65 protein-coding genes and 2 other RNA genes (2 of these 67 only partly in view) are annotated in these 53,087 nt (G+C 68.1%); 31 read left to right on the top strand and 36 right to left on the bottom strand.

Translation table 11 applies throughout. From position 1 onward, the window contains the following. Window positions 1-1,520 carry the 3' portion of an EAL domain-containing protein gene (locus OMP43_RS04965; RefSeq protein WP_280278611.1) on the top strand. 112 nt of this gene lie to the left of the window's left edge, so only the last 1,520 of its 1,632 coding nucleotides appear in the window; its start codon lies off the left edge, out of view; its stop codon occupies window positions 1,518-1,520. Window positions 1,521-1,571: 51 nt separating this feature from the next. On the opposite strand, the gene OMP43_RS04960 is transcribed toward OMP43_RS04965, so the two are convergent. After that, a complete protein-coding gene (locus tag OMP43_RS04960) occupies window positions 1,572-2,012 on the bottom strand; it encodes a VapA/VapB family virulence-associated protein (RefSeq protein WP_280278610.1) in 441 nt (146 codons plus the stop codon). A 281-nt stretch (window positions 2,013-2,293) separates the two neighbouring features. On the opposite strand from OMP43_RS04960, the gene OMP43_RS04955 reads away from it, so the two are divergent. Next, window positions 2,294-3,232, top strand: a complete 939-nt coding sequence (locus tag OMP43_RS04955; RefSeq protein WP_280278609.1) for a hypothetical protein — start codon at window positions 2,294-2,296, stop codon at window positions 3,230-3,232. Here the strand turns inward: OMP43_RS04955 and OMP43_RS04950 are convergent. Continuing rightward, complete coding sequence (locus tag OMP43_RS04950) at window positions 3,207-3,782, bottom strand: DUF924 family protein (protein ID WP_280278608.1); 576 nt, start codon at window positions 3,780-3,782, stop codon at window positions 3,207-3,209. The two genes, OMP43_RS04955 and OMP43_RS04950, sit on opposite strands and share 26 nt — an antisense overlap. Here OMP43_RS04950 and mtaB point away from each other — a divergent pair, their 5' ends adjacent. Genes mtaB through OMP43_RS04930 form a run of 4 tightly spaced genes read left to right on the top strand, consistent with a single transcriptional unit; the run spans window position 3,783 to window position 8,294 of the window. Beyond that, complete coding sequence (gene mtaB / locus OMP43_RS04945) at window positions 3,783-5,000, top strand: tRNA (N(6)-L-threonylcarbamoyladenosine(37)-C(2))-methylthiotransferase MtaB (RefSeq protein WP_280278607.1); 1,218 nt, start codon at window positions 3,783-3,785, stop codon at window positions 4,998-5,000. Continuing rightward, on the top strand, window positions 4,997-5,932 hold the full coding sequence (gene ftsY, locus OMP43_RS04940) for a signal recognition particle-docking protein FtsY (RefSeq protein WP_280278606.1): 936 nt from the start codon (window positions 4,997-4,999) through the stop codon (window positions 5,930-5,932). Before mtaB ends, ftsY begins: the two co-directional genes overlap by 4 nt. Beyond that, window positions 5,925-6,539 carry a septation protein IspZ gene (ispZ, locus tag OMP43_RS04935; RefSeq protein ID WP_280278605.1) on the top strand — a complete coding sequence of 205 codons (615 nt, stop codon included), beginning with the start codon at window positions 5,925-5,927 and terminating at the stop codon, window positions 6,537-6,539. The genes ftsY and ispZ overlap by 8 nt, the downstream gene beginning before the upstream one ends. A gap of 9 nt (window positions 6,540-6,548) precedes the next feature. Further along, window positions 6,549-8,294, top strand: a complete 1,746-nt coding sequence (locus tag OMP43_RS04930; RefSeq protein WP_280278604.1) for a chloride channel protein — start codon at window positions 6,549-6,551, stop codon at window positions 8,292-8,294. A gap of 62 nt (window positions 8,295-8,356) precedes the next feature. On the opposite strand, the gene OMP43_RS04925 is transcribed toward OMP43_RS04930, so the two are convergent. The 4 genes from OMP43_RS04925 to pspF all read right to left on the bottom strand — a co-directional run bounded on the left by OMP43_RS04925 (window position 8,357) and on the right by pspF (window position 11,137). Beyond that, complete coding sequence (locus OMP43_RS04925; protein WP_280278603.1) at window positions 8,357-8,704, bottom strand: hypothetical protein; 348 nt, start codon at window positions 8,702-8,704, stop codon at window positions 8,357-8,359. Between the two features lie 71 nt (window positions 8,705-8,775). Next, a complete protein-coding gene (locus OMP43_RS04920; protein WP_280278602.1) occupies window positions 8,776-9,066 on the bottom strand; it encodes a hypothetical protein in 291 nt (96 codons plus the stop codon). A 110-nt stretch (window positions 9,067-9,176) separates the two neighbouring features. Further along, window positions 9,177-9,800 carry a superoxide dismutase gene (locus OMP43_RS04915; protein WP_280278601.1) on the bottom strand — a complete coding sequence of 208 codons (624 nt, stop codon included), beginning with the start codon at window positions 9,798-9,800 and terminating at the stop codon, window positions 9,177-9,179. Between the two features lie 296 nt (window positions 9,801-10,096). Then, window positions 10,097-11,137, bottom strand: a complete 1,041-nt coding sequence (pspF, locus tag OMP43_RS04910; protein ID WP_280278600.1) for a phage shock protein operon transcriptional activator — start codon at window positions 11,135-11,137, stop codon at window positions 10,097-10,099. A 399-nt stretch (window positions 11,138-11,536) separates the two neighbouring features. Between pspF and pspA the strand changes: the two genes are divergently transcribed. The 10 genes from pspA to OMP43_RS04860 all read left to right on the top strand — a co-directional run bounded on the left by pspA (window position 11,537) and on the right by OMP43_RS04860 (window position 15,015). After that, a complete protein-coding gene (gene pspA, locus OMP43_RS04905; protein ID WP_280278599.1) occupies window positions 11,537-12,205 on the top strand; it encodes a phage shock protein PspA in 669 nt (222 codons plus the stop codon). Window positions 12,206-12,208: 3 nt separating this feature from the next. Next, a complete protein-coding gene (pspB, locus tag OMP43_RS04900; RefSeq protein WP_280278598.1) occupies window positions 12,209-12,481 on the top strand; it encodes an envelope stress response membrane protein PspB in 273 nt (90 codons plus the stop codon). 1 nt (window position 12,482) lies between these two features. Beyond that, the gene (pspC, locus tag OMP43_RS04895; RefSeq protein WP_280278597.1) at window positions 12,483-12,857 is read left to right on the top strand and encodes an envelope stress response membrane protein PspC; all 375 of its coding nucleotides are present in this window, start codon (window positions 12,483-12,485) and stop codon (window positions 12,855-12,857) included. Between the two features lie 82 nt (window positions 12,858-12,939). Continuing rightward, window positions 12,940-13,200, top strand: coding sequence for a hypothetical protein (locus OMP43_RS04890; RefSeq protein ID WP_280278649.1), 261 nt, complete (start codon window positions 12,940-12,942; stop codon window positions 13,198-13,200). 25 nt (window positions 13,201-13,225) lie between these two features. After that, a complete protein-coding gene (locus OMP43_RS04885) occupies window positions 13,226-13,546 on the top strand; it encodes a hypothetical protein (RefSeq protein ID WP_208413397.1) in 321 nt (106 codons plus the stop codon). Window positions 13,547-13,556: 10 nt separating this feature from the next. Continuing rightward, window positions 13,557-13,829 carry a hypothetical protein gene (locus OMP43_RS04880; protein WP_280278596.1) on the top strand — a complete coding sequence of 91 codons (273 nt, stop codon included), beginning with the start codon at window positions 13,557-13,559 and terminating at the stop codon, window positions 13,827-13,829. 49 nt (window positions 13,830-13,878) lie between these two features. Continuing rightward, on the top strand, window positions 13,879-14,004 hold the full coding sequence (locus OMP43_RS04875; RefSeq protein ID WP_280278595.1) for a hypothetical protein: 126 nt from the start codon (window positions 13,879-13,881) through the stop codon (window positions 14,002-14,004). A 31-nt stretch (window positions 14,005-14,035) separates the two neighbouring features. Continuing rightward, window positions 14,036-14,311 carry a hypothetical protein gene (locus OMP43_RS04870; RefSeq protein ID WP_280278594.1) on the top strand — a complete coding sequence of 92 codons (276 nt, stop codon included), beginning with the start codon at window positions 14,036-14,038 and terminating at the stop codon, window positions 14,309-14,311. An 86-nt stretch (window positions 14,312-14,397) separates the two neighbouring features. After that, window positions 14,398-14,583, top strand: a complete 186-nt coding sequence (locus OMP43_RS04865) for a hypothetical protein (RefSeq protein ID WP_280278648.1) — start codon at window positions 14,398-14,400, stop codon at window positions 14,581-14,583. Between the two features lie 24 nt (window positions 14,584-14,607). Then, window positions 14,608-15,015, top strand: a complete 408-nt coding sequence (locus tag OMP43_RS04860) for a SufE family protein (RefSeq protein WP_280278593.1) — start codon at window positions 14,608-14,610, stop codon at window positions 15,013-15,015. Between the two features lie 35 nt (window positions 15,016-15,050). Here OMP43_RS04860 and OMP43_RS04855 read toward each other — a convergent pair whose 3' ends face one another. The 10 genes from OMP43_RS04855 to OMP43_RS04810 all read right to left on the bottom strand — a co-directional run bounded on the left by OMP43_RS04855 (window position 15,051) and on the right by OMP43_RS04810 (window position 22,616). Further along, a complete protein-coding gene (locus OMP43_RS04855) occupies window positions 15,051-15,356 on the bottom strand; it encodes a (2Fe-2S) ferredoxin domain-containing protein (RefSeq protein WP_280278592.1) in 306 nt (101 codons plus the stop codon). Beyond that, window positions 15,353-15,889 (bottom strand): J domain-containing protein, encoded by a 537-nt coding sequence (locus OMP43_RS04850; RefSeq protein ID WP_086129407.1) that lies wholly within the window; start codon window positions 15,887-15,889, stop codon window positions 15,353-15,355. Before OMP43_RS04850 ends, OMP43_RS04855 begins: the two co-directional genes overlap by 4 nt. 58 nt (window positions 15,890-15,947) lie before the next feature. Then, an RNA gene (gene rnpB, locus OMP43_RS04845) (RNase P RNA component class A) lies at window positions 15,948-16,313 on the bottom strand. Between the two features lie 40 nt (window positions 16,314-16,353). Then, on the bottom strand, window positions 16,354-16,650 hold the full coding sequence (locus OMP43_RS04840; RefSeq protein ID WP_280278591.1) for a hypothetical protein: 297 nt from the start codon (window positions 16,648-16,650) through the stop codon (window positions 16,354-16,356). A 78-nt stretch (window positions 16,651-16,728) separates the two neighbouring features. Then, a complete protein-coding gene (locus OMP43_RS04835; RefSeq protein WP_280278590.1) occupies window positions 16,729-17,430 on the bottom strand; it encodes an N-acetylmuramoyl-L-alanine amidase in 702 nt (233 codons plus the stop codon). A 34-nt stretch (window positions 17,431-17,464) separates the two neighbouring features. After that, window positions 17,465-18,310, bottom strand: coding sequence for a protein-glutamate O-methyltransferase CheR (locus OMP43_RS04830; protein WP_280278589.1), 846 nt, complete (start codon window positions 18,308-18,310; stop codon window positions 17,465-17,467). Beyond that, window positions 18,307-19,398, bottom strand: a complete 1,092-nt coding sequence (cheB, locus tag OMP43_RS04825) for a chemotaxis-specific protein-glutamate methyltransferase CheB (protein ID WP_280278588.1) — start codon at window positions 19,396-19,398, stop codon at window positions 18,307-18,309. Before cheB ends, OMP43_RS04830 begins: the two co-directional genes overlap by 4 nt. A gap of 22 nt (window positions 19,399-19,420) precedes the next feature. Further along, window positions 19,421-19,786: a response regulator gene (locus OMP43_RS04820; RefSeq protein ID WP_086129096.1), complete on the bottom strand. Its 366-nt coding sequence runs from the start codon at window positions 19,784-19,786 to the stop codon at window positions 19,421-19,423. 80 nt (window positions 19,787-19,866) lie between these two features. Beyond that, window positions 19,867-20,292 (bottom strand): chemotaxis protein CheW, encoded by a 426-nt coding sequence (locus OMP43_RS04815; RefSeq protein WP_086129095.1) that lies wholly within the window; start codon window positions 20,290-20,292, stop codon window positions 19,867-19,869. After that, complete coding sequence (locus OMP43_RS04810; protein WP_280278587.1) at window positions 20,292-22,616, bottom strand: chemotaxis protein CheW; 2,325 nt, start codon at window positions 22,614-22,616, stop codon at window positions 20,292-20,294. Before OMP43_RS04810 ends, OMP43_RS04815 begins: the two co-directional genes overlap by 1 nt. 85 nt (window positions 22,617-22,701) lie before the next feature. Here OMP43_RS04810 and OMP43_RS04805 point away from each other — a divergent pair, with 85 nt between their 5' ends. Continuing rightward, window positions 22,702-23,697 (top strand): hypothetical protein, encoded by a 996-nt coding sequence (locus tag OMP43_RS04805; protein WP_280278586.1) that lies wholly within the window; start codon window positions 22,702-22,704, stop codon window positions 23,695-23,697. 81 nt (window positions 23,698-23,778) lie between these two features. Here OMP43_RS04805 and OMP43_RS04800 read toward each other — a convergent pair whose 3' ends face one another. Together OMP43_RS04800 and OMP43_RS04795 are read right to left on the bottom strand one after the other, a co-directional pair. Then, window positions 23,779-24,837, bottom strand: a complete 1,059-nt coding sequence (locus tag OMP43_RS04800) for a serine hydrolase domain-containing protein (protein ID WP_280278585.1) — start codon at window positions 24,835-24,837, stop codon at window positions 23,779-23,781. Between the two features lie 78 nt (window positions 24,838-24,915). Then, window positions 24,916-25,560, bottom strand: a complete 645-nt coding sequence (locus OMP43_RS04795; RefSeq protein WP_086129092.1) for a histidine phosphotransferase family protein — start codon at window positions 25,558-25,560, stop codon at window positions 24,916-24,918. Window positions 25,561-25,675: 115 nt separating this feature from the next. On the opposite strand from OMP43_RS04795, the gene OMP43_RS04790 reads away from it, so the two are divergent. Beyond that, window positions 25,676-26,959, top strand: coding sequence for a serine hydrolase domain-containing protein (locus tag OMP43_RS04790; RefSeq protein ID WP_280278584.1), 1,284 nt, complete (start codon window positions 25,676-25,678; stop codon window positions 26,957-26,959). 4 nt (window positions 26,960-26,963) lie between these two features. On the opposite strand, the gene OMP43_RS04785 is transcribed toward OMP43_RS04790, so the two are convergent. Beyond that, window positions 26,964-27,110 carry a lmo0937 family membrane protein gene (locus OMP43_RS04785; protein WP_280278583.1) on the bottom strand — a complete coding sequence of 49 codons (147 nt, stop codon included), beginning with the start codon at window positions 27,108-27,110 and terminating at the stop codon, window positions 26,964-26,966. 151 nt (window positions 27,111-27,261) lie between these two features. On the opposite strand from OMP43_RS04785, the gene OMP43_RS04780 reads away from it, so the two are divergent. After that, a complete protein-coding gene (locus OMP43_RS04780; protein ID WP_280278582.1) occupies window positions 27,262-29,247 on the top strand; it encodes an ATP-binding protein in 1,986 nt (661 codons plus the stop codon). Window positions 29,248-29,539: 292 nt separating this feature from the next. Further along, window positions 29,540-29,992: a hypothetical protein gene (locus tag OMP43_RS04775; RefSeq protein WP_280278581.1), complete on the top strand. Its 453-nt coding sequence runs from the start codon at window positions 29,540-29,542 to the stop codon at window positions 29,990-29,992. Window positions 29,993-29,996: 4 nt separating this feature from the next. On the opposite strand, the gene OMP43_RS04770 is transcribed toward OMP43_RS04775, so the two are convergent. After that, a complete protein-coding gene (locus tag OMP43_RS04770; RefSeq protein ID WP_280278580.1) occupies window positions 29,997-30,377 on the bottom strand; it encodes a M67 family metallopeptidase in 381 nt (126 codons plus the stop codon). A 291-nt stretch (window positions 30,378-30,668) separates the two neighbouring features. On the opposite strand from OMP43_RS04770, the gene OMP43_RS04765 reads away from it, so the two are divergent. The 4 genes from OMP43_RS04765 to OMP43_RS04750 all read left to right on the top strand — a co-directional run bounded on the left by OMP43_RS04765 (window position 30,669) and on the right by OMP43_RS04750 (window position 33,961). Next, window positions 30,669-31,616 (top strand): RluA family pseudouridine synthase, encoded by a 948-nt coding sequence (locus tag OMP43_RS04765; protein ID WP_280278579.1) that lies wholly within the window; start codon window positions 30,669-30,671, stop codon window positions 31,614-31,616. A gap of 58 nt (window positions 31,617-31,674) precedes the next feature. Beyond that, the gene (gene rpoH / locus OMP43_RS04760; protein ID WP_086129404.1) at window positions 31,675-32,577 is read left to right on the top strand and encodes an RNA polymerase sigma factor RpoH; all 903 of its coding nucleotides are present in this window, start codon (window positions 31,675-31,677) and stop codon (window positions 32,575-32,577) included. Between the two features lie 296 nt (window positions 32,578-32,873). After that, complete coding sequence (gene mtgA, locus OMP43_RS04755) at window positions 32,874-33,548, top strand: monofunctional biosynthetic peptidoglycan transglycosylase (RefSeq protein WP_280278647.1); 675 nt, start codon at window positions 32,874-32,876, stop codon at window positions 33,546-33,548. Next, window positions 33,548-33,961 (top strand): NUDIX domain-containing protein, encoded by a 414-nt coding sequence (locus tag OMP43_RS04750; RefSeq protein WP_280278578.1) that lies wholly within the window; start codon window positions 33,548-33,550, stop codon window positions 33,959-33,961. The genes mtgA and OMP43_RS04750 overlap by 1 nt, the downstream gene beginning before the upstream one ends. A 40-nt stretch (window positions 33,962-34,001) precedes the next feature. On the opposite strand, the gene OMP43_RS04745 is transcribed toward OMP43_RS04750, so the two are convergent. The 3 genes from OMP43_RS04745 to OMP43_RS04735 are packed head-to-tail and all read right to left on the bottom strand — an operon-like array spanning window position 34,002 to window position 36,305. Then, a complete protein-coding gene (locus OMP43_RS04745) occupies window positions 34,002-34,280 on the bottom strand; it encodes a hypothetical protein (protein WP_280278577.1) in 279 nt (92 codons plus the stop codon). 60 nt (window positions 34,281-34,340) lie between these two features. After that, window positions 34,341-34,664: a YbaB/EbfC family nucleoid-associated protein gene (locus tag OMP43_RS04740; protein WP_280278576.1), complete on the bottom strand. Its 324-nt coding sequence runs from the start codon at window positions 34,662-34,664 to the stop codon at window positions 34,341-34,343. 9 nt (window positions 34,665-34,673) lie between these two features. Beyond that, window positions 34,674-36,305, bottom strand: a complete 1,632-nt coding sequence (locus tag OMP43_RS04735) for a DNA polymerase III subunit gamma/tau (protein ID WP_280278575.1) — start codon at window positions 36,303-36,305, stop codon at window positions 34,674-34,676. A 73-nt stretch (window positions 36,306-36,378) separates the two neighbouring features. On the opposite strand from OMP43_RS04735, the gene OMP43_RS04730 reads away from it, so the two are divergent. Then, the gene (locus OMP43_RS04730; RefSeq protein ID WP_280278574.1) at window positions 36,379-37,464 is read left to right on the top strand and encodes a hypothetical protein; all 1,086 of its coding nucleotides are present in this window, start codon (window positions 36,379-36,381) and stop codon (window positions 37,462-37,464) included. Window positions 37,465-37,548: 84 nt separating this feature from the next. On the opposite strand, the gene ffs is transcribed toward OMP43_RS04730, so the two are convergent. From ffs to OMP43_RS04705, 5 genes are all read right to left on the bottom strand, one after another. Next, an RNA gene (ffs, locus tag OMP43_RS04725) (signal recognition particle sRNA small type) lies at window positions 37,549-37,646 on the bottom strand. Window positions 37,647-37,729: 83 nt separating this feature from the next. Then, complete coding sequence (locus OMP43_RS04720) at window positions 37,730-37,948, bottom strand: hypothetical protein (RefSeq protein WP_086129082.1); 219 nt, start codon at window positions 37,946-37,948, stop codon at window positions 37,730-37,732. A 157-nt stretch (window positions 37,949-38,105) separates the two neighbouring features. Continuing rightward, a complete protein-coding gene (locus tag OMP43_RS04715; protein ID WP_280278573.1) occupies window positions 38,106-38,441 on the bottom strand; it encodes a 2Fe-2S iron-sulfur cluster-binding protein in 336 nt (111 codons plus the stop codon). Further along, window positions 38,438-39,529, bottom strand: a complete 1,092-nt coding sequence (locus OMP43_RS04710; RefSeq protein ID WP_280278572.1) for a cysteine desulfurase family protein — start codon at window positions 39,527-39,529, stop codon at window positions 38,438-38,440. The genes OMP43_RS04715 and OMP43_RS04710 overlap by 4 nt, the downstream gene beginning before the upstream one ends. After that, complete coding sequence (locus OMP43_RS04705; RefSeq protein ID WP_280278571.1) at window positions 39,526-40,602, bottom strand: aminotransferase class V-fold PLP-dependent enzyme; 1,077 nt, start codon at window positions 40,600-40,602, stop codon at window positions 39,526-39,528. Before OMP43_RS04705 ends, OMP43_RS04710 begins: the two co-directional genes overlap by 4 nt. Before the next feature lie 97 nt (window positions 40,603-40,699). Between OMP43_RS04705 and OMP43_RS04700 the strand changes: the two genes are divergently transcribed. Continuing rightward, complete coding sequence (locus OMP43_RS04700; RefSeq protein ID WP_280278570.1) at window positions 40,700-41,356, top strand: alpha/beta hydrolase; 657 nt, start codon at window positions 40,700-40,702, stop codon at window positions 41,354-41,356. Between the two features lie 234 nt (window positions 41,357-41,590). Here the strand turns inward: OMP43_RS04700 and OMP43_RS04695 are convergent, their stop codons facing one another. The 5 genes from OMP43_RS04695 to OMP43_RS04675 form a co-directional block, all read right to left on the bottom strand. Then, a complete protein-coding gene (locus tag OMP43_RS04695) occupies window positions 41,591-41,797 on the bottom strand; it encodes a DUF2093 domain-containing protein (protein ID WP_280278569.1) in 207 nt (68 codons plus the stop codon). A gap of 38 nt (window positions 41,798-41,835) precedes the next feature. Then, entirely contained in the window at window positions 41,836-42,678 is an 843-nt protein-coding gene (locus OMP43_RS04690; RefSeq protein ID WP_280278568.1) for an alpha/beta hydrolase, read from the bottom strand. A gap of 207 nt (window positions 42,679-42,885) precedes the next feature. Beyond that, window positions 42,886-43,053, bottom strand: a complete 168-nt coding sequence (locus tag OMP43_RS04685; protein WP_280278567.1) for a hypothetical protein — start codon at window positions 43,051-43,053, stop codon at window positions 42,886-42,888. Further along, a complete protein-coding gene (locus OMP43_RS04680) occupies window positions 43,053-43,229 on the bottom strand; it encodes a hypothetical protein (protein WP_280278566.1) in 177 nt (58 codons plus the stop codon). The genes OMP43_RS04685 and OMP43_RS04680 overlap by 1 nt, the downstream gene beginning before the upstream one ends. Window positions 43,230-43,233: 4 nt before the next feature. After that, window positions 43,234-44,202 (bottom strand): pyridoxal-phosphate dependent enzyme, encoded by a 969-nt coding sequence (locus OMP43_RS04675; RefSeq protein WP_280278565.1) that lies wholly within the window; start codon window positions 44,200-44,202, stop codon window positions 43,234-43,236. Between the two features lie 151 nt (window positions 44,203-44,353). Between OMP43_RS04675 and OMP43_RS04670 the strand changes: the two genes are divergently transcribed. Together OMP43_RS04670 and OMP43_RS04665 are read left to right on the top strand one after the other, a co-directional pair. After that, complete coding sequence (locus OMP43_RS04670; RefSeq protein WP_280278564.1) at window positions 44,354-45,595, top strand: type III PLP-dependent enzyme; 1,242 nt, start codon at window positions 44,354-44,356, stop codon at window positions 45,593-45,595. A gap of 165 nt (window positions 45,596-45,760) precedes the next feature. After that, a complete protein-coding gene (locus OMP43_RS04665) occupies window positions 45,761-46,846 on the top strand; it encodes a deoxyhypusine synthase (RefSeq protein ID WP_280278563.1) in 1,086 nt (361 codons plus the stop codon). 67 nt (window positions 46,847-46,913) lie between these two features. Here OMP43_RS04665 and OMP43_RS04660 read toward each other — a convergent pair whose 3' ends face one another. Continuing rightward, the gene (locus OMP43_RS04660; protein WP_280278562.1) at window positions 46,914-47,669 is read right to left on the bottom strand and encodes a hypothetical protein; all 756 of its coding nucleotides are present in this window, start codon (window positions 47,667-47,669) and stop codon (window positions 46,914-46,916) included. Between the two features lie 41 nt (window positions 47,670-47,710). Continuing rightward, the gene (locus OMP43_RS04655; RefSeq protein ID WP_280278561.1) at window positions 47,711-49,207 is read right to left on the bottom strand and encodes a serine hydrolase; all 1,497 of its coding nucleotides are present in this window, start codon (window positions 49,205-49,207) and stop codon (window positions 47,711-47,713) included. A 139-nt stretch (window positions 49,208-49,346) separates the two neighbouring features. Between OMP43_RS04655 and OMP43_RS04650 the strand changes: the two genes are divergently transcribed. From OMP43_RS04650 to OMP43_RS04640, 3 genes are all read left to right on the top strand, one after another. Beyond that, window positions 49,347-50,126: a winged helix-turn-helix domain-containing protein gene (locus OMP43_RS04650; protein WP_280278560.1), complete on the top strand. Its 780-nt coding sequence runs from the start codon at window positions 49,347-49,349 to the stop codon at window positions 50,124-50,126. Between the two features lie 116 nt (window positions 50,127-50,242). Then, entirely contained in the window at window positions 50,243-50,824 is a 582-nt protein-coding gene (locus tag OMP43_RS04645; RefSeq protein ID WP_280278559.1) for a TetR/AcrR family transcriptional regulator, read from the top strand. A gap of 59 nt (window positions 50,825-50,883) precedes the next feature. Next, window positions 50,884-51,318 (top strand): MAPEG family protein, encoded by a 435-nt coding sequence (locus OMP43_RS04640; protein ID WP_280278558.1) that lies wholly within the window; start codon window positions 50,884-50,886, stop codon window positions 51,316-51,318. A 36-nt stretch (window positions 51,319-51,354) separates the two neighbouring features. On the opposite strand, the gene OMP43_RS04635 is transcribed toward OMP43_RS04640, so the two are convergent. Continuing rightward, window positions 51,355-53,087, bottom strand: the 3' portion of a protein-coding gene (locus OMP43_RS04635) for an XrtA/PEP-CTERM system amidotransferase (protein WP_280278557.1). Its footprint extends 160 nt past the window's final position; the window shows 1,733 of its 1,893 coding nt (coding positions 161-1,893); its start codon lies off the right edge, out of view; it ends in the stop codon at window positions 51,355-51,357.

The following is a 53,087-nucleotide window of genomic DNA, read 5'->3' as shown; positions in this document are numbered from 1 at the left end:
CCGTGCTCTCCAAGACGCTGCAATATTATTTCGAAGGCGGCGCTCCGGCCGACCGCACGCTCGTCATCGCGTTGCTGCTCAACGTCGCGCTGATCCTGTTCGGCTGGCGCCGGCATTCGGCGCTGAGCCACGAGGTGCAGGTCCGCGCCGCCGCCGAGGAGCGCGCCCAGCAGCTCGCCAATCGCGATCCGCTGACCGGCTTCTACAATCGCCGCAGCCTTGCCGAGGAAGGCGCGGCGATGTTCGTCCGGGCCCAGCGCCGCCGCAAGGCCATGGCGATGATCATGCTCGACCTCGATCATTTCAAGACGATCAACGACATGCACGGCCATGCGGTGGGCGACGCCCTGCTGCGTGCCGTCGCCGCCGAGATCGCGCATGTCATGCCGCCGATCGCGCTCACCGCGCGGCTGGGCGGCGACGAGTTCGCCTGCGGCTTCCTGTTCGATCCCAGCGAGCCGATGGTCGTGGAGCGCATCGCCGAGCGGCTCGTCAGCCGCATGGCCCAGCCCTTCGAGGCGGAGGGCCTGCGCCTGCACATCTCCTGCTCGCTCGGCATCGCGCGCTCGGACTTCGACTGCGCGAGCATCGACGCGCTGATGCGCTCGGCCGACATCGCGATGTACGCGGCCAAGAAATCGGGCCGCAACCGCTATGCCTGGTTCGATCATTCGATGGAGCGCGAGCTCCAGATCCGCAACGAACTGGAGAGCGGGCTGCGCACCGCGATTCCGCGCGGCGAGATCGTTCCCTATTTCGAGCAGCAGGTGGATCTGACCACCAACCGGCTGCACGGCTTCGAGGTGCTGGCGCGCTGGGAGCATCCCACGCGCGGACTGATCTCTCCGGAGCTGTTCATTCCGATCGCGGAAGAGACGGGCATGATCGCCGATCTCTCGCTCTCGATCATGCGCCAGGCCTTCCTCGCCGCGCGCGACTGGGACCCCGCGCTCACGCTGTCGATCAACATCTCGCCCTGGCAGCTGCGCGACGCCTGGCTGGCGCAGAAGATCATCAAGGTGCTGGCCGAGACCGGCTTCCCGGCGAGCCGGCTCGAGGTGGAGATCACCGAGAGCTCGCTGTTCGACAATCTGGCGCTGGCCCAGTCGATCGTCGGCAGCCTGAAGAACCAGGGCGCCCGGCTGGCGCTCGACGATTTCGGCACCGGCTATTCGTCGCTGGCGCATCTGCGCGCCCTGCCCTTCGACCGGATCAAGATCGACAAGAGCTTCGTCATGTCGCTCAACACCAGCGCCGACTCGGCCGCGATCGTCAATGCGATCGTCAGCCTGGGCGAGAGCCTCAACCTGCCGATCACCGCCGAGGGCGTGGAGGACGCCGCGATCGAGGAACGGCTGCGCGCCGCCGGCTGCGCCAAGGCGCAGGGCTGGCACTATGGCAAACCGCTGTCGGTGGCCGGCGCGCGCCGCCTGCTCGCCGAGCGCCGGTTGATCCTGACCGGCGGCGCCTCGCCCACGGCGCCCGAGCCGCCGGCGGACGATCGGCGGCTCGCGGGCTGAGGCGTGAAACGAGCGGCCGCGGGAAGCAGCCGCCCGTCCGTTCCCGGCAAATTACCTCCAGGACCCGGTGCCACCGCCGGTGCAGACCAGGTTCGACAGCCCGCCCCCGTGCAGATGGCCGAGGAACTGGCTGTTTCCGTCGAAGAAATTCACATTCACATAGCCGCCGATGAGGACGGCGACTGCGTTGACGTTGAACCCCGCCGAGGTCTTCAGCAGCCTCGCCACGTCCTTCGTGTAGCAATGCCCCCAATATTTCCCCAGCGAGATCAGGCTGGTCGCCCCGGCATTTCCCTCGAAGAACCAGTCTCTGCCATCCACCCTCATGTTGACGGTGACCTTCAGATAGCCGCCGATGCCCGCAACGATGACCTCGACATAGTACCGATCCTCGTGCCCGGTGAGGAACTCGATCGCGGCAGCGGCCTCGGTTTCCGAAATATCCTTGCCATGCGCCACAACAAAGGCTTCGGCATCCTTACGTTCCGTCATTGCATTAACCCCTATTCAATTTGAGAATTAAACAATTGAAATCAACGCACATCATGCGCCCCGGCAAAAACCGCTGGATCAAATTTCAGCTGTTGGGTGATTGGCCGCGCCGCACCGTGATTTCCTAACCGGGAAACGGCGAGATATTTTGGACCAATTTTGAAGGGATTTGCCTTTCCGCCGGCCCAAATTTGTAGCTATCGTGTCTTCATCGGGAGTTGCCGGAGGGTCGGAGGCCCGATCCGTCCCGGCCGGGGATTTGCGGGGCGGGTGCCGGGAGCATGGCGGAACATCTCGATATCCGCGCGCATGACGCGTTGTTCGCCAGCCGCACTTCGCCCGGGGAATGGACGCGGATCGCCGCCTTTCGCGATCATCCGGCCTTTCTGGACGGGGTCCGCCGCCACGAGAATGTGATGCAGCCCTTTTTCGCGCACAACCTGATCCTCAATCGGGTCGTGACCGAAGTCTGGCGCTTTCAGATCCTGGTGATCCTGCTCTACCTGCACGATATCCGCGATGCGCGCGATCCGCGAACGGGATTGACCATCACCAACCTGCAGCGGAGCTGTGCCCGGCTGGACCTGGCCAGCCCGGGGCGGGTCCATGCCTTTCTGAACATCATGAAGCTTGGCGGATATCTGGTGGCGGCGCGCTCCCCGATCGATTCCCGGGTGGTGCATCTCGAACCCACGCCGCGCTTCATGGCGATCGTCGAGGAGTGGAACGACCAGATCTTCGCCGCGATCGACGCGGCCGTGCCCGAGGGTGCGCTGACGGGCCTGCGCGCCCGCCATCCGGAGCTCGGCCGGCACATGCGCACCAGCGGCGCCGAAGGGCTGATCGCCGGCTGGGACCCGCTCGGCCCCTTTCCGGAGGTCTTCCATTTCGCGTCGTCGGACGGCGGGTGGCTGATGATGGAGCATCTGGTGCTGCGCGCGATGCGGCCCGACAACCGCATCCGCATCGAACCGGTCGCGCTCAACATGCGCGCCACGGCCAGGCAGTTCGGCGGCTCGCGCTCGAACCTGATCCGCATGCTGGAGGCCGGCTACGAGCTCGGCCTGCTCGAGCTGCCGCCGCGCGGCGGCAGCTGCATCCTGCTCTCATCGCGCATGACCTGTGCGTTCCTGGCCTTCATGGCTTCGTTCCTGGGCTATTTCCAGCACCATAGCGGCATTGCCCTGGCCAGGATCACCACCCCGCCCCATCCCGGCTGAGGAACGCCCTCTCCTCCGGTGTCGACTCACGCCCCAGCGCCGCATTCCGGCTGGGAAAACGTCCGAACTTCGCGATCACCTCGGCATGCTTCACGGCGAAATCGAGGATATATGCATCGCCGAGCGCGGCAAACTTCTCCACGCTCAGCTTCTGCATCGCCGGATCCTCGGCATGTTCGAGCGGCAGATAGAGGAACTGGCGCTCCTGCGCCGCCATCGCCTCGTCCCAGCGCATCTCGATCACCTGAAGGGCGAGCTCCAATGCGAGCGGATCGGCCGCATAGGCTTCCGCACTGTCGCGATGGATGTTGCGGCTGAACTGGTCGAGCAGGATGATCGCCGCCAGCAGAGTCTCGGGATAGTCGCGCCAGCCCTCGGCGCCCGAGCCCAGCACCAGATCGCGCAGCGGCCCGAAGCGCGACTTGATCTCCGCATCGAGCTTCGCCGACTTGGCGAAATGCTGCTCGGGCGTGAGCGCGAACCAGAAGCCCAGTATTTCGCGGGCCCTCGCGTGGACATCGCGTGTAGCTGCGCCTAGATCACCGGCCAAATGTCATCCCCTCACGTCATCAGTCTGGGTTGCCGGCTCAACCTCGCGGAGAGCGAGACGATCCGTACTCTGCTGTCCGATCGTGACACGATCGTGATCAACAGTTGCGCGGTCACCAACGAGGCCGTCAAGCAGACCCGCCAGGCGATCCGCCGCGCGCGCCGCGAACGGCCGGGCGCCGAGCTGGTGGTGACCGGCTGCGCGGCGCAGATCGACCCGCGAGCGTTCGCGGCGATGCCCGAGGTGGACCGGGTGATCGGCAATGCCGAGAAGCTGCGGCCCGATGCCTGGCTCTCGCCGGAGCCGGTGGTGGTGCAGGACATCATGGCCGTGCGCGAGACGGCGCCGCATCTCGCCGCCAGCTTCTCCACGCACGCCCGCGCATTCGTGGAGGTACAGAATGGCTGCGACCATCGCTGCACCTTCTGCGCGATCCCATATGGCCGCGGCAACAGCCGCTCGGTACCCGCGGGCGCGGTGATCGACCGCGTCGCCCAACTCGCCGAAAGCCATGCCGAAGTGGTGCTGACCGGCGTGGACCTGACCAGCTATGGCCCCGACCTGCCCGGCGTGCCGAGCCTGGGCCAGCTGGTCGAGCGCATATTGGCGCACGTGCCGAAGCTCCGGCGGCTCCGGCTTTCGTCGCTCGACGGGATCGAAGTGGACGACCGGCTGTTCGCCCTGCTCACCGGGGAGCCGCGCCTGATGCCGCACGTTCATCTCTCGCTCCAGGCGGGGGACGACATGATCCTGAAGCGCATGAAGCGCCGGCACGACCGCGCGCAATCGGTCGCGCTGGCCGAGCGGCTGAGAGCCGCGCGGCCGGAAATCGCGATCGGCGCCGACCTCATCGCCGGCTTCCCGACCGAGAGCGAAGCGATGTTCGAGAACACGCTGGCGCTGATCGCGGAATGCGGCATCGTCCATGCCCATATCTTCCCCTACAGCCCCCGCGCCGGCACCCCGGCCGCGAAGATGCCGCAGGTCGAGCCCGAAATGGTGAAGGCCCGCGCCGCGCGCTTGCGCGCTGCGGCGGCCGGCACGCGGGACGCCTGGCTGCGAAGCCTGGTAGGCAGCACGCAGCAAGTGCTGGTAGAGCGCCCCGGCGACCGGGGCCATGCCGGCAATTTCGCCGAGGTTCGCCTCGCCCCAAGCCAAGTCGGAGAGATTGTGAGCCTTAAGATCGTGGACGTCCGGGACGGGAAGCTGATCGCATGAGCGGCCCCAGCTGGCACGAGCGCCTTCTCGGCGGCTTCCGCAAGACGTCCGACCGGCTGATCGGCAACCTTGCCGGGCTGGGCCTGGCGCGGCTCGACGACGCGACGCTCGACGAGATCGAGGAGGCGCTGATCGCCTCCGACCTTGGCCCGACCACCGCCGCGCGCGTGCGCCAGCGGCTCGCCGAGGGCCAGTTCGAGCGCAACATGGAAGAGCTCGGCATCCGGCTGGTGGTGGCCGAGGAAGTCGCCAAGGTGCTCGAGCCGGTGGCGAAGAAGCTGGAGATCGAGGCCTTTCCCCGCCCGCAGGTGATCCTCGTCATCGGCGTCAACGGCTCGGGCAAGACCACGACGATCGCCAAGCTCGCCAACCTGCTGATGGAGCAGGACTATTCGGTGATGCTCGCCGCCGGTGACACGTTCCGCGCCGCCGCGATCGGCCAGCTGCGGACCTGGGCCGAGCGGATCGGCGTGCCGATCGTCTCCGGCGCAGAGGGCGGCGACGCCGCCGGCATCGTGTTCGAGGCGGTGAAGAAGGCCACGGAGATCGGCACCGACGTGCTGATCGTCGACACCGCCGGGCGCCTGCAGAACAAGCGCGAGCTGATGGACGAGCTGGCCAAGATCCGCCGCGTGCTCGGCCGGCTCAATCCGGCGGCGCCGCACGACGTGGTCCTGGTGCTCGACGCGACCACCGGCCAGAACGCCCTGAACCAGATCGAAGTGTTCCGGGAAGTCGCCGGCGTGACCGGCCTCGTCATGACCAAGCTCGACGGCACCGCGCGCGGCGGCGTGCTCGTCGCGGCGGCGGAGAAATACGGCCTGCCGATCCATGCGATCGGCGTGGGCGAGAAGGTGGACGATCTGCGTCCGTTCAACGCGCAGGAAGTCGCGCGCATCATCGCGGGTGTGGAGGAGCTTACCAATGGCTGAGAAGAAGGCCGCCACGCCCGGCGTGCGGATGCTGATCGACTATGGCCCGCTCGCGGTGTTCTTCCTGGTCAATTCGCTGGCCCAGGGGCCGGTGCTCGCGCGCGTGTTCGCCGCGACCGTGGCCTTCATGGTCGCGATGGCCGCGGCGATCGCGCTGAGCTGGTGGAAGACTCGCCACGTATCGCCGATGCTGTGGATCACCGCGGCCTTCGTGCTGCTGTTCGGCGGCCTGACGCTCTATTTCCACGACCAGACCTTCATCCAGATCAAGCCGACGATCATCTATGCGATGTTCGCGATCGTGCTCGGCTATGGCGTGATCGCCGACAAGCCGCTGCTCCAGATGCTGCTCGAACAGGCCTATCCGGGCCTCTCGGCCAAGGGCTGGCGGCTGCTGACGATCAACTGGGCGCTGTTCTTCGTCGCCGCCGCGGTGGCCAACGAAGTGGTTCGCCAGCTCGTCACTTGGGACCAGTGGGTGCTCTTCAAGACCTGGGTGATGATCCCGGTCACGCTGGTGTTCGCGATGCTCAACATCCCGCTGCTGCTCAAGCATGGGCTGCAGCTGGAGAAGCCCGAGGACGCGCCCGTCCCGCCCCAGGAGTGAGCGGGCGCGGTGTCGCAGGCGCGCTATCGCACGGTCCGCGCGGCCAATTGGCTGCGCCGGCAGATCCGTTCCAACGCCCTGTGGTTCCTGGCGCTGGCGCTGCTCGTCGGGCTCGGCGCCGGCCTGTGCGCGATCGCGCTCGGCCAGATCGCACGGGGTACCCAACGGCTGCTGTTCGGGCTGGCACAGGGCGAGCATTTGAGCGCCGCGGAGGCGATCGCGCCCTGGCGGCTGATCGCCCTGCCCATCGGCGGCGCGCTGCTCGGCCTGGCCCTGTGGTGCCTGCGCCGGCGCCAGGCGGTCGACATTGTCGAGGCCAATGCGCTGCACGGCGGCCGCATCCCCGCGCGCGACACGGCCATGGTGGTCGGCACCACCCTGCTCTCCAACGGCTTCGGCGCCTCGGTGGGGCTCGAGGCGGCCTATGCCCAGGCCGGCGGCGGCCTGGCATCGCTGCTCGGGCAGCGGATCAAGCTCCGGCGGAGCGACCTGCGCACCTTGATGGCCGCCGGCGCGGGCGCGGCGGTCAGCGCCGCATTCGGTGCCCCGCTCGCAGGCGCCTTCTACGCCTTCGAAGTGGTGCTCGGCGCCTATAGCACCGCCACCGTCGCCCCGGTGATGCTCGCCGCGCTCGCCGCCGCGGTGCTGGCCCGCGCGATGGGCATGACGCCCTATGTGATCGCGGCCGGCGGCATGCACCCGATCGGCACCGCCGATTATATGCTCTACGCGATCCTCGGCTTGCTCTGCGCGGGGATCGGCATCGCCTTGATGCGGCTGGTCTCGCTGGTCGAGCGCGCCGTGCATCGCTCGCCCTTGCCCGCGCACTGGGCGCCGCTGGCCGGCGGGCTGCTGCTGGTGCCGCTCGGCCTGCTCTCGCACCAGACGCTTTCGGGCGGCCATGGCGCGCTCAATCTCAACCTGATGGCGGAAGTCACCATCGCCGGGCTGGCGCTGACCATCCTGCTCAAGATGCTCGCCTCGGCGGTGTCGCTCGGCTTCGGCTTTCGCGGCGGCCTGTTCTTCGCCTCGCTGTTCCTCGGCTCGCTGGTCGGGCGGCTCTACCAGGTGGTGCTGGCGCAGATCCCCGGACTCCACGTCCTCGCCCCCGACGACGCCACCGTGGTCGGCATGGCCGCGCTCGCCGTGGCGGTGGTCGGCGGCCCGCTCACCATGTCGCTGCTGGTGCTGGAAGTGACGCACGACTTCAACATCACCGGCGTCGCCGTCGCTGCCACCCTGATCTCCTCCACCGTGGCGCGCGAGACCTTCGGCTACAGCTTCTCCACCTGGCGGCTGCATCTGCGGGGAGAGACGCTGCGCAGCGGCCGCGACGTCGGCTGGATGCGCGCGCTCACCGCCGGGCAGATGATGCGCCGCGACGTGCCCCAGCTCGCCGCCGACGCCAGCGTCTCGGCGTTCCGGGAACGCTTTCCGCTGGGATCGACCACGCGCGTCGTGCTGCTCGACGGGAAGGGCCATTATGCCGGCATCGTCGAGACGGCCGCAGCCTGGTCGCCCGATGTCGAGCCGGTGGCGGAGATCGGCACGCTGGGGAAACTGTCCCAGGCCAGGCTCGTACCCGAGCTGGGGATCGGGGAGGTGCTGGAAATGTTCGATCGCGTCGCCGCGGACGATCTGGCGGTGGTCACCCCCGATGGCCGGGTCCTCGGCCTGATCACCGAGCGGCATGCCCGCCGCCGCTATGCAGAAGAGCTGGAGCGCTCGCAGCGGGAGCTGTACGGCGAGACTTGAGGCGCTTCACTCTCTATCCGTCATCCCCGCCTTCGCGGGGATGACGAAGAAGGGCGGACGGACTAATTCCGAGCGCCGGTCCGCTTGGCGATCACGTCGTTGCGCAGCGCCTCGCGCCGGGCGAACAGTTCGGCTTCCTCGGCGGGGCTCAGCCCGCCGGCGGCGTAGCGCGCTTCCAGCGTGTCGATCTGAAAGGCCTCGCGCTTGAGCTGCTTCGCCTGGCGACGAGTCAACTGCCCGCTGTCGCGGCCGTCCCGGATGTCGCTGCGGATCCTCGCCGTCTCGGCGGCGCTCCGGTCATGGCCCATCGAGCTGCCCGAGGCCCCCTGCATGGTCGGCCCGCCCCAGATCTGGGCGGAAGCCGGCGCGGCGGCGATGAGCAGGGGTATCGGGATCAGATAGCGGCGCATCACGACTTTCCCCAAAGCAGTGTTGGCGGGAGGGTCGGGCTCGGTGGTTGAAGGGGCGCTGAATGCGAGCCTCAGGCCAGTCGCGCTGCCAGCCTCGACAGCAGATCATCAAGCGCGTTGACCGGGCAACCTATGGCGAAACAGTCGATGGACGGTTCGAGCGTAAAACCTGGCCGTTCTGAAAGCCCCAATTCCGTGAAGAGCAGCCCCTCTCCCGAGCCATCCGGAGCATTGGATATGAATACCGCGCAGCGATCCTCGTCATTACTGAAACTGACCAGCACCTTAGCACGGCCACAGGACCAATGCTGTCGGCGACCAAAAATCTGCCCTGCAGGCTGTTCTCTATCGAGATTGAGCATGGATAACGGATACTACCTCACGGTAGGTGACGGCAAGAACAGTGCGCGGAACGGAAAAGGGGCGCCCGATCGCTCGGACGCCCCTTCCCTAAATCGATGTTCGCGAAGGATCAGCTGTCCTGATCCGCGCGGCTCACGCCGGCGCCGTCGAGGTTCTGCGACACGAAGTCCCAGTTGATGATGTTCGCGGTGATCGTCTCGAGATACTTCGGACGCAGGTTGCGATAGTCGATGTAATAGGCGTGCTCCCACACGTCGATCGTGAGCAGCGGCTTCATACCCTCATAGACCACCGGCGTGTCGGCGTCGTGCAGCGAGGTGACCTTGAGCGCGTCGCCGTCGAGCACCAGCCAGCCCCAGCCGTTCGAGAAATGGTTGGTCGATTCCGCGATCAGCTTCTTCACCAGCTCGTCGGTCGAGCCATATTGCGCATCGATCAGCTCGGCGAGCTTGCCGCTCGGCGCGGTCTTCTCGCCGGTCAGGCCCTGCCAGAAGAAGCTGTGGTTCCAGATCTGCGCGGAGTTGTTGAACAGGCCCTTGTCGCCCGTAGCCTTGGCATGCGCGATCACTTCGCTGAGCTTGCGGCCCTCCAGGCCCTTCTCCGCGATGAAGCCGTTGGTCTTGTCGACATAGGCCTTGTGATGCTTGCCGTGATGGAACTCGAGCGTCTCCGCCGACATGTGCGGCGCCAGCGCGTCCTTGTCGAACGGAAGCGGGGGAAGTTCGAAAGCCATGCGGGTCTCTCCAGGTCACCAGGGGGTTCACCCGGCCAACGAACCGCCGGGCGATGCGGTCCCTCCCCTAGCGCGCAAAATTCGCCGCTGTCGCGGAAAAATCGTTGCGTCGCGCAAATGAAAATTCCGATCGCGGGCGATTGGCGGAATTACTGTTGCAAACGCTAATCATTAGCTTGATTTTGCTGGACTTGTTTCCTCCGACGAGCCGCCGCGCCGAACCCCGTCATCCCGGCACAGGCGGGGATGACGAGAAGGCAAAACAGGGATGAGGAACGGGCTGCGCGAGAGAGCCGTCAGCCCCCCACCTGGAGCAGTTCGTGCCGCTTCAGCGCGTGCCGAAGCTGGTCATAGGTCAGCCCCAGCGCCTCCGCCGTGGCACGCTGGTTGAAGCGGTGGTCGGCGAGCGCCCGCTGCAGCAGCTCCTTCTCGAAGCGCGCTACCCGGCCCTTGAAGTCGGCCGCCCCCGCGACGATCGCGGGCTGTTCCTCGAGCACGATCGGCGCGGGGCCGGCCGGCGCGGGCGCCGGTGCGGACGAGGCGCTGCCCTGCATCGGGCGCATGCGCCAGGGCGACTGGAAGGGGTCGATCTCGATCGCGTCGATCGGCCCGTCCTGCTCCCAGCGATAGACCGCGCGCTCGACGACGTTGCGCAGCTCGCGGACATTGCCCGGCCAGTCATAGTGGGTGAGGATGTCGAGCGCATGCGGGCCCCAGCCCGGCCAGTCCACCCAGCCGATCTCGGACGCCATGCGCCGGCCATAGAATTCCGCCAGCACCTCGACATCGCCGCCGCGATGCCGGAGCGGCGGCAGCGTCACCACTTCGAAGCTCAGCCGGTCGAGCAGGTCGGCGCGGAAGCTGCCCTTTTCCACCCGCTCGGGCAGATGCTCGTTGGTCGCCGCGACGATGCGGACATCGACCTGCACCGGCCGCGACGAGCCGATCCGCGTGATCTCGCCATATTCCACCGCGCGCAGCAGTCTTTCCTGCGCGCCCATCGACAGCGTGCCGAGCTCGTCCAGGAACAGCGTGCCGCGATGCGCCTCCTCGAACCGCCCCACCCGCGCCTTGGTCGCACCCGTGAAGGCCCCCGCCTCATGGCCGAACAGCTCGGCCTCGATCAGGGTCTCCGGCAGCGCCGCGCAGTTCATCGTGACCAGCGGCTGGTCCCAGCGCGGGGACAGGCGGTGGAGGCGCTCGGCGACCAGTTCCTTGCCGGTGCCGCGCTCGCCGATCACCAGCACCGGGCGATCGAGCGCCGCGGCCCGGCTGGCGCGTTCCAGCGCGTCGAGAAATGCCGAGGACTGGCCGATGACCTGGGTTATGCGCTCCATGCCAAATCCTTGGTGTATTTTCCCAACACTTGGCAAGTGCAATCCCGCACCTGAACGCCGAATGAATGGCAAAAATGGCGGATTTCTGCGGTTTTCACAAATTGGCACGCCCCCTGCAATGCTTGGGGCAAGCCCGCTGACGGGCCTGGAAAAACGCCAAGGTTCAAGGAACAGGAACATGACCGCCAACGCCGCCTACTACCGCAACGCCTTCTTCTCGGTGGCTCTTTCGGTAGCCGCCAGCCTGGTCATCATGGCCGGCACGGTCGGCCCGGTGATGGCCTGAACGAAACGACAAGGGTCTCCCGCTCGCAGCCCCTCGCGAGCGGAAACCTGACGGGAGGGGTCACCCCCTAGGCCCCTCCCGGCAGGAAACAGAAACGAAGGAGTAACGACGAAATGGGTATCTTCTCGCGAACCCGTGACATCATCGCCGCCAACGTCACCGATCTGCTCGACAAGGCGGAGGATCCGGCGAAGATGGTCCGCATGATCATCCTCGAGATGGAGGAAACCCTGGTCGAGGTCCGCGCTTCCGCGGCCCGCACCATCGCGGACCAGAAGGAGATGCGCCGCCACATCGCCAAGCTCGAGAAGCTCCAGGAGAGCTGGACCGAGAAGGCGGAGCTGGCGCTCTCGAAGGGCCGCGAGGATCTGGCCAAGGCCGCGCTGGTCGAGAAGCAGAAGGCCGCCGACATGTGCGAGCAGCTTTCGGAGGAGATCTCGGTGCTCGACGAGGCGCTGCGCGCTTCGGAGGAGGACATCAACAAGCTCCAGACCAAGCTGCGCGAGGCTCGCGCCCGCCAGAACTCGATCGTCACTCGCATGGAGAGCGCCAACAACCGGGTGCGCCTGCGCGAGATGACCAATGGCAGCCGCATGCAGGACGCCTTCTCGCGCTTCGACGTGCTCGAGCGTCGGGTCGATCTGGCCGAGGGCCGCGCCGATGCCGCCGGGCTGGGCGCCGCGCCGAAGACCCTCGACGAGGAAATCGCCGAACTCCGCTCGTCGGAAAAGGTGGATGCCGAGCTCGAAGCCCTGAAGAAGCGCCTCGGCAAGGGAGAATAAGCGATGGAAGACGTCTTCCTTCCCATCGTCATCGTCGGGATGCTCTTCATCGGCCTCCCCTGGGTGATCATGCACTACATCACCAAGTGGAAGCAGTCGGGCACGATCACCAACGAGGACGAGAAGCTGCTGGACGAGCTGCACTACACTGCCCGTCAGCTCGAGGAGCGCCTGCTCACGATCGAGCGGATCATCGCCGCCGACAACCCCGATTTCCGCCCTGTCCGCGACGTTCGCTCCGAACAGAGCCCCTATGATATTTCCCGGAGGAACTGAGATGTCGAGCCGCACCAGATTCTATCTCGACAAGGCCAATGGCAAGTGGCTGGGCGTCTGTTCGGGCCTGGCGGACTATACGGGCATCGACGTGCTCTGGCTTCGCCTCGGCATGGTCCTGGTCACCTTCAGCACCTTCCCGATGGGCCTGGTCGCCTATCTGCTGATCGCCTGGCTGGCCCCGGCCAAGCCCAACGGCCTCTACCAGGGCCCCGAGGAAGCCAAGTTCTGGCAGGGCGTGCGCAGCAACCCGAGCCGCTCGACCGCCGAGGTCCGCTCGAAGTTCCGCGACATCGACCGCCGCCTGGCCGATATCGAGATGTACTATACGAGCCGCAACACCCGGCTCGCCGATGAGATCGACAGCCTGCGCTGAGCCAATCGCCAGGTAAGTCAACAGGGAGGAAGAGATGAGGGAGTTGAGTTGGCTGGTACCGGTGCTGATCGTCGCTGCGGTGATGGCATCCCGGGCCTTCCAGACCTGGGTCCGCGCCAAGCACGGCTACCCGATCGAGGATGAGGATGGCCGCCGCGGCCGCCGCAGCTTCCGGGGCCAGGCCGGAGACCTGGAGGCAGACCGCAAGATCGCGCTGCTCGCCTCGGAGAATGAGCGGCTGACCGGCCAGATCAGCCGGCTGGAGGAGCGGATCGCGGTACTGGAGCGGATCGCCACCGATCCCGCCGAGCGCGTGGCCCGCGAAATCGACAGCCTGCGCTGAGCGACGGCCCAAGGAGAGAGAAAAGATGGAAAAGGTTCAACTCTTCACCGCCTTCGCCCCGGCGATCACCATCGTGGGCATCGCGGGGATCCTCGGCTGGGTGCTCACCACCTGGATGCGCGTGAAGCATGGCTATCCCCTCGACGGTTCGTGGGGCCAGGCGATCTACCCGCAGAACAGCGACGAGGCGATGGAGCGGATCAAGCTCCTGAGCCAGGAGAATGCCCAGCTCCGCGCCGAACTGGGCGCGGTCAAGGACCGGCTCGCCAATGTCGAGCGGATCGTGACCGACGGCGCCCATATGCTCGACCGCGAGATCGAGCAGCTGCGCGGCCCGCATAACTGAGGAGGTACCGATGTCGATCAGTCCCCTGCTCATCCCGATCCTGGGCATCTCCTGCGGCCTGCTGGCGATCCTGGGTGGCGTGTTCATCAAGCCCTGGATCGCGCTGCAGCAGCGCAAGCTGGAGCTCGAGGCGCAGATGGTCGCCGAAAAGGCCGCCCAATATGCGGCGCAGACCGAACGGCTCGAACAGCGCGTCCGGGTGCTGGAGCGGATCGTGACCGACAAGGGCATCGACCTCTCCGACGAAATCGAGAAGCTGCGGGATGTCCCGCCGCTGAACTGAGAGTTCCCACGCGGCGCACCGCGCGCCGCCAGTAAGAGGAAAGTCCGACATGATTGCCATCATAGTGTTCGCAGTGCTGACGGCACTGTGCGGGGGAGCTATTGTCCTCGCCGAGAAGCGGGATCGCCCCGTCCGCCGCGCCGAGCGGCTCGCCCGGGCCACCCAGCAGAACTGATCCAGCGTAGCGCGTCTGAAGGAGTAGTGGAATGAACCCGTTCGAGATGGTTTTCGCGATTGTCGTGATCGTCACGATCGGCAGCGTCATCAAGGCGCGCTACGGCATCCGCAAGGACAGGGACGGCAACGAGCTCCCTCACGGCAGCCCCGTCGCGGATGGCGTCGCCACCGCCGAGAATGCCCGGCTCCGCGACGAGATCCGGGCTCTCAAGGAGCGCGTCCAGGTCCTCGAGCGCGTGATCACCGACACCGAAGGCAGCCTTCGTCTCGACCGCGAGATCGAATCGCTGCGCGACAAGAACTGAATGCGTCAGACCAACGGAGGCATGACGTGACCCAGGATCCGACTATCTATCTCACGCTCGCCCTTTCCGGCCTGGCCGGGCTGGGCATGATCATCGCGGCGGGCCTTTCGGGCTGGCGCGGCTGGCTGGCCCTAAAGCAGCAGGAGCTCGATGCCCATCATGCGCCGGAAACGGTGCCCGCGATGCCCACCGCGGCCTCGCGGATCGAGATCGCCGATCTCAAGGAGCGCATCCGCAAGCTCGAAGCGATCGCGGCCGGGGTGGACCTCTGAGGTTCACCCGGCTAGCGGCGGGGCATGACCAGCCTCGACGACTTGGCAGAAGAATATGCGTTCCTCGAAGCCGATGACCGCTATCGCCTGCTGATCGATCTGGGCCGCGGGCTGGAAGCAATGCCCGACGTGCTCAAGACCCACGCCACCCTGGTCCGCGGCTGTTCCGCCGCGGTCTGGGTCTACCCCACCCGGCGCGACGATGGCCGGCTCCATTTCCTCGCCGATTCGAACGCGGCGATCACCAAGGGCATCATCGCGCTGGTGCTGCTCGCGGTACAGGACCAGGCCCCGGCCGAGATATTGGCGACCGATATCGAAGCCGCGCTCGCGCCGTTCGATCTGAAGAACCAGCTGAGCTCCAACCGGACCCAGGGCATCCCCAACATGATCGCCCTGGTGCGCGAGACGGCGGAGCGATACGCGGCGTGAAACCCCCTTCCTGGAAGGGAGGGGAATGCCAATGCTCAGTCCCGCCCCAGCCCCAGTTCCCCGGCCACCAGGTCCAGATCCGTGCCCTTCGGCACGAGCAGCCATTCCCTCGGCCCGCCGGCATCGACCACCGTCACAGCGCCGCGCGGGCAGACGCCCATGCACTTCACCTCGACGATCCCCGCCTCGGCCTTGCGGCCCTTCTTCAGGCCTAGATGCCTGCGCAGCGCCTTGGCGAGCGGCGTGCGCCCCTTGGGCCCGAAGCCGCCTTTCAGCTTCTTCGAGCATTTCGCGCAGACCAGGATCGTTTGCCCCCAGTTGGCGGAAACGCGGTGTTTCAATCGCCCTTCCACGTCCGTCGTTCCTCGGCCGCCTTGAGCACGTCATAGGCCGCCTGGATCGCCTGGAAGCGCTGGGCCGCCTCGGCATCGCCCGGCTTCACATCGGGGTGATTCACCTTGGCGAGCCGGCGCCAGGCACCACGCACCGCTTCGAAATCGGCATCGACCTCGAGCTCGAGCACCTCGAGCGCGCGCATCTCGTCGCGCGAGCGGCTGCCGTCGCCCGGGCCCGCCCAGCCATTATATTTCGCCTCGGCGAAGCCCGACGCGTCGCGCCGTTCGTCCGCCTCGCGCTTGGCCGCCTCCTCCGCGGTCAGGCCAGCGAAGTAATCCCAGTTGCGGTTATACTCGGCGGCGTGCGCCTCGCAGAAATACCAGCGCTCACGGCTGTTCGGCGATTTGGGGGCGGGCCGATCGCCCGGCTGGTCGCAGCCATGGCGATCGCACATGCGCACCTGCACGGCCTCCCGCTCGGCGCCGTACGCGCGCCAGCGCGGAAACCCCCAGTCGGTCGAGCGTGTCGATCTTGCCATGCCGCCCAGATAGCCCCTCGTTCGGTCGGCGCAAGCGCGATGGCGCTCCGCAAGATGAAATGCCAGAGGGTCTATAAGCCGGGTTCTGTCCTCGCCTGACGGCGATGTGCGACCATTCCTCTAGGCGACGGATCGCTCCGCCGCTCCAGCAACCAACCCGGGCGACGGGCCGGAACCAGGCCCATGCGCCGCCCCTATTCGGTCTTGCTCCCGGTGGGGTTTGCCGTGCCGCTTCCGTTACCGGTCGCGCGGTGCGCTCTTGCCGCACCCTTTCACCCTTGCCGCTCCCGAAGGAGGTAGGCGGTCTGCTCTCTGTGGCACTTTCCCTGGGGTCGCCCCCGCCGGGCATTACCCGGCACCGTGTTTCCGTGGAGCCCGGACTTTCCTCGCGTGCTTGCGCACCCGCGGCCGCCCGACCCTCTGGCGAGGACCGCTCTAGCGAAGCCGCCCGCGACTGCAAGGGCTCAGGATGTTTTACCCGGTTCGGCGGCGCGCAGCACGGCGGTGCCCCAGGCCATCACCTCGACTCGCCAGGTAACGTTCAGGCCCGATGCCAGCGCGATCTTGCGATAGTCCGATCCCAGGCCGGTCACGCCGTCGGCGCCGCGCACCCGCGCGATCCGCTGCACGGCCTCGGTAGCCTCGCTCACCGTAGGGATGTTGACGGAAGCGGGCACGTCGCCGCGCGCGTCGGCGCGGGCAACGCCGGAGAGATAGGCCTGGACCGGGCCCAGGGAAGTAAAGCCGATATTGCTGCTCAAGGCGTGACCACCTCCGCCTTCCTATAGATCATCCTATACTTGCAATAGCCTGCATGGATATGGTGCACGCCTGCGTAACTAATCGTCGCCCTGGGGCTTGGGCAGGAGCAGCGCGAGCAGCAGGCAGCGGCATTCCATGTCGATCTCGCCATCGATCATCTCGGGCCGGAAACGGCGCTGAAAGGCGACAACCGCGGCCTGCTCGTCGGTGACGTCATAGCCGAAACGCTCGAGCGCCATGATGAAGCCGGCATCGGGCCAGCCCGGATCCATCAGGTTCTTCGTGGGGCGCGGCAGCGCCAGGCGCAGGCGGGCGAGCGCGTGCCAGTTGAACAGTTCGCCCGGATCCTGCTTGCGCGCCGGCGCCACGTCCGAATGGCCGACGACGTTGCCGCGGGTGATGCCGTAGCGCGCCTTGACCTCGGCGACGAGCGGGATCAGCGCCCCCATCTGCTCGGCCGGGAACGGGCGATAGCCATGCTCATGGCCGGGATTGACGATCTCGATGCCGACCGAGGCGGAATTCACGTCGGTGATCCCGCGCCAGTGCGAGCGGCCGGCATGCCAGGCGCGCTTCTCCTCGGGCACCAGCCGGTGGATCGTGCCGTCCTCGTCGACCAGATAATGGGCGGAGACCTTCGCCGCGGGATCGCGCAGCCGGTCGAGCGCCGCGGCGGCGCTCTCCATGCCGGTATAGTGCAGCACGATCATCGTGACGGGCAGCGCCCGCGCATCGAAATTGGGCGAAGGCGCGTCGAGAAAGGCCAGGCCGTTGTGCATCGTGCACGACGCTAGCCGCGCAGGGCCGCCGCGATCAACCCGCCGCGCGCAGCGTCCCCGGCGTGTCGACCGGGCGATAGAAGCCGCGATAGCGCTCGCAGGGCACGAAATGATCGGTCTGGCCGATCACCGTCTCCCCGGCCCCCAGCGCCAGCAGCCCGCCGGGCCGCATCGCCGAAGCCAGGCTGTCGAACACCTTGCGGCGCACCGCGAGCGAGAAATAGAGCATCACGTTGCGGCACAGGATGATGTCGAACATGCCCGCCGGAGCAGGATCGAGGGTCAGATTGTGCTGGCGGAACTGGAGCTTGCGCACCAGCTCGGGCTTGGCGGCCCAATCGGCGCCCACCGTGTCGAACCAGGCCATCATCCGGCGCACGGGCAGGCCGCGCTGGATCTCGAACTGCGAGAAGCGCCCGCTCCGCGCCCGTGCCAGCGCCGCGGGCGAGACGTCGGTCGCCACGATCTCGGGGTCGGGCAGGCCGCGCTCGGAGAAGAGCATGGCGAGGCTCAGCGGCTCCTGCCCCGTCGAGCAGCCGGCGGACCAGATGCGCAGGCGGCGGCTGCCCGCCTCGGCCTGCATCGCCTCCGCCGCGTCCACGATCATGTCGAGCACGGCGGCGTCGCGGAAGAAGCTGGTCTCCTGGTTGAGCAGCGCGTCGACCACCAGGTCCGCCAGCTCCCCGGTGCGCGCCGCGATCAGTTGGGCCACCAGCTCGTCGAGGCTGGCCAGCCCGCGCGCGCGCAGGATCGGCTTCAGCGCCGTCTCGATCCGCCAGGTGCGGTTCGCCGCGATCTGCTGGCCGGCCCGCTGCTCGAGCAGCGCCGCGATCATGTTCATCGCGCCGGCCGAGGCGATCGGCGTGGAGCCCGGGATCATGCTCCGCCTCCGCCGCGGGCGATCAGCCGCCCGATCTCGTCCGGGGGCAAGATCGCGCTCGCCCGCCCGGCATTGGCGACCGCGCCGGGCATGCCCCACACCACCGAGCTGGCGCGATCCTGCGCCAGCACGCGCGCACCGGCATCGCACAGGTCCCTGGCGCCCTCGCAGCCGTCGCGGCCCATGCCGCTCAGCACCACGCCCAGCGCGCGGCCGCCGAACACTTCGGCGACGCTCTCGAACATGGGATCGACCGAGGGCATGCAGCCGCTCGGCGCCTTCTCATGAGTCAGGCGGATCGCCGCGCCGTCGGAAGTGCGGACCACGCGCATATGAGCGTCGCCGGGGGCGACGATGATCCGGCCGGGCCGGATGCGCATCCGGTCGGCCGCGACTTCGCAGGGCCGGCCGCCGAGCACGGCGAGCTGGGTGGCGAAATAGCTCATGAACGAGACCGGCAGGTGCTGGGTCACCAGGATCGGCACCTGGAAGCTCGCCGGGATCGCGCGCAGCAGCTGGCTGAGCGCATGGATGCCGCCCGTCGACGCGCCAATCGCGACGAGGTCGAAGCCCTCGGGCGCCTGGACGGGGAACTGATAGTGCGGATGCGGCGCCGCCGGCTCGGGCTGCGCATGGGCATGGGCCTGGGCCTCGAGCAGGCGCGAGAGCCGCTCCTCCAGCACTTCGGCGAAGCGGCCGCCGAACGCGCCGATGCCGGGCTTCACCAGCGTGTCCGCCGCCCCCAGCGCCAGCGCCTGCACGGTCACCGCCGCGCCCTGCTCGGCCGCCGAGGACACGATCAGCACCTTGGCGCCGCGCCCCGCCGCGATCACATCGGGCAGCGCGGTGATGCCGTCGATTCCCGGCATCTCGATATCGAGCAGGATGATGTCGACGCTGTGCGTCTTGAGATAGTCGAGCGCCGCGCGCACGTCGCTATAGGCGGCGGCGACGCGGAAACGGCGCGTCCCCTCCACCATTCGCCCCAGCACCGACCGCGCGACGACCGAATCGTCGACGATCAGCACCTGCGCCGGCCCGGCGGGAGTGCCGCCATATCCGGTGTCCGCAAGAGATGCCTGCGCCACTTGTGGCTCCCTCATGCGCCGCTCAGGCGACGCCGACGATCTGCAGCTTGCTTTCCAGCGTCTCGCGGTCGAACGGCTTCATGACATATTCGTCGGCGCCCGCCTCGATGGCGGCGCGGATATAGGCCATGCCGTTCTCGGTGGTGCAGAACACCACCTTTGGGCGCTGCGGCAGCCCCGAATCCTTCAGCGCGCGCAGGAAGTCCATGCCGCTCATCACGGGCATGTTCCAGTCGAGCAGGATCACATCCGGCGGCGTCTGCAGGCAGGAGTCGAGCGCCTCGCGGCCGTCACCGGCCTCGCGCACTTCGAAGTCGAGCGTTTCCAGGATATGCCGGGCGACCTTCCGGATCACCTTGGAATCGTCGACGACCAGACAAGTCTTCATTTTCCCCTGTTCCCCGCTTTCAGCGCTCTAGGTGGAGTGGACAGTGCACGAAAGGCGTAAGCGCCACGTTAATCGCGAGATTAATTCGGTCCGGCATGGCCGGGGACGAGGCTGGCGAGGTCGATCGCGAGGATCGGCTCGCCGTCGCGCTCCACGATTCCCCGCCCCGCCCCGCGCCAGGCAGGGTCGAGCGTGACGCCATGCGCGAGCGGCAGCAGCTCGAACGGCGCGACATCGTCGAGCGCGTCGACCAGCATCGCATAGTGATGCCCCTCGACATGGGTGATCACCGCGCGGCGCGCCGGGCTGCCGCCCGCCATGCCGAGCGCCGACTGGGTATCGACCACCGTCACCACGCGGCTGCGCAGCGCGGCAAGCCCGCGGACATGCGCCGAGGCGCGCGGCACCGCCGTCACCTCGCCGATATCGACCACCGATTCCACCTGCTCGGAATCGATCGCCACGGCGCGCCCGGCGATCTGGGCGATGAGATAGAGATGCGACATCAGCGACCTGCCTTGCCGGAAACCCGGGCTTCGAGCGCGGAAAGCAATCCCGCACGATCATATCTGTAGACGCTGTCGTCGCCCGAGCCGCCGGCCGCGCGCTTCTTTCGCAGCCGCACGACCGGCGCGGGCCCACCCGAAGCGCCCTGATCCTCCTCGGTGGAAAGCACCACGGCCGGCGTCTCGCCCGGCGCCAGACGCAGCGCGACGCGGTAGCCCGATGCCTCCAGCAGCGGTTTGACGAACGACGCCATCCAGCCATCGTCGTCGCCCGCGATCAGGCAGAGCGGCGGGCTGTCCTCCACTTCGCGCTCGGCATGCTCGTCGAAGATCCACAGCATGTCGACCAGCTCGATCTGCTCGCCGTCCACCAGCACCACGCCAGCGATCGGCCCCGGCTCGCGGGCCGGCGCGATCTCCTCGGGCAGCATCACGATGTCGGCGGCTTCCTCGATCGCATAGCTGACTTCGTTGGTGCCGTCCTTCAGGCGCAGCACGTTGATCCGCTCCACCCCGTCCAGGTCGCCATGCGCGGCGAGCGGCAGGATGCGGTCGTCGATCGTCACGCGGAAGCGGCCCGCGGCGAAGCGGACATTGCCGGCATCGACCTGCTCCACCCGGTCGACCGCCGCCAGCGGCACCGCGCGGCGCACGCCGTCCAGGTCGCGGAACAGCAGCGCGGGCAGGCCCGGCGCGATTTCGGCTTCCTCTTCCTCCTCGAAGATCTGCTGGCCGTCGCGGCTGAAATCCAGGCTCGCGGCCTTGGCCATGCCGGCGCAGTCGAGCAGCAGCATCGGCAGGCCCGAATCCGGCAGCGTCTGGCCGGCATAGAGGCCGGTCGACATCACCGCGGGCGAGGCCGGCTTGATCACCAGTTCCTCATTGTCGAGCACCGTGTCGACCGCGAGCGCATAGCTGCCCTCGCTCACGCTGACGATGGCAAGCATCTGGCAGCCCTCGTCGCGCGCCACGGCGGCGGGCAGGCCCAGCATGTCGGCAAGGTGGATCAGCGGCATGCGGCGTTCGCGCACTGTCGCGACCGGGGAGCCGCCGACCAGATCGATGCGGATCGCCTCGCCGCGCTCGGTCACGATCTCCTCGATCGACTGGCGCGGAATCGCGAAGCGCTGGCCATCCACTCCCACCACGATCGTCGAGATGATCGAGAGCGTCAGCGGCACATGGATGGCGATGCGCAGGCCCTTGCCCGGCGTGCTGTCGAGCTCGACGCGGCCACCGATCTGCTCGATCGCGGCGCGCACCACGTCCATGCCCACGCCGCGGCCCGAAATCTCGGTCACCACGTCCCTGGACGAAAGGCCCGGCTCGAACACCAGGTCGAGCTTGGCGCGCGCCGAAAGGCCGCGCAGCTTGGCCTCGTCGCGGCCATTGGCGGCGAGCTTCTGGATCAGCCGCTCGGTATCGATGCCGCGGCCGTCGTCCGCGATCTCGATGATGATCTGATTGCCCGACTGGCGCGCGGAGACCGACAGCCGGCCATTCTCGCGCTTGCCGCCGGCGCGGCGCTCGGCCGGCGTCTCGATGCCATGGTCGATCGAGTTGCGGATGATGTGGACCAGCGGATCGCGCATCACCTCGATCATCTCGCGGTCGAGCTCGACGTCCGAGCCGTCAACCTGGAGCATCACCGACTTGCCCAGCCCCGCCGCCGTGTCGCGCACCATGCGCGGCAGCGCGGAGAAGAGCGCGTCGATCTTCTGCATGCGGGTGCGCGTCACCGTGTCGCGCATCTCGCCCACGGTGAGCGACAGGCGCTCGAGCGCGGCCTCGATGGCGGGATCGATCTCGCCGTTCCGCAGCCGGCGCGCCAGCTCGTTGCGGGCGAGCACCATGTCCGACATGCCGGACATCATCCGATCGAGCAGGTCGACGTTGAGGCGCACGCTGCGCGAGGGCGCGCGGCTCACGATCGGGCCGGCATGGGCGATTTCCCCGGCGCCCTCGGCCAGCGCGGCGACCAGCAGGTCGTCGCCGCTGTCGTCCAGGCTGGTGCCCGATTCGATCGCTTCCACCAGCTCGCCGATCCGGTCGACCACCGCGAGCACGGCGTTGACCAGCCCGCGATCAGGCGCACGCCGCCCCTCGCGCACCTGCGCCAGCACATCCTCGGCGGCATGGCTGAGCCGGCCGAGGCGCGGCAGGTCGAGAAAGCCGCAGCTTCCCTTCACCGTGTGCACGAAGCGGAAAATGGCATCGAGGCGGGCGCGGTCCGCGGGATGCGCCTCCCATGCGACGATCTCGCCCGAAAGCGCTTCGAGCGTCTCACGCGTCTCGGCGATGAATTCCTGCAGCAGGTCGTCCATGGGGCCCCGGAAAGCAAATTTGCGGGGCGGTTGTGCGGGATGGGTGGTTAAAAGGGCGTTAGTGCTCGGGCAGAACGGGGGTGGAATGGATTCGACAAGTCTGGAATGGCAGGGCGCGGCCGCCAGTCTCGGGATGTGGGCGCTGTTTCTGCTCGGCATGCTCTGGCTGTTGTGGCAGCGGCGCAGTGCGCGACGCGGCCTGAAAGCTACCAAGGACGGTCCGGCAGACGCACCCTATCGCGTCTTCACCCGCACCCATGACGCCGAACTGACCGCGGCCGACATTCCCGGTCGCCTTCGCGAGCTCAGCCCCCTCCAGCCCAGCCACTATGCCAAGGCCGAGCTCTGGGCCGCCCACCGCAACCATCTGCAGCGGTTCGAAGCCGAGCGGACTCCCACAAACGAAATCATCCAGGGACTTCGCGACGCGATCGCCGATCCCGCCGGGCTCGCCGTCTGCTTTCTCATCGACCAGTCGGGCTCGATGAAGGGCGCACCGATCGCGGCTGCGGCAAGCGCCGTGGGTGCGGTTAGCGACGCCCTGGTGGCGCTCGGCGCGACAACCGAGATCCTCGGCTTCTCTACCGCCGGCTGGCAGGGCGGCTTCCCGCGCCAGCAATGGCTTCGTCAGGGCCGTCCCGAACGCCCCGGGCGGCTCTGCGCCCTCGCGCATATTGTCTACAAACGCGCTGACGAGACCGAATGGGCCGCGGATTCCCGCGCCGCCTTTCTGCACCCGGACGTGCTGCGCGAGAATGTCGACGGCGAAGCGCTCGAATGGGCGGAAACGCGCCTCGCCTCCCTGCCTTGTCCTCACAAGCTGTTGATTGTCCTCTCCGACGGCGCGCCGGTCGATGATTCGACGCTGCAGGAGAACGGTCCGAGCTATCTGGTTCGCCACCTGCGCGCGACGATCGCACGCATCGAGCAACGGGACGACCTCCTGCTGGGTGCCGTCGGGATCGAGCATGCGGTGGACGAATGGTACCGGCATTCGCGCGCCGCCAACGTGAACACGCTGACGGGCGCGTTGATCGATCTGGTCGCCACGCTGGGCCGGGTACCCCCTCCGCTCAGTTGATCGCCCGGTCGAGCACCGCCAAGATGTGCGCCAGCGCCGCAAAGGGTCCGGCACGGTGCGAATGCTCGCCCCGCATAGCTGTCAGTGCGCATAGCTCGCATCGAGCAGCGCCGTGCCAAGGTCCCCCAGCTTCTGGTAATCGAAGCTCGCATTGGTGAACACGATCACCGTATGCCCATCGGCGAGCACCCGGCGGGCGAGCATCCGGAAGCCGCCGTTCGAGCCATCTTCCCACGCCGCCTCGCGCTCCCGGCCCCCGATCCGCTCCACACGCACCCGGCCGCCCAGCGCATAACGCTGGTCCGGCATCAGCGTGGTCGTCAGCGCCCGGCGCGAGGCGGGGCTGAGGAGCTTGCCGTCCAGCACTGCGTTCATCAGCGTCATCAGGTCGGGCGCGCTGGTGTAATAGCCGCCCGCCATCGCCATGAAATCGGGCACCGGATTGGGCTTGCGCACCGGCTCGGGATGGAGCCCGGCATAACCCTGCGCCATGCCCTTCACCGCGCCGGAATCGCCGCGATAGACGCCGCTGTCCTTCAGCCCCAGCGGTTTCACCAGCAGCCGGTCGACCAGCGCCGCATAGGATTTGCCGGATACGCGCTCGACGATCGCCTTGGCGATCAGCCAGTTGGAGTGCGAATAGTCCCAGGCGGTGCCGGGCGCGAAGGCCAGGTCGCCGCTGGCATAGCGGCGCACCGCTTCCATCTGGTCCATCTCGATGCCGCGCGTCGCCGGATCCTTGCGCGCCGCCAGGATCTGGTTGGGCACACCGCTCGAATGGCTCATCAGGCGCCGCAACGTAAGCCTGGCGCCGGTGTCGGCGCGATAATCGGGCAGATAGCGGCTGATCGGCGCGTCGAGGTCGAGCTTGCCCTGGTCCACCAGCTTGAGAATCACGATCGAGGCGATCCATTTGGACACCGATCCGGTCTCGAAGCGCGTATTCGGCAGCATCGGCACGCCATTCGCGGCATCGGCCCGGCCGACCCCTTCGACGAAGCCGACATGGCCACCGGTGCCGACCAGCGCGACACCGTTGAAGCCTTTGCTGGCATCCACCAGGTCGTGATAGGATTGCGCCATGCAGGGCGCCGCTCCGCCGAGCGCCAGGATCATCGTCACGATCTTCAAACCATGCATGCGCAGCTCCCTCACCGGCGACGCCGCGAGCATGTCACGCCGATGCACGCCATTCAACTACAACCGTAGTCGAAATTCTCAACCCACCCGGAACGATGCCCCGAACAGGAGCACCTCGGCATCGGGCGGGCTCACCTGGAGCATGCCGCCGCCCTGGGTGACCAGCGCGTGGATCAGATAGGCCGCCGCCGCGCGCGGCGTGATCGGCATGTCGTCCTTGCCGCCGGCCAGCGCGCCGCGCAGCTCGGGGTCGAGCACGATGCGCGGGCCGTCGGCGCGCACCACGATCTCGATCTGGCCGTCGACGATCTCGGCGCCGATATCGAGCTGGCCGCCGCGGATCAGCGCATCGCCGCCGATCAGCGCCAGGTTCATCAGCACCTTGATCGCCTGCTTGGGCAGCACCGGATCCTCGACCATCCAGCCGACATTGACGCGGTGGTTCTCGCCGAACAGCCCCTCGATCGCCGCCTGCGCCTCGCGCGTGTCGACCGTCTCGCCGAAGCCGCCCGCCGCGCCAAAGGCCAGGCGGAAGAACTTCAGCTTGTTGGCGCTCGCCTTGGCGCTTTCGTTGAGCAGCTCCAGGCAGCGGGCGCGCATCTCGGGATCATGCTCGTCGGCGAGCAGCTCCAGCCCGTTGTTGAGCGCGCCCACCGGGCTCAGCAGATCGTGGCAGAGCCGCGAGCAGAGCAGGCTGGCGAAATCGGTCGGGCTGATGTTCAAGATGCTTGCTCCCCCGCAGGTGCAGCCTCTTTGGCGCAGGGCGCGCCATGCTGCAAGCGCGCCTGTACGCGCCATCCCGGCAACGCTACCATTCCCGGAAAACACGGGAGAGACCATGCGATCGGCCCTGCCCCTGCTCGCCGCCCTGCTGCTCGCCGCGCCCCTGCCCGCGCCGGCGCAGGAACGGGCCGCCACCGGCACGGATCTCCGCATCGACAAGGCCCGCATCGATCGCGCGCTGGCCGACATGGTGGCGAGCGGCCGCGCGGCCGGCGTCTCGGCACTGGTGTGGAAGGACGGGCGCGAAGCCTATTTCGGCGGCGCCGGCCTGGCCGATCGCGAAGCGAACCGGCCGATGCGGCGCGACACGCTCGTCCAGATCTATTCGATGACCAAGCCGGTCACCGGGGTCGCGCTGATGCAGCTATGGGAGCAGGGCCGGTTCGGCCTCGACGATCCCCTTTCCCGCTATCTCCCCGAATTCGCGACCATGCTGGTCCAGGACGGCACCGATGCCGCGGGGCGGCCGCTCTGGCGCCCGGCGAGCCGCCCGGTGACGATCCGCGACGTGCTGCGCCACACCGCCGGCTTCGCCTATGGCGACGGGCCGAGCCCGGCGGAGAAGGCCTTTGCCGCCGCCGACCCGCTCGGCCTGGATCATGACCTGGCCGAGTTCGGCCGCCGCCTCGCCCATGTGCCGCTGCTCTTCGATCCCGGCAGCGCATGGCGATACAGCTCGGCGGTGGACGTGCAGGCGCTGCTGGTCGAGCGGCTGTCGGGCCGGAAGTTCGAGGAATATGTCCGCGAGCACGTCCTCGAGCCGCTCGGCATGAAGCAGGCGGGCTGGACCCAGCCGATGGAGCGGCTCGACCGGTTCGCCGCCACCTATGTGCTTGGCGCGGACGGCAAGCTGGTCCGCGAGCCCGACGCCGTGACCCGCGCGCGCAACTTCCCCCGGCCGGCGATGACGATGGGCGGCGCCGGCATCGTCGCGCCGATCGACGACTATATGCGCTTCGCCCGCATGCTGCTGGGCCAGGGGAGCCTGGACGGCGTGCGCGTCCTGCGGCCGTCCACCGTGCGGCTGATGGCGACCGATCAGCTCGATCCGCGCATTGCCGACAGGTCCTGGCTGCCGGGCAAGGGCAATGTCGGCTTCGGCATCGATTTCGCGGTGCGCACCGGCCGGGCGAGGACGCCCGACGAGAATCGCGGCACGGTCGGCGAGTTCTTCTGGGACGGCGCGGCCTCGACGCTATTCTGGGTCGATCCGGCGAACCGGCTCGCCGCAGTGTTCTTCGTCCAGACCAAGCCCTTCCAGGCGACGCTGCACCGCGACTTCCGCCGCGCCGTCTATGGCGACGCCTATCTGGGGCCGGCGGGCGACGAGGCGCCCTAGGACCCTAGACCACTTTCCGCCCGGTGAAGAGCTGGATCAGGCCGATCACGACGGCGATCACCAGGAGGAGGTGAATGATCCCGCCGGCAACGTGGAAGGTGAAGCCCAGCAGCCAGAGGATCAGCAGGACGACGACGATGGTCCAAAGCATCTGCATGCTCTCCATTTAGCGTTCGTCCATCAACGGGTTGCGCCGCCGAAACGTTCCCCGGCGACCTGCGGTTTTTCCGGATTACGCACCCCGCGCCGCTTGCTGCTACAATGCGGGCGGGCAGGCGGTGGCCCGGTACCTGGAACGATCCATGACTAGCAGGGCCGCAAACAGGGAAAACAGCACGATTCCGGACCCGAGCCGGCCCGGTCCCGGCGCGGCGGCCCTGCCGCAATGGATGACCGGGATCGGCTGCATCGTCCTGTCGCTGCCGCTGCTCGGCTGGCTGCTGAACGTGCCGGTGCTGCGGGGCTTCGGCGATCCCCATTATGCCGTCGCCCCGCTCAGCGCGATCAACGGCTGCAGCGTGACCCTGGCGGCGCTCCTCGCGGTCAGCGGCCATGCGCGGCTGGCGCGCCTCGCCGCCACCCCGGCGGCGATACTGCTCAGCCTGATCACCTTCCAGTATCTCACCGGCGCCATCGCCGTGGAGCGCCTGTTCTTCTTCGAGGCGGTGCAGCGCCTGGGCGTGCGCAACGACGGTCTCAGCCCGGGCGGCACAGTGGCGGTGCAGGCGCTGGGCGGGCTCGCCGCGCTCGCCGTTACCGTGGATCGCCGGATCTACCGTGTCATCGGCATCATCCTGGCGAGCGGAACGGTGGCGCTCACCCTGCTGGCGACGACTGCGCTCGTCAGCGAGCCGGGCGGCATCTCGCCCGCCTTTCTCGGGCGCTCGGCGATCTCGAGCGCCCTCGCCCTGCTCCCCGCCGCGGGGCTCATCCTCTACGCGATGGGGCGCGAGCCCAATGAGCGGGGATGGCACCTGCTGGTGCGGCTGGCGCCGGCGGTCATCATCCTGCCCGCCATACCCTCGCTGCTCGGCTTCGCGGCCTATCAGGCGGACCTGCTCGGCTTCGGCGCGGCCCAGTTCGTCGTGCTCGCCGCCAATGTCGTGATCCTGGCGGGCGTGCTGATGCGCGCGATCGGCCATGCCGACGCGCAGCGCCGGGCGCTGGCGATCCGCGAGGCGAAGCTGAGCGCGGTGCTGATGATGGTGCCCGACGCCGTGATCCTGATCGACGAGGAAGGCACGATCCTCGACTTCAGCCCCGCCGCCGAGCGGCTGTGGGGCTATCGCGCCGGGCAGGTCGTCGGCGAGACGGTCACCCTCCTCTCGCCGCCGGCGCATGCGGAGCGCACCCGCCAGGAACTGGCGGACCTGCGCGAGCGCGAGCTGGATCCATGGAATGCCGAGCCGCTCAGCGCCGTCGGGCTGCGCAGCGACGGCTCGCTCTTCCCGCTCGAGGCGCGCGCCGGCCGGGTGCAGGCGGAGGACATGGCGTGCCTGACCATCTTCGTGCGCGACATGTCGGCGCAGTTCGGCGTCGAGGATCAGGTCGCCCAGCTCAACGCCGAGCTCGCCCATCTCGCGCGCCAGAGCGCGATGGGCGAAGCCGCGGCCGATCTTGCGCACGAGCTCAACCAGCCGCTCACCGCCGCCGCCAACTATCTCTCGGCGGTCGCCATGCTCGCGCGGAGCACCGGGGCCGAGGGCCCGGGCACCGAGATGGTGGACCATGCCCGCGAGCAAGTGATGCAGGCCGGCGAGATCATCCGCCGCGTGCGCAGCTTCACCGAGCGCAACGACACCGAGCGGAGCGTGGAGCCGCTCCGCCCGATGATCGAGGACGCGGCCCGGCTCGTGCTGGTCGGATCGAGCCGCCTCGCCGCCCAGATCGACTGCGACGTCGCGCCGGCCGGCCTGTGCGCCTTTGTCGACCGCATCCAGATCCAGCAGGTGCTGGTCAACCTGATGCGCAATGCCGTGGAAGCGCTGCGCGCGAGCGGGCAGCGGGATCCGCGGATCTGGGTCACCGCCCGGCAGATCGACGGCCCCATGGTCGAGCTGCGCTGCCGCGACAATGGGCCCGGCCTTCCGCCCGAGACGCTCGCCCGCCTCTTCCAGCGCTTCTCGGCCAGCCGGACGAGCGAGGGCATGGGAATCGGCCTATCGATCTCGAAGCGCATCATCGAGCTGCACGGCGGCGTCTTCTCCGCCGAGAACATCCCCGGCGGCGGCGCCATCTTCACCTTCACCCTGCCGACCCTGGACGAGGACGGCGCGAACGCCCGTTAGGCGCAATCGACATTTGGGCGCTTCGCGCTCCCCTGTTTGTCACCCCGGCCTTGTGCCAAGGTCCATCGGGAGGTCAGCGAGAAGCTCCCAGGTTGGACTTGAGGCACCGTGGACCCCGGCACAAGGCCGGGTGACGGTGTAGATGGGGCCGTCGCTATTCTTGCACTCCAAACGCCGATCCGCCCCGGCCGCCGACAAGTTGCGACAATTTCGCCCCCCGGCCGAGAAACCTTCGCGACAGGTGCCGCCTATCCCCTTCCCCACCCAGACGTCACTGGGGCGGAGAAAAGGCATGAAGAGACTCAAGCTCGCCGCGCTGCTCGCTGCTGGCGCGATCACGTTCGGCGGAGGCGCCGCAATGGCCGCCCCGGCGCAGCAGGACCAGACGGCACCCAAGGCCCAGGCCGCGCGTCGCCCCCATCACAATCCGATGGACGCCAACAAGGACGGCATGATCAGCCGCGACGAATGGATGAAGGCCGCCGCAGCGCGTTTCGATCGCTTCGACGTCAACAAGGACGGCAAGATCTCGCGCCAGGAACTGCGCTTCGGCCGTTTCGAGGAACGCATGCACCGCCGCCATCGCCATGGCTGGCAGCACGGCGGGCCGCATCGCGGCCCCGGCTTCGGGCCCGGCCGCGAAGGCCCGGGCGGTCCCAATGGCCCGCATCGCCGCTTCGGCCCGCCGCCGCCCCCGCCGTCGGGACAGCCCGCGGCGCCGGCCACCCCGGCCCCCGGCAACTGAGCGGTCAGTCGATCGCGACCGGATCGAAACGCCCGTGGAGCGCTCCCCCCTCCACGGCGCGCCAGGCGGTGACGGTATCGCCCCCGACGATCAGCCAGAGCTTGCCGTCGGGGGCAGCCATCGCCGCATCGGTGACCGAAGGGGCCGCGTCGCCGCTCGGATGCGAATGCCAATAGCCCAGGAGCTTCGGCCCGCCCCCGCGCTCGGCTCGAAGCGCTGCGAACAGCGCGGCAGGATCGATCTCGAAATGCCTATCCGGCGCTTCGTCCACATTTTCAACAGCTTGATAGCTGGTGATTGCGCTGTCCCCACCGAACAGCAATCCGCACGCCTCAAGCGGCGCGGCAAGAACGGCTTCCCGTCGGATCGCATCGAGCACGGCCATGGGAATTCGCAAGCGCATCGCCGCCCACGATAGGACATGGCCCGGCGCTCGTCATCCATGGCCGGGCTTTGCTCGACAGGACGCGATCGGGCGAGCGCGCCCGGTCTGTATCGACATTCGGGCCAGTTCGATTCTTCTGCTCCCCTCCCTTGCAGGGAGAAGAATGTTGGATGCCGACATGCCTCAGGGATTCCAACATCTTGACAGGATACCGAAACCCGCGGAAATCTGTCGGATACCGATCGGTACAGATCTTGAAATCGCGAACCTCGTCCCCATTTAAGGTCAAACATGAATCCGGGGGTTTCCATCATCGAGGCACGTATCGCGGACACAGCCGATGGCTGGCGTCTGGATCGTGCGCTCGCCGACGCGGTGCCGACGCTGTCACGCGAACGGCTGAAGGCGCTGATTTCCTCGGGCGCGGTCACCGGTCCGCAGGGGCTCGTGCGCGATCCGGCAAGGAAGGCGCCCGCCGGCACATTGTTCAGCGTCGCGGTGCCCGAGCCCGAGCCGGCGCACAACGAAGCGCAGGAGATCCCGCTCAAGGTGGTGTTCGAGGATGAGCATCTGATCGTGATCGACAAGCAGGCCGGGCTGGTCGTCCATCCGGCGGCGGGCAATCTCGACGGAACGCTGGTCAACGCGCTGCTCCACCATTGCCGGGGTTCGCTCTCGGGCATTGGCGGCGTGGCGCGGCCGGGGATCGTCCATCGGATCGACAAGGACACGTCGGGCCTGATGGTCGCGGCCAAGACCGACCGCGCGCACGAAGGATTGGCGAAACAGTTCAAGTCCCATTCAATTGACCGGCGCTATCGTGCGATCGTGTCAGGACTTTTGAGACTATCCGAAGGTACGGTGGATGCGCCGCTCGCGCGTTCGCCGCACAATCGCAAGAAGGTCGCCATCGTGAAGAACGGGAAGCGCGCCGTCACGCATTGGCGCAAGCTTCGCGAACTTCAGGACGCGACGCTGGTCGAATGCCGGCTGGAAACGGGCCGTACCCATCAGGTGCGCGTCCATATGGCTTCTTTGGGCCATCCGCTGGTCGGCGATCCGGTCTATGGCAGTGTCCGCAAGGGGCACCGTCAACTTCTGGAAACCTTGAATTTCCGGCGCCAGGCCTTGCACGCGGCCCATCTGGGGTTCATTCACCCCATCGATAGCACCGCTTTGGCGTTCGAAAGCGAAATCCCTGCCGATATGCAGGAACTGTTCGATAACCTCATCGTATGATTTCAGGCGGCGCTGGCCTTGGCCACGCGCGCCCTTTAAGTGAAAGGGAGAAATGATCATGGCAAGCGGAAGCAACGTCCCGGCGACGATCCCCGCGCTTGGTGGTGAGGCCAGCCTCAACCGCTATCTGGCCGAGATCAAGAAGTTTCCGATCCTGAGCCCCGAGCAGGAGTTCATGCTCGCCAAGCGCTTCCAGGAGCATGGCGACACCGATGCCGCGGCCCAGCTGGTCACCTCGCACCTGCGCCTCGTGGCGAAGATCGCCATGGGCTATCGCGGCTATGGCCTGCCCGTCTCCGAGCTGATCTCGGAAGGCAATATCGGCCTGATGCAGGGCGTGAAGAAGTTCGAGCCCGATCGGGGCTTCCGCCTGGCGACCTATGCCATGTGGTGGATCCGCGCCTCGATCCAGGAATTCATCCTGCGCTCGTGGAGCCTGGTGAAGATGGGCACCACCGCGGCGCAGAAGAAGCTGTTCTTCAACCTGCGCCGGATGAAGGCCAAGCTCGACGCGTTCGAGGATGGCGACCTTTCCCCCGAGCATGTCGCCAAGATCGCCACCGATCTGGGCGTCACCGAGGAGGAAGTCACGTCGATGAACCGCCGCATGGCGATGGGCGGCGACACGTCGCTCAACGTGCCGATGCGGGAGGATGGCGAGGGCCAGTGGCAGGATTGGCTCGCCGACGAGGACCAGCTCCAGGACGAGCGCGTCGCCGAGGCCCAGGAAGCCACCGTCCGCCACGAGATGCTCGTGTCGGCGATGGAGGACCTCAACGAGCGCGAGCGGCACATCCTGACCGAGCGCCGCCTCACCGACGATCCCAAGACCCTCGAGGAGCTCTCGCAGGTCTATGACGTCAGCCGCGAGCGCGTCCGCCAGATCGAGGTGCGCGCGTTCGAGAAGCTGCAAAAGGCGATGATGCGCATCGCCGGCGAGAAGCGCCTGCTGACCGCCTGACGAGCGCCATGGGGGATCAGGATCGCGATACCGGCGCGGAGCCTCCGCGCCAGCCCGAGGCGCCGGCGGACATCCCGCCGGCGCCTTCCGCATCGGCGCCGCGTCCGCGCGACTGGACGCCGCGCGCGACGACGGCGCAGCAGCCCCCCGGGCTGGGCGCGCCGCCGATGCCGGATCTCCGCCCGCTGGGTGAGGAGGCCGACCCTTTCGCGTCTCGCGGCGAGGCGCCTCCACGAGCTTCTCCCCGGCCTTCGCCGGGGAAAGAAGAGCGTGCGCCCAAGCCCCGCAAGCCCCTCCTGCGCCGCATCCTGTTCTGGATCCTCAAGGCCATCCTGGCTTTTCTGCTCATCTCGATCGGCATGGTGGTGATCTACAGGTTCGTGCCGCCCCCCATCACCTGGACGCAGATCGGCGACATCTTCGAAGGGCATGGCGTTACCAAGCGCTGGATGTCGATCGACAGGATCGATCCCAACATGACGCGCGCCGCGATCGCCGCCGAGGATGCGCGCTTCTGCACCCATCACGGCTTCGACCTTACGGCGATCGAGCAGGCCTATGCCCGCAACCAGAAGGGCGGCCGCATCCGCGGCGGCTCGACGATCAGCCAGCAGACCGCCAAGAACGTCTTCCTGTTCCAGGGCGGCGGCTATGCCCGCAAGGCGCTGGAGGCCTATTTCACTGTCCTGATCGAGAATATCTGGGGCAAGCGGCGGATCATGGAAGTCTATCTCAACGTCGCGGAGACCGGGATCGGCACCTATGGCGTCAATGCCGGCGCGATGCGCTATTTCAAGCACGACGCCTCGCGCCTGTCCCCTCGCGAGGCCGCCCAGATCGCCGCGGTCCTTCCCCTCCCCAAGAAGCGCGCCGGCATCGATCCGCGCGGCTTCACCCGCCGCTACGGGAACGCGATAACCGCCCGCATCGGCACCGTGCGAGGTGACGGGCTGGACGATTGCGTCCGCTGATGTCGGATGGGGAGATGCCGCCGATCCGCATCGCCGCCGCACTGATCGACGACGGCGCGGGCCGCATGCTGCTGGTCCGGAAAACCGGGACTTCGGCCTATATGCAGGCCGGCGGCAAGATCGAGCCGGGCGAGACGCCGCTCGACGCGCTGCGCCGCGAGCTGGCCGAGGAGATCGGCCTGGTCCCCGTCGAGGAGCCCGCCTATGTCGGCCGCTTCCAAGCCTCCGCCGCCAACGAGCCGGGCCGCGTGGTGGAGGCGGAGCTGTTCCACCTCACCGTCGCGCACCGGCCCGCCGCCGCGGCGGAGATCGCCGAGGCGCTATGGGTGCCGATCGCCGAAGCCGAGGCGCTGCCGCTCGCCCCGATGACCCACACCCATGTGCTGCCGATCGCCCTGAAACTGCTGGACTGACCCCATTCCTCCCCGAGCTCGTCTGAGGGAGGAATGAAAGTCACTGGATCTTGTTCACGGCGCTCTTCGCCGCGTCGCCGACATCCTTGGCCGCATCGCCCACCTTGTCGGCGGCGGTGCTGACCGCATCGGTCTTCGCATCCTCGCGGCTATTCTGGTTGAACAGATAGATGGCGCCGATCACCACCGCGATCAGCAGCGCCAGCCCGATCAACAGGCTGCCGCCGCCGCGGCGCTCGATCACCACCGTGCTGCCTTCCGTCTCGGTGACGCGCTCGGCAGTCACGCCGTCGCTGCGCTCGGTTACGCGTTCGACCATTGCACTCCTCCTCGAACTTGCCCGTCAGCAACCGAGAAGGCGTTGGAATGGTTCCGAAAATCAGAAGGGCAGCTTGAAGCCCGGCGGCAGCGGCAGGCCGCTCGTCATCTTCGACATCGCTTCCTGCGAAGCCGCGTCGGCCTTGGCCCGGGCATCGTTGAAGGCCGCCGCGAGCAGATCCTCGAGCATGCCCTTCTCGGCCGGGTTGAGCAGCGAATCGTCGATCTGGATGCCGATGATCCGGCCCTTGGCCGAAGCCTGGACCTTGATCAGCCCGCCACCCGAGGCGCCTTCCACTTCGATCTTGTCGAGATCGGCCTGCGCCTTGGTCAGCTCGGCCTGGACGTTCTGCGCCATGGCCATGATGTCTTCGAGACTCTTCATAGATACTTCCTAACTTCCAGTCTTGCTCCAGCCGATCAGCTCGGCATCGGGAAAGGCTTCCATCGCGGCGGCGACCATCGGCGAGGCGAGCACGGCGTCGCGCTCGGCCTGCTCGTTCGCCGCCTGCTCCTCGCGCAGCGTCATCGCCTGGGCCGGCACATCGACGCATAGCAGCTTCCAGTTGGTGCCGGTCAGCTCCTTCAGCGCCGCCCCCAGCTCCTTGAGGAAATCGAACGGCAGCGGCCGCGCGGCGGCAAACTCCACCTCGGTGCCCGCGAAGCGCACCGGGCGGAGATAGTCACGCACCTGGGTGGCGAGCTGGAAGCGGCGCTTCTCCTCGAGATAATCGGCGAGCTGGCCCAGGCTGGTGGGCATCGCCGAGCCGTTCGGCCCCGGCGCCGCGGGCGCCGCGCCACCCGAGATGGTGACGCTGCCGCTGGCGATCTGACGGGCGAGCTCGCCCGGATCGGGCAATTGCGAGGCGTGGATGACGCGCAGCAGCGCCATCTCCGCCGCTTCGATCGGCAGCACCGCCCGCGCCACTTCGTCATGCCCGCGCAGCACCAGCTGCCATAGCCGGTGGAGCGCCGGGAAGCTCAGCCCCGCCGCCCAGCGCTCAAGCGCCTTCAGCTCCTCGGCCGACTGGCCCGAACCGGCATCGGTGCCAAGCTTGGCGAGCGTGACGGCATGCACCGTCTCCAGCAGCGTGCGCAGCACCGCCTGGGGATCGACGCCAAGGTCATATTGTCCCCGCAGCGACGCCAGCGCGCCGGGGGCGTCGCCCTCCAGCAGCAGCCCGAACAGCGTGCGGATCGCGCCGCGATCGGACAGGCCCAGCATCTGCCGCACCGCTTCGGCCTTCACGCCCTCGCCTTCCAGGCCGGCATGCGCGATCGCCTGGTCGAGGATCGAGAGCCCGTCGCGCGCCGATCCCTCGGCGGCGCGAGCGATCAGCGCCAGCGCCTCGGGCTCCGCCTCGAAGCCTTCGGCCTGGGTCACCCTGGCGAAATGCTCGGCGAGCAGCTCGGCCGGGATGCGGCGCAGGTCGAAGCGCTGGCAGCGCGAGAGCACCGTCACCGGCACCTTGTTCACCTCGGTGGTGGCGAACAGGAACTTCACATGCGCCGGCGGCTCCTCCAGCGTCTTGAGCAGCGCGTTGAACGCGCTTTTCGAGAGCATATGGACTTCGTCGATGATGTAGATCTTGTAGCGCGCCGAGACGGCCGAATAGCGCGACGCCTCGATGATCTCGCGCACGTCGTCGACGCCGGTATGGCTCGCGGCGTCCATCTCGATCACGTCGATATGGCGGCCCTCGGCGATCGCCCGGCAGGGCTCGCACACGCCGCAGGGATCGATGGTCGGCCCGCCCTGCCCGTCCGGCCCGATGCAGTTGAGCGCCTTGGCGATCAGCCGCGCGGTCGAGGTCTTGCCGACACCGCGCACGCCGGTAAGCAGGAAGGCATGCGCCAGCCGGTCGCGCTTGATCGCATTGCCCAGCGTGGTGACCATCGCGTCCTGGCCGATCAGCTCGGAAAAGGTCTGCGGCCGGTATTTGCGCGCCAGCACGCGATACGCCCCAGAGTTACCTGAGTCGCGCGGCTGCGGAGGTTCGTCGAGGCCAAGCAGGGAATCGGACATCGGCTCCTATCTAGCGCGCCGCATTGGCGATTGCGACCACCGCGCCTATGACCTCGCGCAAAAGGGGAGTGCCATGACGCTATCGTACGCAGCCGCCGCGCTCGCCGCCGGAGCCTCGCTCATCGCCGGAGCCAATGCGCGGCAAGGGGCGCCGAGGCCGGATCTGATGGCCGCGATCGACGCGATGCCGCTCGATCGCCTGTGCACCACCGAACAGGCGCTGGGCTATCGCTTCGGAGCGAGCGACTATCCGCCCAGCGTGATCCAGACCCCCGGAGTCGAGCGCCACAAGCTCGACGCGGCCGCGGCGCCGTTCGAGACGGTCTCGTTCACCGGCTCCAAATGGTCGGCCCGCTATGTCGGCGCGATCTATGCCTTCGACGCCGGCGACAAGCAGACGGCGCTAGCGGCGATCCGGCGCATCGCGGAGCGCTTCCGCCAGCGCGGCTGGATCGGGCGCAAGGGCGGCATCGAGGACGACGGCCCGATCATCGACTATCCGCCCGGCCCCGGCGAAGTGAATTTCTATTCGCGCGCCGAGGCGATGCGCGGCCCCAGCCGCCAGGGCGTGCGCGCCAGCCTGCGCTATCTCGGTTCGGAGGTCAGCTTCGCCTGCGAGGACATGGCGATGGTAGAGACGCACGCCCGCGAAGTGTTCGGCGACCTGCCGCCAGGCACGCCGCGACCGGCGGCACCGACAGCCCCGCGCCCCAAGGCGCTCGATCCCGCCCTGTGCGCGACGGCGGAGGGACGCGCCGGCATCGACGCGATCACCAACCTCCGCACCCAGGATGCGCTCACGCGGTTCATCGTCGAGCGCATGAACTACAGGGAACGGATCGTCGTCTGGAAGACCGATCGGCTCGAGAAATCGGGCAAGGTCTCGAAGGATCGGATGCTGGAGCTCGCCACCTCCGGCTTCGGCGGCAAACTGGCGGGCAACCCGTTCGCGGGGCTGAGCATCGTGATGGAGATGCTCAAGCTCGCCGAGAAGGCCGAGGACCTCAAGGCGGCAGGTGATCCGGCCGGCGCCTGTCGCGCCACGCTGCAGGCGATAGGCGGTATCGAGAAGGTCGAAACGGTGACTGCGGCGCAGTGGGCCGGCATGGAAAGCGCCATCGACGCGGAGGCCAGGCGACTGGGAATCAGCCTGGACTGACGCGCCCTGCTTCCACCGGAGCCGCCGCCACATCGCCTTGCGCCGTGTGCGCCGGTCGTCCGGGGCGAGATAGCGATGCGAGGATGCGGTGGGAGCCGGAACGACCCGCAGCGAAATCGTTGTGGCTGCTTCCTTCCGGATCTGACCAGGTTGGCGACGACTGCGTCCGCCCGACTCCCGCGGCGCATATGGGCAAAGTGAGGCGGTTAGGCAAGGGCGGGAACGCAGATGCGCTCCCGCCCGAAACCCTTGGCGTCCGAAACCCTTAGCGGACGCGTACCTTGCGGCACACGCGCTGGCGATGGCCATGGTGCCACTTGGTCTTGCACACGGTGCGCCACTTCGGGCGCTTGTGGTGCGGACGGTGGTGCTGGATGTCCGCCTTGCCGGCGATCGCCGGCGCCGCCGGAGCAGCGGCGGCATTGGCGGCCGGGATGGCGAGGGTCGCGGCAGCGGCGGCCGCGAGGATCGGAAGCAATTTCATATCTTCTCTCTCCTGCTTGCGGGGGAAAGAGCCCCCCGATGTCGGAAACCGGAACGATCGTTTCGGTTCCATGCCGGATCCTGAAATTGAACCGATTTCGACAGGCTGAACGGATCGCTCAGCCAGGAGTCATCCGAAATCCTCCCGGCGGCCGGCGTCAGCGCCCTTGCATGTCGCGGTGCCCGGCGGGCATGCGCACGACCAGCCCGTCCAGCTCCGGCGTGAGCAGGATCTGGCAGGAGAGCCGGCTGGTGCGCACCGCGCCCACCGCCAGGTCGAGCATGTCCTCCTCTTCCTCCGCGGCGCGGGGCAGCCGGGCGAAATATTCCGGGTCGACGATCACGTGGCACGTCGAGCAGGCCATCTGCCCCTCGCAGGTGCCCTCCAGCGGCTGTCCGTCATTCTGCGCCACTTCGAGCAGGCGCAGCCCCGCTTCCGCCGTCACTTCGTGCCGGTCCCGCCCGTCGGCGCTGACGAAGGTGACGCGGATCATGCCGCGCGGCTCTGCAGCCGGGCGGCGGCCACGATCCGGTCGATCGCGTGGAGCAGCGCGTCCTCGGTTGTGTAGCGCCCGAAGCCGATGCGGATGCTCGCGCGGGCCTCGGCATGGGACAGGCCGATCGCCTCGAGGACATGGCTCGGCCGCCCCGACCCGCTCGCACAGGCCGATCCGGCGGAAAAGGCGATGTCGCGCAGGTCCGACATCAGCCGGGCGACGTCCAGCCCGTCATGGCGCAGGTTGAGATTGCCCGGATAGCGATCTCCCTGCGCGCCGTTCAGCACCCAGTCGCCCGGGATGCGCGCCAGCGCCGCGCGGAAGAGCTGCTCGGCATGGGCATGGTCGGCGCCGAAACGCTGCTTGGCGAGCCGGGCGGCTGCGCCAAACCCCGCGCACAGCGCCGGCGAGAGCGTGCCCGAGCGGCCCGCCGGCTCCTGCCCGCCGCCATGCAGCAACGGCTCCAGCGTCACGCCGTCGCGGATCCACAGCGCGCCCACGCCCTTGGGCCCGTGGACCTTGTGCGCCGAGACCGCGATCAGGTCGCAGCCATCGGGGATGCGCACCCGGCCATAGCCCTGCACCGCGTCGCACAGGAACAGCGCGCCGGCGGCATGGGCGAGGTGCGCCAGCTCCTCGACCGGCTGGATCACGCCGATCTCGTTGTTGACCAGCATCGCCGCGACCAGGCCGACGCCCGGCCGGATCGCCGCCCGCGCGGCGGCAAGGTCGACCAGCCCTTCGGTGCCCACCGGCAGCACGACGACGTTTCTGCCTCCGCGCCCCGCCGCCGCCACGGTGTCGAGCACGGCGGCATGTTCGGTGGCGATCGTCACGAGCCCGCCGCCCGTGCCCTTGATCGCCCAGTTGAGCGCCTCGGTCGCGCCGCTGGTGAAGCTCACCGTCCCGCCCGGCGGGAGCAACGCGGCAACATCGTCACGCGCCGCCTCAACCGCCGCCCGGGCCGCCCGGCCCGCGGCATGGGCGGAGTGGGGATTGGCGAACTGGGTTTCCAGCAGGGGCAGCATCGCGGCCAGCGCCTCGGGCGCGAGCGGGGTGGTCGCCTGATAGTCGAGATAGGTCATGCGGCCCTGTTTCTGGCCTCGATCGCGATCCGGCGCCAGAGCGTCGTGAAGGCATCCACCTCCGCTTCGGTGGTGCCGCGCCCGAAACTCACTCGCACCACTTCGCGCAACGCCGGCTCCTCCCAGCCCATCGCGGCGAGGACATGGCTGGGCCGCATGCTGCCCGAGGAACAGGCGCTTCCGGCCGAGACCGCGATGCCGGCCAGGTCGAAGCGGATCAGCTGCGCGGCGGCGGAAACGCCCGGCATCCGATAGGCCCCGATCAGCGGGCTGCGCGGACGGTGCGCGGCCACCGGATCGCCCCCCCCCGCGAAGATCGCCGCCTCCAGCCGCACGCGCAGCGCCGTCATTCGCGCCAGATCCTCGGGCAGCTGGACGGCCGCCGCATAGCCCAGCGCGCCGGGAAGATTCTCCGTGCCCGCGCGATAGCCCTTTTCCTGCCCGCCCATCGGCAGCAGCACGCCGAAGTCGCGCACCAGCAGCGCGCCGATCCCCGGCGGGCCGCCGCGCTTGTGCGCGGACACCGCGACAAGATCGGCATGGCGCAGCACCGCATCGTCGGCGCGCGCGGGCATCTGTGCGGCGTCGACCAGCAGGATGGCGCCCGCGGCGTGCACGATATCTGCGATTTCGGCGACGGGCTGGCGCACGCCGGTCTCGCTGTTCGCCCATTGCACGCCGACCAGCGCGCGCGGCCCGGCGGCCAGCGCGGTGCCCAGCGCGTCGAGATCCAGGATCCCGTCGCGGTCGACGGGCAGCACCTGCGCGCCCTCCGCATGGCGCAGCACCGAATCATGCTCGACCGCGCTGATCAGCCGGCGCGGCGCCATCGAGCGGCCAAGCGCCATCTGCAGCGATTCGCTGGCGCCGCTGGTGAAGATCAGCTCGTGCGCCCAGCCATAGGCGGCGGCGACGTCGCTGCGCGCCTTCTCCAGCGCGGCGCGGGCGGCCCGGCCCTCGGCATGGGGCGAGCTCGGGTTCGCCCAATGGCGCATCCCCGCCTCCACCGCCGCCAGCGCCTGGGGCAGCATCGGAGTGGTCGCGGCATGGTCCAGATAGATGCGGTCGGCCAAGCGAATCTCGTTGTAATTGCGCAAAGGCGCGCGCTGCCTATATAGCGCCCAACGCACCGCGCTCCACCGCGCGCCTCCAATTCAAAGCAGGTCTGCCTTGCCCGAAGTCATCTTTCCCGGCCCCGAGGGGCGCCTCGAAGGCCGTTTCGCTCCCGCTCCCAAGCCGCGCGCGCCGGTCGCCATGATCCTCCATCCGCATCCCAATGCGGGCGGCACGATGAACAACCGCATCGTCCAGGAAGTCTACAAGACCTTCCAGCGCCGCGGCTTCGCGACGCTGCGCTTCAACTTCCGCGGCGTCGGCAAGAGCCAGGGGACCTTCGACAACGGCATCGGCGAGCTGTCCGACGCCGCGTCCGCGCTCGACTGGGTGCAGAGCTTCCACGCGGAGGCGAGCAGCACCTGGGTCGCCGGCTTCGGCTTCGGCGCCTGGATCGGCATGCAGCTGCTGATGCGCCGCCCGGAAATCCGCGGCTTCATCTCGATCGCGCCGCCGGCCAACATGTTCGACTTCACCTTCCTCGCCCCCTGCCCCTCCTCGGGCATCATCATCCAGGGCGAGAATGACGAAGTGGTCACGCCGGGCGCGGTGCAGAAGCTGGTCGACAAGCTGCGCACCCAGAAGCACATCACCATCCATCACGACACCATTCCGAGCGCGAACCACTTCTTCGAGCACGAGATGGACGACCTGATGAAGAGCGTCGATCGCTATCTCGACATGCGGCTCGACCCCAACTCGCCGATCCGCTGATTTCCGCGCGCCCGTCACCCCGGCGAAAGCCGGGGTCTCCGGCGGCCAGGCTGAGAACTCAAGCAAGCATTTGATATTCCATCGTCAACCCGGCCTTGCGCCGGAATCCCGCTCCTTCCGGCGCTGGCGAGATAGCGGGACAGCGGCGCAAGACCGGGTTGACGATGGATGAATATGAGCCCCCATGGCGCGGGCTCGCGGCACGAGATCCCGGCTTGCCGCCGGGATGACGGCTTATTTCTTCAGATTCCCCGCCCCGCCCGCCAGCATCGCGGCGGTCGCCTCGACCGCGCTGCGATAGGCTTCCTGGAACTCGGCGCTCCAATATTTGAGCTGGTCGAGCGGGATCGGCTCGCCGCTCACCGCGCACAGCACATAGCTGCCGGGGCGCAGGATATCGAATTCGGGCGTGTCGTAATGGATCTGGGCGGGGCCGTTCATGCCGCCTATCTAGGGATGCGAGCGCCCGCGTCCAACACTCAGCGCGCCAGAACCGCGTCGATCCACCGATCGACCACCGCCGTCGCCGGATAGCCGGGATCGCCCAGCGCGCGGTTGATCTCCATATGGCCGCGCAGCCCCTGGCCCGCAAAGCCCTGCACCGTCACCCGCGCGCCGGCAGCCGCGAGCGCACGCCCCAGCGCTTCGGACTGGCGCGTGCCGTCCGCGCGCGCCACGTGCAGGATCAGGAAGTCCCGGGCATTGGGCGCGGCGGCCTGCAAGGTCGGCGAGAGCGCGCGCTGGCGGGCGGGATCGCGGCCGAACGCGGCATCATAGGTGCCGCCCATGATCCGCGGGCCATCGGCCATCTGCGCGGGCACGTCATAGGCCGCACCGTCGAGCAGCACGACTCCGGCAAGCCGGTCGAGGCCCCAGCCCGCCTTGCGCAGATAGGCGGGATCGGTCGCGACCAGCGCGGCCAGATGCGCGCCCGCGCTGTGCCCCATCACCACGATCTTGCGCGGATCCACGCCCAGCGCGCGGGCGTGCCCGGCCAGATAGGCCAGCGAATCGGCCACGTCCTGCGCCTGCTGCTCCACCGTCGCCCCCGGCACGAGCCGGTAGTTGACGCTGGCGAAGGCGAAGCCGCGCCCGGTGAAATGGGCGATCTTCTCCGCGCCGGTCGCGTTGCCCTTGTCGCCCCGCTGCCAGCCGCCGCCATGGACGAACACCACCAGCGGCGCCGCGTCTCCCGCGCCCTTGTAGAAATCGAGCTTCTGCAGTTGCGCCGTGCCGTAGGCGATCTCGCGCGCCGGCGCGGATTGCGCGGACGCGGGCATGGCGGCCAGCAGGAACGGCAGCAGGATCAGAGACTTGCGCATCACGCACCTCATCGACCGGGCATGCGCAGGATATGCAGGCGGCGCGGCAGCGTCCAACGATCTTGTGTAACGAGATGTGTCAGCGGGCATGGGCTTGGAGTGAGCGCACACGATCGCCCTGCCCCGCCGTCATCCCCGCGAAGGGGTGTGGGGAGACGGCATCCGGTGATCGAGGCGCGCCCCCTGGGCCGCCCCACGGAACCGCCTTCAGATCCGCAGGACCAACAGGTTGCCGAGGATCACGACCGCGCAGATCCACATCAGGATCGCCTTGGTGCGGTCCGCCCGGAACTGTTTCCACCCGCCCCAGACGAGCGCGCCCATGGCGAGCACCGCGATGCTGAGCCAGAGGGGCTCGAGGCTCGGATCAGGCATCAGCCGGCGATCAGCCAGAGGAACAATGCGCTCGCCCCGATCACGCCGCCGAACAGCGCGATCATCCGGGGGTCGCCGCGATAGGCGATACGCAGCACGCCCCAGAGGAAATAGCCGAGCGCGCGCGCGCCGACGCTCATGACGTTCGCGATCACGGCGCCGAGGCGGCTGGCCACCGGGTCAGTCTTTCCCGGCAAGGACTTGGGCATAGGCATCGGGATCGGCATTGCCCCCGGAAAGGATCACGAGCAAGCCCGGCTTCACGTCCAGCTTGCCCGCGAGCAGCGCCGCCAGCGCCACTGCCCCGCCCGGCTCAACCACCACCCGCAGCTTCGCCGCGGCCCAGCGCTGCGCCGCGCGCACTTCCGCCTCGCTCACCGCGAGCCCGGTCGCGCCGCGCCGCGACAGCACGTCGAAGGTGAGCGGCGAGACGCGGGTGGTCTGCAGCGCGTCGCACGCCGTGGGCGGCGGATTCTCTCCCACCGGCTCGATCCAGCCCGCGTCGAGGCTGCGGCGCATATCGTCCCAGCCATCGGGCTCGACGGTGACGATCTCCGCATCGGGAAGCGCGAGCGCCAGGCCCGCCGCCAGCCCGCCGCCGCCGCAGGGCACCAGCACATGCGAGAAATCGGGCAGCCGGGCCTCGACGATCTGGGTCATCGCCTCGATCCCGGCGCTCCCCTGCCCCTCGATGATCCAGGGATCGTCGAAGCTCGGCACCAAAGTGGCGCCGCGAGCATGGGCGAGATGCGCGGCGATCTTCTCGCGGCTCTCCGTCATCCGGTCATAGGAAACGATCTCCGCGCCCATCGCCAGCGTCGCGTCGCGCTTCACCCTGGGCGCGTCGGCGGGCATCACGATCACCGCCGGGATGCCCAGCCGCTTCGCCGCCCAGGCGACTCCCTGCGCATGATTGCCCGAAGAAAAGGCGACCACGCCCCGCTCCCGCGCCGGATCGTCCAGCGCGGTGAGCCGATGCCAGGCGCCGCGGATCTTGAACGCACCGATCGGCTGCAGGCACTCGGCCTTGAAGCACACCGGCACTCCGCGAATTTCCTGAACGAACAGAGGCGTTTGCGGAAGGATTTCGGCGACCTTGGAGGCCGCGTCGCGAACGCCCGCGCGTGTCGGTTGTCGCACAATTGTCACAATTCACCCCCGCCGTGAAATTCCGGGTCTCGAATCACTTTACACCCCGATCCAACGTCCTTATGTGCCGCCTTCCGCTGCCCCATGGGACTTCCAACCGCAAGGCAGCTTTTGTCAACGATCGCCGTAAGGCACTTGGAGGTCCCTTGAGTTGCACCAGCATCATCGCGCGCTGGGGTTAGCACCCCTTTCGACCGCCGGCTCCACCGTGACCGGCATCGACATCGCCAGGCAGGGTCCGGTTCAGCCGGTCACGCTCGTCCGTCCGCACGCCGCGGCACGGGCCGCTCGGTTCTTCGTCGAGAAGTTCCCGGGCAAGGCCATGTACGCTGTGAAGGCGAACCCCTCGCCCGAACTGCTGCAGATCCTGTGGGAGAACGGCATCACCACCTATGACGTGGCGTCGATCGGCGAAGTTCGCCTGGTCGCGCGCACGCTCCCGGAAGCCACGCTCTGCTTCATGCACCCGGTCAAGGCCGAGGAAGCGATCGAAGAGGCGTATTTCACGCATGGTGTCCGCACCTTCTCGCTCGACAGCCTCGAGGAGCTGGAGAAGATCGTCCGCGCCACCAGCCGTGACGGCGTGGCCGCGAGCGACCTGACGCTCTGCGTGCGCCTTCGCGTCTCGTCGGACCATTCGAAGCTGAGCCTCGCGTCGAAGTTCGGTGCCGGCCCGGGTGAAGCCGCCAAGCTGCTGTTCGAGACCCGCCAGGTCGCCGACGCGCTGGGCATCTGCTTCCATGTCGGGTCGCAGGCGATGTCGCCGGAAGCCTATTCGAATGCGATGGAGCGCGTGCGCGCCGCGATCATCGAGTCGGCAGTCACCGTGGACGTCATCGACGTCGGCGGCGGCTTCCCCTCGGTCTATCCGGGCATGACCCCGCCGCCGCTCGAAGCCTATTTCGAGACGATCCACCGCGCGTTCGAGAGCCTGCCGATTTCCTATTCGGCCGAGCTCTGGGCCGAGCCGGGCCGTGCGCTCTGCGCCGAGTACAGCTCGATCGTGGTGCGCGTGGAGCGTCGCCGCGGTGCGGAGCTGTACATCAACGACGGTGCCTATGGCGCGCTGTTCGACGCCGCGCATATCGACTGGAAATTCCCGGTCGAGCTGCTGCGCGAGCCCGAATCGAACGCCAAGGATGTCGAGTTCAGCTTCTACGGTCCGACCTGCGACGATCTCGATTTCATGAAGGGCCCGTTCCTTCTGCCGGCCGACACCCGTTCGGGCGACTATTTCGAGATCGGTATGCTCGGCGCCTATGGCTCGGCGATGCGCACCGCGTTCAACGGCTTCGGCACCGACGCGACCGTCATCGTGACCGACGAACCGATGGCCTCGATGTATGTCGAGCTGTCGGAACGCCAGCCGGCGTGGAACGTCGTCAAGCTGTAACGCAACGCACGCTACTACCTCGTCGCCCCGGCCTTGAGCCAGGGTCCCGCTGCCTTTACAGGCGCCGATAAGCGGGACCCCGGCTCAGGGCCGGGGTGACGAATGCTTTGGGTTTCCGCGTCCCCTTTTCGAAATGACGGCGGCCAAGAAGATGGGAGCAACCCCATGACCGACACCAACACGCTCAACAAGCAGGCGAGCGCCAACGCCCCGATCAACGACACTCGCAAGGCGGAACTGCTGTCGAAGCAGGTCAAGCACATCGACATCAAGTCGTTCGACGCGCGCCCGATCGTCGACGCGATGGCGGACATGAGCTTCACCAGCCGCGACCTCGGCCGCGCCACCAAGATCTATAACGAGATGCTGGCCGACAAGGACTGCACCGTCGTCCTGGTGATCGCGGGCTCGACTTCGGCCGGCGGCTGCATGGACCTCTATGCCGAGCTGGTGCGCAACAACATGGTCGACGTGATCGTCGCCACCGGCGCCACCATCGTCGACATGGATTTCTTCGAGGGTCTGGGCCACAAGCATTATCAGGCGCTCGAGATCCCCGACGACGACACGCTGCGCTCGCTCTACATCGACCGCATCTACGACACGTACATCGACGAGGAGCAGCTCCAGGATTGCGACCACACGATCAACGTGATCGCGGAATCGCTCGAGCCCAAGCCCTATTCGTCGCGCGCGTTCATCCGCGAGATGGGCAAGTATCTCGTCGAGCACGGCAAGAAGGACAACAGCCTGGTCAAGCTCGCCTATGAGCATGACGTGCCGATCTTCTGCCCGGCCTTCGTCGACTCGTCGGCCGGCTTCGGCCTGGTCAAGCACCAGGTGGACGCCGCCAAGGAAGGCCGTCCGTACATGGTGCTCGACGCCATCGCCGACTTCCGCGAGCTGACCGAGATCAAGATCCAGGCGGGCACCACCGGCCTGCTGATGATCGGCGGCGGCGTGCCGAAGAACTTCATCCAGGACACCGTCGTCTGCGCCGAGATCCTCGGCCATGAGGACGTGGAAGTGCACAAATACGCCGTGCAGATCACCGTCGCCGACGTGCGCGACGGCGCCTGCTCGTCCTCGACGCTCCAGGAGGCGGCGTCGTGGGGCAAGGTCAACACCGGCATCGAGCAGATGGTGTTCGCGGAAGCGGGCTCGGTCATGCCGCTGCTGGCGTCGGACGCCTATCACCGCGGACACTGGCGCGAGCGCGTCAAGCGCGGCTGGGCGAAGCTGTTCGCCTGATCCTTCGCGCGATCGGAACGGAAAACAGGGCGGCCGGGACATCCCCGGCCGCCCTTTTCCTTTGCGCTCAACGCACGAAGAAGGCGGCACGCGCGACGCCCGCATTGTTGCTCGGCCCCATCCAGGCGCGGACCTCGATTTCGTAGAGGCCGGGCGCCGTGGCCGGGATGCTCGCGCCGAAACTGGCCGAAGCGGCGTCGAACTGCAGCTTGTAGGGGCCGGCGGAGGCACCGTTGACGGTGACATGGGCCTCGACCTCGGCATCGCTCGCCCGCCACGGGCCGTTCTCCGAGAGCGCGCAGCCGCACAACATGGTCACACCGGCGCGCAACCGCACGGTCTCCCCCTTCTTTACCCACTGATAGGCCATGGGATCGGCGATATCGACGATCAGCCCGGGCAGCTCGATCAGCCATCCGTCCCCGGCGGTCAAATGATGTCCGGGCAGGATCCATTGCGTGCTCGTCGCGGTCGTCACCGCCTGGGGCTGGCTCAGCGGACCGGTTACCTGCACCGTCACTCTGCGCGGGCGGTCGATGTCCAGCCGGGCCCGGAAGACGGCGGAATCCGCATCGGACTTCCTGGCACCCCGCTCCCCCGCCATGATCCGCTGGGTATCGCCCGTCGTGCCCGACGTCGTGCCCCGTGCGAGCGTCTCGCCGGTATCGGCATCGGTCATGACGATCCCGACGGGCGCGGCATAGCCGCCGAGGAACTTGGCACCGCGCGCGATCACGCGGACTTCCACATCGGTCGGATCGGCCAGCGCCGGCTGGACCAGGATAATGGCCGCGCACATCGCGAGGCTCGGCAGTGAACGCATCGTCATGCTCCTCGAAGAAGCAGAAGAAGGATTGGACCGCATCATTTGGCGGCGGACGGAGAGGCCAGATCACCGACGATCGCCTTGATGCGCGCATTGCCCGGATCGAGCGTCAAGGCACGCGCATAGCTCGCGCGCGCCGCCTCGATCCGTCCCGCCGAGCGATAAGCTTCGCCAAGACTGTCATGCGCGTTCGAGGACCCGGGAAACCGCTGGACGTTCCATTCGAACGGCGTCAGCGCCGCTTCGGCGTCGAGGATCTGCATGGCGTCATAGCCGACGCGATTGACGACGGCCTCCACGATCTCCGGCGATGCCGCCGCGTTCAGGGAGGCGATCACCTGGCGCCAGCGCCCGGAAGCGAGGCCGCGAAACAGCATCTCCTCCTGAAGCTCGGCCGCGCGCGCGGCGCCGGGCATCACCAGATCGGCCAGCAACGTCACCAGCCGGTGCCGGTCGAAGGTCGAGCGGCCGCCATTGTCGAAATAGATCACGGTCGCGCAATCGTCCGGATCCGCCGTCCGGAAGAAGTGCCGCCAGACCAGCCGGACATCGCCGCCATGCCCGACGATGGTGACGTCGCCGTGCCGGTAATATTCCCAGCCATGGCTGTGCCAGGCCGCCGCGCCGCCGGGCATCGGAAAGGGCGCCCAGGACGCGCGCAGCGCCCCAAGCGGCAGCAGGTCGCCGCGCAGCAGCGCCTGGCTCCACCGCACCATGTCCGCCATCGTCGTGAAGACGCCCGAGGAGCCGAAGCTATAGGCCGGCATCACGGGCAGCACGAACCGTGCCGGCGGCCGATCGCGTCCAGGGACGGGCCGATAGCTCGATACCAGGCCGGGCAGCTGCACGGCGGCGTCCGGATAGCCGGTGTGATAGCCGGTGCGCCGCATCCCGGCCGTCCGGAACTGGCGGGCCGCCAGCGCGGTGAGCGGAGCGCCGGTCGCCTGCTCCAGCGCGATGCGCGCGAACAGCATGTTGGTCTGGTTATAGTCGTTGCGAGTCCCCACCGCGAAGCGCAGCGGCTTGCCGCGGATCGCGGCCAGCGCCTGTTCCTCGGTCGGCGCGACGAAATCCGGGATATAGTCCGGCAAGCCCGAGACATGGGCGAGCACTTGCGCCAGGGTGATCCCGCGCCAGGCATCGGGAAGCCCGTCACGAATCCGGGCAAGCGGCATCGACAGGTCGAGCGCGCCGCGCCCAGCGGCCTTCAGCAGCTCGACGATCAGGAACAGCTTGGAGACGGAGAAGATGGGATAGACGGATCGAGCCGAGATCCGCGCGCCGGTATCGCGATCCGCCAGTCCCGCGTGGCGAAGATGGACGAGCTTGCCGCGCCGCAGCACCGCCGCGGAATAGCCGACCGTGCCATAGCCCGACGCCGTGGCATCGAGCAGATCGTCCAGCCGCGCCGCCACCGATGCGCCAGCGAACGCGCCCGCCGCCGGCATGGGAAGCGCCGACGCCGCGAACCCCGCCAGGCCGAAGCCCAGGACATGACGCCGGTCGGGCAGGAAGGGGTCATTCTCTGGCGGCATTTGGCGGTTCCCTTGCGTGATGCGTGTCGATCGGGAATCGGCTATCGTACCGTATCGAAAGGGCCGAATGACATCTCGTGACCTGATCTGACATCTGGCAATCGGGACCCATGGGCGTTTCTTTGCAGTGGACGATATGATGCTTCGCTTCGACGAGTTCCGCCTGGATCCTGCCGCGTTGCAGCTGTTCCGGGGAGATGACCGGCTCGATGCGCCGCCCCAGGCGGTGGAAGTCCTGGCCTATCTGATCGACAATCGCGGACGGACCGTCGGCCGGCAGGAACTGCTCGACCGGTTCTGGCCCCGGGCCGGCACGGGTGGCGACGCTTCGCTCAACACCTGCATCCGCCGCATCAGGGCCTTGCTCGGCGACGAGGCCGATGCGCCGCGCCACATCCAGACGCGGCCGCGATCGGGCTATCGCTTCATCGGCACGGTGCACGCCGCACCGGCGGCCGGGGCGCCCCGCCGCTCGCGCCGCCTTGCCATGGCGGGCGGCCTGCTCGCCACGCTCGCCGTCAGCGGCGCCGTCTGGGCGCAGGGCGCTGTCTTCCGGCCCCAACACCGCATCGCCATCGAGCGGGTCCAGGGCCTGTGCGAATATATACTCTTCCCGAAGTTCGACGCGGGCCTGCGCGAAAGCTTCATGGCCGAAGTCAGCAACACCCTGCCCAAGGGCTATAGCATCGCCGCGCCGGGCAGCGGCGACGGCGCCGATCTCCTCGCCCGCATCAGCGTGCGGCAGACCCCGCGGCAGACCGTGGTGGTGGTCAATCTCGTCGATCGCGGCGGCGGGCGCCTCCTGTGGTCGGGCCAGTTCGTCGGGGCGACCGACACCAACGACTATCTGCCCCTGCAGCGCGCATTGGCGCAGCACATGGCGCGCGGGCTTCGCAAGGCCCTGGCCGAACGCGCCTGAGGCGCATCCCGCCGCCGGGGAAGCGCGCGCCGCCGTCCGCCCCTGGGCTCCGTCGCTGCAACATGGCGGCATCAATCCGGATGCAGTGCACCGGTTGATGCAGCAGTGAGAGATGAATGCCCCGTCTGACCGAAGCGACGGCCGCCAAGCGGCGCATGCACATATTGGACGCGACCGCCCATTGCCTGTTCGAGCGCGGGCTGCTCGCCACTTCGATCGACGATGTCTGCGCCCGGGCGGGAATCAGCAAGGGCGCCTTCTACAGCCATTTCCCGAGCCGCGACGCGCTGATCCACGCCGTCACGGACATGCTCGCCGCCGAACTCGGCCCGATCGACGACAGCAGCATCGCCGCGCTGGCCGACTCGCTGTTCGCCCACCAGATCGCCCCCGCCCTGCCCCCGGCCCATGCCCGGTTCGGCATCGAGATCACCGCCGCCAGCACGGGCGATCCTGGCCTGCGCGAGCGCAACTCGACCAATCTCGAGCGGCTGCGTCACGCAGTGGAAGCCGCGGCCTGCAGCCTGATAGCGGCCGGCAAGGCACGCGCCGATGCCGATGCGGCGGCGACAGGCTGGCTGGTCCAGGCGCATGTGATGGGCGTGCTCTGCCGCAACGCGGTCTGGCCGGCGCAGGACGCCGCGGCGCTGCGCCGCTCGACGCACCTGCTTCTCGAAAGCCTGCTCGCCCCGGTTTAGTTGCATTTACGAACCGATTGGGCCAGCCTCCCGGCTTCACAGCAGTGGGAGGGGCTGCAATGCATAGTCAAATCCTGGCGCCGGTGGTGGTGCTTGTCGCCTGGACGCTCGTCATGCTGGTCTGGACGATCGTCACGCGCGTTCCCGCGATGAAGGCGGCCGGCATCGACATGGGCAAGCTGATCGGCAGCAAGGGCACCGATGCCGACAAGGTGCTGCCGCCCGCGGTCCAGTGGAAGGCGCACAACTACAACCATCTCCACGAGCAGCCCACGCTGTTCTACGCGATCGCGCTGACGCTCGCCCTGCTCGGCCAGGGCGACGGCCCCAATCTGTGGCTCGCCTGGGCCTATGTGCTCCTGCGCATTGGGCACAGCCTGGTGCAGGCGACCTTCAACAAGGTCTCGGTCCGCTTCCTGTTCTTCCTGCTCTCCACCCTGGCGTTGGTGGCGCTGACGGCGAGCGCGGGGATGGCGATTATGCTCAACCGCTAAGCCTAGAATCCTCCCTCTTGGGGGAGGATTTGAGGACTATCCGAACAGCCGGTTCAAACTCCGCTCCAGCATCAGCAGCTGCCACAGGGTGCGGCCATGCTCCGCCCGCCCCGCCTTGTGGTCGGCGGCGAGCTTCTCGATCGCATGCAGGTCGAACCAGCCGGTGCTGGCGAGCAGCCGGGAGCGCCCCAGCGCGGCCGCCTCGTCCGCCAGCGCCTTGCGGAACCACGCGCTGATCGGCGTCACGAAGCCCATTTTCGGCCGGTAGAGCACGTCCTTGGGCAGATAGGGCTCCAGCGCCTTCTTCATCAGCCACTTGCCCTGCCCCGCCCGGATCCGCAGCGACGGGGGCAGCGTCGCCATGAACTGGACGAGCCGATAGTCGAGCAGCGGCTCGCGCGCCTCCAGGCTCACCGCCATGCTCGCGCGGTCGACCTTGGTAAGGATGTCGCCCGGCAGCCAGTGCCGGATATCGGCATATTGGGCCCGGTCCAGCCCGTCGCGCGCCGGGGCCTGGCGCATCGTGTCGATATAGCGCTGCTCGGCCGTGTGCCCGGCCAGCGCCTTGCGCATCGCATCCGAATAGAGCGCCTGGCGCAGCGCCGGCCCGGTGACGCCCACTGCCTTGGGATAGGCGAACTCGCCCCCCTCGGCCAGCGCCAGCAACGTGGTCTTGGCGCGGAAGGGGCGCGGCGCCCAGTCCGCCTTGGGATAGAGCCGGCCGAGCGTGCCGAACACGCGCTCGCGCAGCCCCTGCGGCAGCAGCGCCCGCACGCGCTCCTCGGCGGCGAAGAACCGGTAGCGGCGATAGCCGGCCAGCGCCTCGTCCGCGCCGTCGCCCGACAGTGCCACCGTCACGCTCTCGCGCGCCAGCTGGCACACCCGATAGGTCGGCAGCGCCGAGGCATCGGCAAAGGGCTCGTCGAACGCGCCCACCAGCGTATCGATCAGCGCGAAATCGTCCGCCGCCACCTTGCGCGTCCGATGCGCGGTGGCGAAACGCTCGGCGACCATCCCCGCATAGGCGGTCTCGTCATGATCGGCCTCGTCGAAGCCGATCGTGCAGGTCTTCACCGCCGCCTTGCTCGCCTCGGCCATCAGCGCGACCACGGCCGAGCTGTCGACGCCGCCCGACAGGAACGCGCCGAGCGGCACATCGGCGATCATCCGCGCCCGCACCGCGCTCCGCATCAGGTCGATCAGCTCTGCCTCGAGGTCGCGCAGCTTGCCGCTTGCGCGCTGCGAGAAGTCGATATCCCACCAGCGCTGCGGCTGCGGCACCGGCCTGCCGCGCTCGAGCAGCAGGAAATGCCCCGCCGGCAGCTTGCGCACGCCCGCCAGGATCGAGGCATCGTCGGGCACATAGCCGAGCCCCAGATAGTCCTCGACCGCCTTGAAGTCGGGCGTGCGCCGGAACAGCGGATGCGCGAGCAGTCCCTTCAGCTCGGAAGCGAAGGCCAGTGCCCCGTCCGACAGCTCGGCATAATGGAGCGGCTTCACGCCGAACCGGTCGCGCGCCAGGAACAGGCTCTGCGCCCCGGCGTCGTAGAGCGCGAAGGCGAACATGCCGTTCAGCCGGTCGAGCATCCTGGGCCCCCAGGCCCGCCAGCCGTGCAGCAGCACCTCGGTATCGCTGTCGGTGGCGAAGCGGGCGCCCTTGGCCTCCAGCTCGGCGCGCACTTCCTGGAAATTGTAGATTTCGCCATTATAGGTGACGACCACGCCCTGGTCGGGCGTGGCCATCGGCTGGATGCCGCCCTCGAGGTCGA

This window comes from Sphingomonas sp. CBMAI 2297 (assembly GCF_029870595.1).
In the GTDB taxonomy this organism is placed as follows: domain Bacteria; phylum Pseudomonadota; class Alphaproteobacteria; order Sphingomonadales; family Sphingomonadaceae; genus Sphingomonas.
This window is presented reverse-complemented; position numbering and strand designations above follow the sequence as displayed.

Coding starts and splice junctions, on each gene's coding strand:
- OMP43_RS04960 (WP_280278610.1), bottom strand. CDS start 2,012: ATGACGGAACGTAAGGATGCCGAAGCCTTTGTTGTGGCGCATGGCAAG.
- OMP43_RS04955 (WP_280278609.1), top strand. CDS start 2,294: ATGGCGGAACATCTCGATATCCGCGCGCATGACGCGTTGTTCGCCAGC.
- mtaB (WP_280278607.1), top strand. CDS start 3,783: ATGTCATCCCCTCACGTCATCAGTCTGGGTTGCCGGCTCAACCTCGCG.
- ftsY (WP_280278606.1), top strand. CDS start 4,997: ATGAGCGGCCCCAGCTGGCACGAGCGCCTTCTCGGCGGCTTCCGCAAG.
- ispZ (WP_280278605.1), top strand. CDS start 5,925: ATGGCTGAGAAGAAGGCCGCCACGCCCGGCGTGCGGATGCTGATCGAC.
- OMP43_RS04925 (WP_280278603.1), bottom strand. CDS start 8,704: ATGCGCCGCTATCTGATCCCGATACCCCTGCTCATCGCCGCCGCGCCG.
- OMP43_RS04920 (WP_280278602.1), bottom strand. CDS start 9,066: ATGCTCAATCTCGATAGAGAACAGCCTGCAGGGCAGATTTTTGGTCGC.
- OMP43_RS04915 (WP_280278601.1), bottom strand. CDS start 9,800: ATGGCTTTCGAACTTCCCCCGCTTCCGTTCGACAAGGACGCGCTGGCG.
- pspF (WP_280278600.1), bottom strand. CDS start 11,137: ATGGAGCGCATAACCCAGGTCATCGGCCAGTCCTCGGCATTTCTCGAC.
- pspA (WP_280278599.1), top strand. CDS start 11,537: ATGGGTATCTTCTCGCGAACCCGTGACATCATCGCCGCCAACGTCACC.
- pspB (WP_280278598.1), top strand. CDS start 12,209: ATGGAAGACGTCTTCCTTCCCATCGTCATCGTCGGGATGCTCTTCATC.
- pspC (WP_280278597.1), top strand. CDS start 12,483: ATGTCGAGCCGCACCAGATTCTATCTCGACAAGGCCAATGGCAAGTGG.
- OMP43_RS04890 (WP_280278649.1), top strand. CDS start 12,940: ATGGCATCCCGGGCCTTCCAGACCTGGGTCCGCGCCAAGCACGGCTAC.
- OMP43_RS04885 (WP_208413397.1), top strand. CDS start 13,226: ATGGAAAAGGTTCAACTCTTCACCGCCTTCGCCCCGGCGATCACCATC.
- OMP43_RS04880 (WP_280278596.1), top strand. CDS start 13,557: ATGTCGATCAGTCCCCTGCTCATCCCGATCCTGGGCATCTCCTGCGGC.
- OMP43_RS04875 (WP_280278595.1), top strand. CDS start 13,879: ATGATTGCCATCATAGTGTTCGCAGTGCTGACGGCACTGTGCGGGGGA.
- OMP43_RS04870 (WP_280278594.1), top strand. CDS start 14,036: ATGAACCCGTTCGAGATGGTTTTCGCGATTGTCGTGATCGTCACGATC.
- OMP43_RS04865 (WP_280278648.1), top strand. CDS start 14,398: ATGATCATCGCGGCGGGCCTTTCGGGCTGGCGCGGCTGGCTGGCCCTA.
- OMP43_RS04860 (WP_280278593.1), top strand. CDS start 14,608: ATGACCAGCCTCGACGACTTGGCAGAAGAATATGCGTTCCTCGAAGCC.
- OMP43_RS04850 (WP_086129407.1), bottom strand. CDS start 15,889: ATGGCAAGATCGACACGCTCGACCGACTGGGGGTTTCCGCGCTGGCGC.
- OMP43_RS04835 (WP_280278590.1), bottom strand. CDS start 17,430: ATGCACAACGGCCTGGCCTTTCTCGACGCGCCTTCGCCCAATTTCGAT.
- OMP43_RS04830 (WP_280278589.1), bottom strand. CDS start 18,310: ATGATCCCGGGCTCCACGCCGATCGCCTCGGCCGGCGCGATGAACATG.
- OMP43_RS04820 (WP_086129096.1), bottom strand. CDS start 19,786: ATGAAGACTTGTCTGGTCGTCGACGATTCCAAGGTGATCCGGAAGGTC.
- OMP43_RS04815 (WP_086129095.1), bottom strand. CDS start 20,292: ATGTCGCATCTCTATCTCATCGCCCAGATCGCCGGGCGCGCCGTGGCG.
- OMP43_RS04810 (WP_280278587.1), bottom strand. CDS start 22,616: ATGGACGACCTGCTGCAGGAATTCATCGCCGAGACGCGTGAGACGCTC.
- OMP43_RS04805 (WP_280278586.1), top strand. CDS start 22,702: ATGGATTCGACAAGTCTGGAATGGCAGGGCGCGGCCGCCAGTCTCGGG.
- OMP43_RS04800 (WP_280278585.1), bottom strand. CDS start 24,837: ATGCATGGTTTGAAGATCGTGACGATGATCCTGGCGCTCGGCGGAGCG.
- OMP43_RS04790 (WP_280278584.1), top strand. CDS start 25,676: ATGCGATCGGCCCTGCCCCTGCTCGCCGCCCTGCTGCTCGCCGCGCCC.
- OMP43_RS04785 (WP_280278583.1), bottom strand. CDS start 27,110: ATGCTTTGGACCATCGTCGTCGTCCTGCTGATCCTCTGGCTGCTGGGC.
- OMP43_RS04780 (WP_280278582.1), top strand. CDS start 27,262: ATGACTAGCAGGGCCGCAAACAGGGAAAACAGCACGATTCCGGACCCG.
- OMP43_RS04775 (WP_280278581.1), top strand. CDS start 29,540: ATGAAGAGACTCAAGCTCGCCGCGCTGCTCGCTGCTGGCGCGATCACG.
- OMP43_RS04770 (WP_280278580.1), bottom strand. CDS start 30,377: ATGGCCGTGCTCGATGCGATCCGACGGGAAGCCGTTCTTGCCGCGCCG.
- OMP43_RS04765 (WP_280278579.1), top strand. CDS start 30,669: ATGAATCCGGGGGTTTCCATCATCGAGGCACGTATCGCGGACACAGCC.
- rpoH (WP_086129404.1), top strand. CDS start 31,675: ATGGCAAGCGGAAGCAACGTCCCGGCGACGATCCCCGCGCTTGGTGGT.
- OMP43_RS04750 (WP_280278578.1), top strand. CDS start 33,548: ATGTCGGATGGGGAGATGCCGCCGATCCGCATCGCCGCCGCACTGATC.
- OMP43_RS04745 (WP_280278577.1), bottom strand. CDS start 34,280: ATGGTCGAACGCGTAACCGAGCGCAGCGACGGCGTGACTGCCGAGCGC.
- OMP43_RS04740 (WP_280278576.1), bottom strand. CDS start 34,664: ATGAAGAGTCTCGAAGACATCATGGCCATGGCGCAGAACGTCCAGGCC.
- OMP43_RS04735 (WP_280278575.1), bottom strand. CDS start 36,305: ATGTCCGATTCCCTGCTTGGCCTCGACGAACCTCCGCAGCCGCGCGAC.
- OMP43_RS04730 (WP_280278574.1), top strand. CDS start 36,379: ATGACGCTATCGTACGCAGCCGCCGCGCTCGCCGCCGGAGCCTCGCTC.
- OMP43_RS04720 (WP_086129082.1), bottom strand. CDS start 37,948: ATGAAATTGCTTCCGATCCTCGCGGCCGCCGCTGCCGCGACCCTCGCC.
- OMP43_RS04715 (WP_280278573.1), bottom strand. CDS start 38,441: ATGATCCGCGTCACCTTCGTCAGCGCCGACGGGCGGGACCGGCACGAA.
- OMP43_RS04710 (WP_280278572.1), bottom strand. CDS start 39,529: ATGACCTATCTCGACTATCAGGCGACCACCCCGCTCGCGCCCGAGGCG.
- OMP43_RS04695 (WP_280278569.1), bottom strand. CDS start 41,797: ATGAACGGCCCCGCCCAGATCCATTACGACACGCCCGAATTCGATATC.
- OMP43_RS04690 (WP_280278568.1), bottom strand. CDS start 42,678: ATGCGCAAGTCTCTGATCCTGCTGCCGTTCCTGCTGGCCGCCATGCCC.
- OMP43_RS04685 (WP_280278567.1), bottom strand. CDS start 43,053: ATGCCTGATCCGAGCCTCGAGCCCCTCTGGCTCAGCATCGCGGTGCTC.
- OMP43_RS04665 (WP_280278563.1), top strand. CDS start 45,761: ATGACCGACACCAACACGCTCAACAAGCAGGCGAGCGCCAACGCCCCG.
- OMP43_RS04660 (WP_280278562.1), bottom strand. CDS start 47,669: ATGCGTTCACTGCCGAGCCTCGCGATGTGCGCGGCCATTATCCTGGTC.
- OMP43_RS04655 (WP_280278561.1), bottom strand. CDS start 49,207: ATGCCGCCAGAGAATGACCCCTTCCTGCCCGACCGGCGTCATGTCCTG.
- OMP43_RS04650 (WP_280278560.1), top strand. CDS start 49,347: ATGCTTCGCTTCGACGAGTTCCGCCTGGATCCTGCCGCGTTGCAGCTG.
- OMP43_RS04645 (WP_280278559.1), top strand. CDS start 50,243: ATGCCCCGTCTGACCGAAGCGACGGCCGCCAAGCGGCGCATGCACATA.
- OMP43_RS04640 (WP_280278558.1), top strand. CDS start 50,884: ATGCATAGTCAAATCCTGGCGCCGGTGGTGGTGCTTGTCGCCTGGACG.